This window comes from Shewanella sp., assembly GCF_048265805.1.
Lineage (GTDB): Bacteria > Pseudomonadota > Gammaproteobacteria > Enterobacterales > Shewanellaceae > Shewanella.
The window spans coordinates 57,672-115,342 of the sequence record NZ_JBLXAT010000008.1 but is presented as its reverse complement, the minus strand read 5'-3'; the positions used below and the strand labels follow the sequence as shown (position 1 = coordinate 115,342).

Annotated in this window: 57 protein-coding genes and 1 other annotated feature (2 of these 58 cut by a window edge); of the genes, 27 read left to right on the top strand and 30 right to left on the bottom strand. The window is 48.7% G+C overall.

Annotated elements, in window-relative coordinates; translation table 11 throughout:
* Together pflB and pflA are read left to right on the top strand one after the other, a co-directional pair.
* Positions 1-2,125: the 3' portion of a formate C-acetyltransferase gene (pflB, locus tag ACN0TT_RS07900; RefSeq protein ID WP_417761600.1), read on the top strand. It extends 158 nt beyond the left edge of the window; 2,125 of the gene's 2,283 nt are visible here — the last part of the coding sequence; its start codon lies beyond the left edge, outside the window; it ends in the stop codon at positions 2,123-2,125.
* Between the two features lie 45 nt (positions 2,126-2,170).
* The gene (gene pflA / locus ACN0TT_RS07895; RefSeq protein WP_417761599.1) at positions 2,171-2,911 is read left to right on the top strand and encodes a pyruvate formate lyase 1-activating protein; all 741 of its coding nucleotides are present in this window, start codon (positions 2,171-2,173) and stop codon (positions 2,909-2,911) included.
* A gap of 3 nt (positions 2,912-2,914) precedes the next feature.
* On the opposite strand, the gene yfbV is transcribed toward pflA, so the two are convergent.
* Positions 2,915-3,358: a terminus macrodomain insulation protein YfbV gene (gene yfbV / locus ACN0TT_RS07890; RefSeq protein ID WP_238895144.1), complete on the bottom strand. Its 444-nt coding sequence runs from the start codon at positions 3,356-3,358 to the stop codon at positions 2,915-2,917.
* Between the two features lie 146 nt (positions 3,359-3,504).
* On the opposite strand from yfbV, the gene ackA reads away from it, so the two are divergent.
* The 6 genes from ackA to xthA all read left to right on the top strand — a co-directional run bounded on the left by ackA (position 3,505) and on the right by xthA (position 9,854).
* Positions 3,505-4,701 (top strand): acetate kinase, encoded by a 1,197-nt coding sequence (gene ackA / locus ACN0TT_RS07885; RefSeq protein WP_417761598.1) that lies wholly within the window; start codon positions 3,505-3,507, stop codon positions 4,699-4,701.
* 117 nt (positions 4,702-4,818) lie between these two features.
* On the top strand, positions 4,819-6,957 hold the full coding sequence (gene pta, locus ACN0TT_RS07880; protein WP_417761597.1) for a phosphate acetyltransferase: 2,139 nt from the start codon (positions 4,819-4,821) through the stop codon (positions 6,955-6,957).
* A 781-nt stretch (positions 6,958-7,738) separates the two neighbouring features.
* Entirely contained in the window at positions 7,739-8,176 is a 438-nt protein-coding gene (locus ACN0TT_RS07875) for a hypothetical protein (protein WP_417761596.1), read from the top strand.
* A gap of 24 nt (positions 8,177-8,200) precedes the next feature.
* A complete protein-coding gene (locus tag ACN0TT_RS07870; RefSeq protein ID WP_417761595.1) occupies positions 8,201-8,746 on the top strand; it encodes a septation protein A in 546 nt (181 codons plus the stop codon).
* Complete coding sequence (locus ACN0TT_RS07865; protein ID WP_417761594.1) at positions 8,746-9,045, top strand: YciI family protein; 300 nt, start codon at positions 8,746-8,748, stop codon at positions 9,043-9,045. The genes ACN0TT_RS07870 and ACN0TT_RS07865 overlap by 1 nt, the downstream gene beginning before the upstream one ends.
* Positions 9,045-9,854: an exodeoxyribonuclease III gene (gene xthA, locus ACN0TT_RS07860; RefSeq protein WP_417761593.1), complete on the top strand. Its 810-nt coding sequence runs from the start codon at positions 9,045-9,047 to the stop codon at positions 9,852-9,854. The genes ACN0TT_RS07865 and xthA overlap by 1 nt, the downstream gene beginning before the upstream one ends.
* Positions 9,855-9,929: 75 nt before the next feature.
* Here the strand turns inward: xthA and ACN0TT_RS07855 are convergent, their stop codons facing one another.
* Positions 9,930-12,371, bottom strand: a complete 2,442-nt coding sequence (locus tag ACN0TT_RS07855; RefSeq protein WP_417761592.1) for a VolA/Pla-1 family phospholipase — start codon at positions 12,369-12,371, stop codon at positions 9,930-9,932.
* A 258-nt stretch (positions 12,372-12,629) separates the two neighbouring features.
* Here ACN0TT_RS07855 and ACN0TT_RS07850 point away from each other — a divergent pair, with 258 nt between their 5' ends.
* Together ACN0TT_RS07850 and ACN0TT_RS07845 are read left to right on the top strand one after the other, a co-directional pair.
* Complete coding sequence (locus ACN0TT_RS07850; RefSeq protein WP_417761591.1) at positions 12,630-13,367, top strand: YciK family oxidoreductase; 738 nt, start codon at positions 12,630-12,632, stop codon at positions 13,365-13,367.
* 28 nt (positions 13,368-13,395) lie between these two features.
* The gene (locus ACN0TT_RS07845; RefSeq protein WP_417761590.1) at positions 13,396-14,307 is read left to right on the top strand and encodes a M14 family metallocarboxypeptidase; all 912 of its coding nucleotides are present in this window, start codon (positions 13,396-13,398) and stop codon (positions 14,305-14,307) included.
* A gap of 37 nt (positions 14,308-14,344) precedes the next feature.
* Here the strand turns inward: ACN0TT_RS07845 and ACN0TT_RS07840 are convergent, their stop codons facing one another.
* The 6 genes from ACN0TT_RS07840 to rnm all read right to left on the bottom strand — a co-directional run bounded on the left by ACN0TT_RS07840 (position 14,345) and on the right by rnm (position 19,622).
* A complete protein-coding gene (locus ACN0TT_RS07840; protein WP_417761589.1) occupies positions 14,345-15,268 on the bottom strand; it encodes an exo-alpha-sialidase in 924 nt (307 codons plus the stop codon).
* Between the two features lie 347 nt (positions 15,269-15,615).
* Positions 15,616-16,500 carry a 23S rRNA pseudouridine(2605) synthase RluB gene (rluB, locus tag ACN0TT_RS07835; RefSeq protein WP_417761588.1) on the bottom strand — a complete coding sequence of 295 codons (885 nt, stop codon included), beginning with the start codon at positions 16,498-16,500 and terminating at the stop codon, positions 15,616-15,618.
* A 210-nt stretch (positions 16,501-16,710) separates the two neighbouring features.
* On the bottom strand, positions 16,711-17,313 hold the full coding sequence (gene scpB / locus ACN0TT_RS07830; RefSeq protein ID WP_417761587.1) for an SMC-Scp complex subunit ScpB: 603 nt from the start codon (positions 17,311-17,313) through the stop codon (positions 16,711-16,713).
* 11 nt (positions 17,314-17,324) lie between these two features.
* The gene (locus ACN0TT_RS07825) at positions 17,325-18,125 is read right to left on the bottom strand and encodes a segregation and condensation protein A (protein ID WP_417761586.1); all 801 of its coding nucleotides are present in this window, start codon (positions 18,123-18,125) and stop codon (positions 17,325-17,327) included.
* A gap of 19 nt (positions 18,126-18,144) precedes the next feature.
* Complete coding sequence (locus ACN0TT_RS07820; protein ID WP_417761585.1) at positions 18,145-18,765, bottom strand: L-threonylcarbamoyladenylate synthase; 621 nt, start codon at positions 18,763-18,765, stop codon at positions 18,145-18,147.
* Entirely contained in the window at positions 18,762-19,622 is an 861-nt protein-coding gene (gene rnm / locus ACN0TT_RS07815; RefSeq protein WP_417761632.1) for an RNase RNM, read from the bottom strand. The genes ACN0TT_RS07820 and rnm overlap by 4 nt, the downstream gene beginning before the upstream one ends.
* 176 nt (positions 19,623-19,798) lie before the next feature.
* Positions 19,799-19,901 (top strand) — a sequence feature (Trp leader region).
* 59 nt (positions 19,902-19,960) lie between these two features.
* On the opposite strand from rnm, the gene ACN0TT_RS07810 reads away from it, so the two are divergent.
* The 6 genes from ACN0TT_RS07810 to trpA are packed head-to-tail and all read left to right on the top strand — an operon-like array spanning position 19,961 to position 26,559.
* Positions 19,961-21,517 (top strand): anthranilate synthase component 1, encoded by a 1,557-nt coding sequence (locus ACN0TT_RS07810; protein WP_417761584.1) that lies wholly within the window; start codon positions 19,961-19,963, stop codon positions 21,515-21,517.
* A complete protein-coding gene (locus tag ACN0TT_RS07805; protein WP_417761583.1) occupies positions 21,514-22,116 on the top strand; it encodes an aminodeoxychorismate/anthranilate synthase component II in 603 nt (200 codons plus the stop codon). The genes ACN0TT_RS07810 and ACN0TT_RS07805 overlap by 4 nt, the downstream gene beginning before the upstream one ends.
* Positions 22,109-23,128 carry an anthranilate phosphoribosyltransferase gene (gene trpD / locus ACN0TT_RS07800; RefSeq protein ID WP_417761582.1) on the top strand — a complete coding sequence of 340 codons (1,020 nt, stop codon included), beginning with the start codon at positions 22,109-22,111 and terminating at the stop codon, positions 23,126-23,128. Before ACN0TT_RS07805 ends, trpD begins: the two co-directional genes overlap by 8 nt.
* Before the next feature lie 6 nt (positions 23,129-23,134).
* Positions 23,135-24,523, top strand: a complete 1,389-nt coding sequence (gene trpCF / locus ACN0TT_RS07795) for a bifunctional indole-3-glycerol-phosphate synthase TrpC/phosphoribosylanthranilate isomerase TrpF (protein WP_417761581.1) — start codon at positions 23,135-23,137, stop codon at positions 24,521-24,523.
* 39 nt (positions 24,524-24,562) lie between these two features.
* On the top strand, positions 24,563-25,762 hold the full coding sequence (gene trpB, locus ACN0TT_RS07790) for a tryptophan synthase subunit beta (protein WP_417761580.1): 1,200 nt from the start codon (positions 24,563-24,565) through the stop codon (positions 25,760-25,762).
* A complete protein-coding gene (gene trpA / locus ACN0TT_RS07785; RefSeq protein ID WP_417761579.1) occupies positions 25,759-26,559 on the top strand; it encodes a tryptophan synthase subunit alpha in 801 nt (266 codons plus the stop codon). The genes trpB and trpA overlap by 4 nt, the downstream gene beginning before the upstream one ends.
* Before the next feature lie 170 nt (positions 26,560-26,729).
* Here the strand turns inward: trpA and ACN0TT_RS07780 are convergent, their stop codons facing one another.
* Together ACN0TT_RS07780 and ACN0TT_RS07775 are read right to left on the bottom strand one after the other, a co-directional pair.
* Positions 26,730-29,483 carry a DUF2339 domain-containing protein gene (locus ACN0TT_RS07780; protein ID WP_417761578.1) on the bottom strand — a complete coding sequence of 918 codons (2,754 nt, stop codon included), beginning with the start codon at positions 29,481-29,483 and terminating at the stop codon, positions 26,730-26,732.
* A gap of 176 nt (positions 29,484-29,659) precedes the next feature.
* Complete coding sequence (locus ACN0TT_RS07775) at positions 29,660-30,049, bottom strand: glutaredoxin family protein (protein ID WP_417761577.1); 390 nt, start codon at positions 30,047-30,049, stop codon at positions 29,660-29,662.
* A 297-nt stretch (positions 30,050-30,346) separates the two neighbouring features.
* Here ACN0TT_RS07775 and ACN0TT_RS07770 point away from each other — a divergent pair, with 297 nt between their 5' ends.
* Positions 30,347-30,958, top strand: a complete 612-nt coding sequence (locus ACN0TT_RS07770) for a Yip1 family protein (RefSeq protein ID WP_417761576.1) — start codon at positions 30,347-30,349, stop codon at positions 30,956-30,958.
* Positions 30,959-31,082: 124 nt separating this feature from the next.
* On the opposite strand, the gene ACN0TT_RS07765 is transcribed toward ACN0TT_RS07770, so the two are convergent.
* The 7 genes from ACN0TT_RS07765 to ACN0TT_RS07735 all read right to left on the bottom strand — a co-directional run bounded on the left by ACN0TT_RS07765 (position 31,083) and on the right by ACN0TT_RS07735 (position 34,559).
* Complete coding sequence (locus tag ACN0TT_RS07765) at positions 31,083-31,877, bottom strand: endonuclease/exonuclease/phosphatase family protein (RefSeq protein ID WP_417761575.1); 795 nt, start codon at positions 31,875-31,877, stop codon at positions 31,083-31,085.
* Positions 31,878-32,124: 247 nt separating this feature from the next.
* Complete coding sequence (locus ACN0TT_RS07760) at positions 32,125-32,514, bottom strand: VOC family protein (protein WP_417761631.1); 390 nt, start codon at positions 32,512-32,514, stop codon at positions 32,125-32,127.
* Positions 32,515-32,611: 97 nt separating this feature from the next.
* The gene (locus tag ACN0TT_RS07755; protein ID WP_417761574.1) at positions 32,612-33,004 is read right to left on the bottom strand and encodes a TM2 domain-containing protein; all 393 of its coding nucleotides are present in this window, start codon (positions 33,002-33,004) and stop codon (positions 32,612-32,614) included.
* The gene (yidD, locus tag ACN0TT_RS07750; protein WP_417761573.1) at positions 33,004-33,228 is read right to left on the bottom strand and encodes a membrane protein insertion efficiency factor YidD; all 225 of its coding nucleotides are present in this window, start codon (positions 33,226-33,228) and stop codon (positions 33,004-33,006) included. The genes ACN0TT_RS07755 and yidD overlap by 1 nt, the downstream gene beginning before the upstream one ends.
* A 2-nt stretch (positions 33,229-33,230) precedes the next feature.
* Complete coding sequence (locus tag ACN0TT_RS07745; RefSeq protein ID WP_417761572.1) at positions 33,231-33,446, bottom strand: DUF4177 domain-containing protein; 216 nt, start codon at positions 33,444-33,446, stop codon at positions 33,231-33,233.
* Positions 33,447-33,749: 303 nt separating this feature from the next.
* Positions 33,750-34,301, bottom strand: coding sequence for an NADPH-dependent FMN reductase (locus ACN0TT_RS07740; protein ID WP_417761571.1), 552 nt, complete (start codon positions 34,299-34,301; stop codon positions 33,750-33,752).
* Positions 34,302-34,466: 165 nt separating this feature from the next.
* Positions 34,467-34,559 (bottom strand): transposase, encoded by a 93-nt coding sequence (locus ACN0TT_RS07735; protein ID WP_417761630.1) that lies wholly within the window; start codon positions 34,557-34,559, stop codon positions 34,467-34,469.
* A 779-nt stretch (positions 34,560-35,338) separates the two neighbouring features.
* Between ACN0TT_RS07735 and ACN0TT_RS07730 the strand changes: the two genes are divergently transcribed.
* Both ACN0TT_RS07730 and ACN0TT_RS07725 read left to right on the top strand, forming a co-directional pair.
* The gene (locus ACN0TT_RS07730) at positions 35,339-37,243 is read left to right on the top strand and encodes a methyl-accepting chemotaxis protein (RefSeq protein WP_417761570.1); all 1,905 of its coding nucleotides are present in this window, start codon (positions 35,339-35,341) and stop codon (positions 37,241-37,243) included.
* A 163-nt stretch (positions 37,244-37,406) separates the two neighbouring features.
* Positions 37,407-38,009 carry an alpha/beta hydrolase gene (locus ACN0TT_RS07725; protein ID WP_417761569.1) on the top strand — a complete coding sequence of 201 codons (603 nt, stop codon included), beginning with the start codon at positions 37,407-37,409 and terminating at the stop codon, positions 38,007-38,009.
* A gap of 109 nt (positions 38,010-38,118) precedes the next feature.
* Here the strand turns inward: ACN0TT_RS07725 and ACN0TT_RS07720 are convergent, their stop codons facing one another.
* Positions 38,119-38,337 (bottom strand): hypothetical protein, encoded by a 219-nt coding sequence (locus tag ACN0TT_RS07720; protein WP_417761568.1) that lies wholly within the window; start codon positions 38,335-38,337, stop codon positions 38,119-38,121.
* 593 nt (positions 38,338-38,930) lie between these two features.
* Between ACN0TT_RS07720 and ACN0TT_RS07715 the strand changes: the two genes are divergently transcribed.
* Complete coding sequence (locus tag ACN0TT_RS07715; RefSeq protein ID WP_417761567.1) at positions 38,931-39,521, top strand: TetR/AcrR family transcriptional regulator; 591 nt, start codon at positions 38,931-38,933, stop codon at positions 39,519-39,521.
* 105 nt (positions 39,522-39,626) lie between these two features.
* The gene (locus tag ACN0TT_RS07710) at positions 39,627-40,658 is read left to right on the top strand and encodes an NADP-dependent oxidoreductase (RefSeq protein ID WP_417761566.1); all 1,032 of its coding nucleotides are present in this window, start codon (positions 39,627-39,629) and stop codon (positions 40,656-40,658) included.
* Positions 40,659-40,821: 163 nt separating this feature from the next.
* On the opposite strand, the gene ACN0TT_RS07705 is transcribed toward ACN0TT_RS07710, so the two are convergent.
* Positions 40,822-41,298, bottom strand: coding sequence for a DUF4291 domain-containing protein (locus tag ACN0TT_RS07705; RefSeq protein WP_417761629.1), 477 nt, complete (start codon positions 41,296-41,298; stop codon positions 40,822-40,824).
* A 631-nt stretch (positions 41,299-41,929) separates the two neighbouring features.
* Here ACN0TT_RS07705 and ACN0TT_RS07700 point away from each other — a divergent pair.
* Positions 41,930-42,463, top strand: coding sequence for a hypothetical protein (locus tag ACN0TT_RS07700; RefSeq protein ID WP_417761565.1), 534 nt, complete (start codon positions 41,930-41,932; stop codon positions 42,461-42,463).
* Positions 42,464-42,603: 140 nt separating this feature from the next.
* On the opposite strand, the gene ACN0TT_RS07695 is transcribed toward ACN0TT_RS07700, so the two are convergent.
* Together ACN0TT_RS07695 and ACN0TT_RS07690 are read right to left on the bottom strand one after the other, a co-directional pair.
* On the bottom strand, positions 42,604-43,941 hold the full coding sequence (locus ACN0TT_RS07695; RefSeq protein ID WP_417761564.1) for a sigma-54-dependent transcriptional regulator: 1,338 nt from the start codon (positions 43,939-43,941) through the stop codon (positions 42,604-42,606).
* Positions 43,938-45,395, bottom strand: a complete 1,458-nt coding sequence (locus ACN0TT_RS07690) for an ATP-binding protein (protein WP_417761563.1) — start codon at positions 45,393-45,395, stop codon at positions 43,938-43,940. Before ACN0TT_RS07690 ends, ACN0TT_RS07695 begins: the two co-directional genes overlap by 4 nt.
* Before the next feature lie 299 nt (positions 45,396-45,694).
* Here ACN0TT_RS07690 and ACN0TT_RS07685 point away from each other — a divergent pair, with 299 nt between their 5' ends.
* A complete protein-coding gene (locus ACN0TT_RS07685) occupies positions 45,695-46,069 on the top strand; it encodes a DUF4168 domain-containing protein (RefSeq protein ID WP_417761562.1) in 375 nt (124 codons plus the stop codon).
* A gap of 225 nt (positions 46,070-46,294) precedes the next feature.
* Positions 46,295-46,855, top strand: coding sequence for an SMI1/KNR4 family protein (locus ACN0TT_RS07680; protein WP_417761561.1), 561 nt, complete (start codon positions 46,295-46,297; stop codon positions 46,853-46,855).
* A gap of 148 nt (positions 46,856-47,003) precedes the next feature.
* Here ACN0TT_RS07680 and ACN0TT_RS07675 read toward each other — a convergent pair whose 3' ends face one another.
* The 6 genes from ACN0TT_RS07675 to ACN0TT_RS07650 form a co-directional block, all read right to left on the bottom strand.
* Positions 47,004-47,345, bottom strand: coding sequence for a hypothetical protein (locus tag ACN0TT_RS07675; protein ID WP_417761560.1), 342 nt, complete (start codon positions 47,343-47,345; stop codon positions 47,004-47,006).
* 12 nt (positions 47,346-47,357) lie between these two features.
* Positions 47,358-47,690, bottom strand: coding sequence for a hypothetical protein (locus ACN0TT_RS07670; RefSeq protein WP_417761559.1), 333 nt, complete (start codon positions 47,688-47,690; stop codon positions 47,358-47,360).
* Positions 47,691-47,721: 31 nt separating this feature from the next.
* On the bottom strand, positions 47,722-48,231 hold the full coding sequence (locus ACN0TT_RS07665; RefSeq protein WP_417761558.1) for a hypothetical protein: 510 nt from the start codon (positions 48,229-48,231) through the stop codon (positions 47,722-47,724).
* Positions 48,232-48,240: 9 nt separating this feature from the next.
* Positions 48,241-48,483, bottom strand: coding sequence for a hypothetical protein (locus ACN0TT_RS07660; protein WP_417761557.1), 243 nt, complete (start codon positions 48,481-48,483; stop codon positions 48,241-48,243).
* Between the two features lie 114 nt (positions 48,484-48,597).
* A complete protein-coding gene (locus tag ACN0TT_RS07655; RefSeq protein WP_417761556.1) occupies positions 48,598-49,377 on the bottom strand; it encodes a hypothetical protein in 780 nt (259 codons plus the stop codon).
* 16 nt (positions 49,378-49,393) lie between these two features.
* Positions 49,394-50,182 carry a hypothetical protein gene (locus tag ACN0TT_RS07650; RefSeq protein ID WP_417761555.1) on the bottom strand — a complete coding sequence of 263 codons (789 nt, stop codon included), beginning with the start codon at positions 50,180-50,182 and terminating at the stop codon, positions 49,394-49,396.
* A gap of 302 nt (positions 50,183-50,484) precedes the next feature.
* Between ACN0TT_RS07650 and ACN0TT_RS07645 the strand changes: the two genes are divergently transcribed.
* Genes ACN0TT_RS07645 through ACN0TT_RS07635 form a run of 3 tightly spaced genes read left to right on the top strand, consistent with a single transcriptional unit; the run spans position 50,485 to position 52,619 of the window.
* Entirely contained in the window at positions 50,485-51,021 is a 537-nt protein-coding gene (locus tag ACN0TT_RS07645; protein WP_417761554.1) for an SMI1/KNR4 family protein, read from the top strand.
* 20 nt (positions 51,022-51,041) lie between these two features.
* A complete protein-coding gene (locus ACN0TT_RS07640; protein WP_417761553.1) occupies positions 51,042-51,329 on the top strand; it encodes a hypothetical protein in 288 nt (95 codons plus the stop codon).
* 24 nt (positions 51,330-51,353) lie between these two features.
* A complete protein-coding gene (locus tag ACN0TT_RS07635; RefSeq protein WP_417761552.1) occupies positions 51,354-52,619 on the top strand; it encodes a hypothetical protein in 1,266 nt (421 codons plus the stop codon).
* 344 nt (positions 52,620-52,963) lie between these two features.
* Here ACN0TT_RS07635 and ACN0TT_RS07630 read toward each other — a convergent pair whose 3' ends face one another.
* The 3 genes from ACN0TT_RS07630 to ACN0TT_RS07620 form a co-directional block, all read right to left on the bottom strand.
* Positions 52,964-54,742: a DUF2357 domain-containing protein gene (locus ACN0TT_RS07630; RefSeq protein ID WP_417761551.1), complete on the bottom strand. Its 1,779-nt coding sequence runs from the start codon at positions 54,740-54,742 to the stop codon at positions 52,964-52,966.
* Positions 54,743-54,761: 19 nt separating this feature from the next.
* Complete coding sequence (locus ACN0TT_RS07625) at positions 54,762-57,335, bottom strand: hypothetical protein (RefSeq protein ID WP_417761550.1); 2,574 nt, start codon at positions 57,333-57,335, stop codon at positions 54,762-54,764.
* Between the two features lie 296 nt (positions 57,336-57,631).
* Positions 57,632-57,671 carry the final stretch of a hypothetical protein gene (locus tag ACN0TT_RS07620; protein WP_417761549.1) on the bottom strand. The gene runs 278 nt beyond the window's last position, so only the last 40 of its 318 coding nucleotides appear in the window; the start codon falls outside the window, past its right edge; it ends in the stop codon at positions 57,632-57,634.

The window sequence follows — 57,671 nt, the reverse complement described above, 5'->3', positions numbered from 1 at the left end:
TTTGTGGGACAAAGTGATGGAAGGCATCAAGCTAGAAAACAGCACACATGCTCCTGTCGACTTCGACACTGACAAAGTCTCTACCATTGATTCTCACGACGCCGGTTATATTCAGAAAGATTTAGAAACCATCGTAGGCTTGCAAACAGAAGCTCCGCTGAAACGCGCCCTGTTGCCTAACGGCGGTATCCGCATGATTGAAGGCTCATGCAAAGCGTATGATCGCCAATTAGACCCACAACTCGACTACATCTATTCAGAGCTGCGTAAAACGCACAACCAAGGTGTATTCGATGTTTACACACCAGAAATTCTGGCATGTCGTAAATCAGGTGTATTAACTGGTTTGCCTGACGCATATGGCCGTGGCCGTATCATCGGTGATTACCGTCGTATCGCGTTGTACGGTATCGACTACCTGATGAAAGACAAATTCGCGCAGTTCAGCTCACTGCAAGCACAAATGGAAGCCGGCGAAGATTTACAAGCCGTGATTCAGTTACGTGAAGAAATTGCTGAACAACACCGTGCATTAGGCCAAATGAAAAACATGGCGGCTAAATACGGCTTAGATATTTCAGGCCCAGCCACTAATGCCAAAGAAGCCATCCAATGGACCTATTTTGGTTACCTCGCCGCAGTGAAAAGTCAAAACGGTGCAGCGATGTCATTAGGCCGCACTTCAACTTTCCTCGATGCGTACATTGAACGCGATCTGAAAAACGGCGTGATCACTGAAGAACAAGCGCAAGAGATGATTGACCATTTCGTCATGAAACTGCGTATGGTGCGCTTCCTGCGTACTCCTGAATATGATGAACTGTTCTCCGGCGACCCAATCTGGGCAACGGAATCTATCGGCGGTATGGGTATCGATGGCCGTACATTGGTCAGCAAAAACAGTTTCCGCTTCCTGCACACTTTGTACAACATGGGCCCAAGCCCTGAACCAAACATCACGGTATTGTGGTCAGAAGCCTTACCAGAAGCCTTCAAAAAATTCTGTGCCAAAGTCTCTATCGACACCAGCTCAATCCAGTATGAAAACGATGATTTAATGCGTCCTGATTTCGAATCAGACGACTATGGTATCGCCTGCTGCGTTAGCCCAATGGTCATTGGTAAACAGATGCAGTTCTTCGGTGCTCGTGCCAACTTGGCAAAAACTCTGTTGTATACAATCAACGGTGGTGTTGACGAAAAACTGAAAAAACAAGTTGGTCCTAAATGGGGTGCCATCACTGCTGACGTATTAGCTTACGATGAAGTGATGACTCGCCTTGATAAAATGATGGGCTGGTTAGCTGACCAATACGTCACTGCGTTGAACGTTATTCACTTCATGCACGACAAATACAGCTATGAAGCAGCACTGATGGCACTGCATGACCGTGACGTACGCCGTACTATGGCTTGTGGTATCGCAGGTTTGTCCATCGCAGCCGACTCACTGTCAGCCATCAAATATGCCAAAGTGAAACCTGTACGTGATGCAGACGGTATTGCGGTAGATTTCGACATCGAAGGCGATTATCCAAAATTCGGGAATAACGATGCTCGCGTCGACGATATCGCATGTGACTTGGTTGAACGTTTTATGTCCAAGATCCGCGATAAGAAAATGTACCGTAACGCGATTCCAACGCAGTCAATTCTGACCATTACCTCTAACGTGGTTTATGGTAAGAAAACCGGTAACACTCCTGACGGTCGTCGCGCAGGCGCACCATTTGCGCCGGGGGCTAACCCAATGCACGGTCGTGACGAGAAAGGTGCTATTGCATCTCTGACCTCAGTCGCTAAACTGCCATTTGCACACGCTCAAGATGGTATCTCGTACACCTTCTCTATCGTGCCAAATGCGCTGGGTAAAGACGATGGTGCTCGCCGTGGTAACTTGGCCGCACTGATGGATGGCTACTTTGCTCATAAACCTGGCCATGAAGGCGGTCAACACCTCAACGTGAACGTGATGAACCGTGAAATGTTGGAAGATGCGGTAGCTAATCCGGATAAATATCCACAATTAACTATCCGTGTGTCTGGTTATGCAGTGCGCTTTAACTCACTGACTCCAGAACAACAACGGGACGTAATCACCCGTACTTTCACCAAATCCATTTAATCCGAAAGGCTGCAGTGATAGTGCTGCAGCCTTTATCTGGGAGAGTTGATGACAGTAGGTAGAATTCACTCAATTGAGTCTTTCGGCACCGTAGATGGTCCAGGTATTCGTTTTATCGCCTTTATGCAAGGATGCCTGATGCGGTGTAAATACTGTCACAACCGTGACACTTGGGATTTGGATGACGGTAAAGAGGTCACGGTAGCTGAGCTGATGGAGCAAATCCTTAGCTACCGTTCTTTTTATGAAGCCAGTGGTGGCGGAGTTACCGCCAGTGGTGGTGAAGCAGTACTGCAAGCAGAGTTTGTGGCAGCATGGTTTAAAGCATGCCAGGACGCAGGGTTTCATACCTGCCTCGATACCAACGGGTTTGTCCGCAAATACACCCCTATTATCGATGAACTGCTAGACAACACATCGTTAGTGATGCTCGACATAAAACAGATGGATGATGCTAAACATATCGATCTGACTAAAGTTAGCAATCACCGTACGTTGCAGTTTGCAGAGTATTTAGCAAAACGTGGACAGAAAACGTGGATTCGTTATGTGGTCGTTGGTGGTTATACTGAAGACGAAGCCTCTGCGGAAAAATTGGCAGCATTTCTGGAGCCAATGCGCAATGTGGAAAAGGTAGAACTCCTGCCCTACCACGAACTAGGCAAACATAAATGGGAAGCGCTCGGCGAAAAATACGAGTTAGACGGTGTAAGCCCTCCCAGCCGCGAAACCATGGAAAAGATACAAGCCGTATTTGCTGCACACGGCATCACAGCGACCTTCTAGACGTTAAAGTTCTTCCCAGAACTGTTTATCAAGGCGTTCAAAGGCAAGTTTGAGCAGCAAAGCGATGTCCATATAACAGGCATTCATGCCCAATGGACGACTACTGATCCCTAGGCCAGCAAGCTTAGCGTTCAGTTCATTACCCCAACCGAGTAGTGACACCGGCAATGGATGGCGCGCCCGCCACCCCAACCACAACACTCCTTGCAGGGGCAAACTAATGAAAAATAGCGTGGTAGCCAGTGCCTGCGGCAGATACGTCCAGCCCAGAAATAACAACTGTCCACCACCGGCTATCAGTGCTAGCAGGGGCAGCAGGTTTTTAGCCAGTTGTGTTGCGCGAATAACGCGATACTCGGGGAAAAAATACCCAAGCTGTGGCACCAATGGCCAGGTCCGCATATAACGCTGACCATCCCTTAGGGTGTTGACTATATCAAGACTCAAATGGGCTCACCTGCTTAAAGAGTTATTGCTTTTTACCATAGCACATATAGTGCTTTGCGCCCATATCGCGCGGCGTCAATAGTGTGCAAATACAGATTCCATAGCAAGGTTGGAATCGGTCAGTTTACGGCAAAAGGTTAAATAAGATGTCAAATAAATTCGTGTTGGTTTTGAACTGTGGCAGCTCATCATTGAAGTTTGCCGTGATGGATGCACTCACCGGGGAAGAACAAGTATCTGGTTTGGCCGAGTGTTTCGGATTAGAAGATTCCCGTATCAAATGGAAATACAACGGCGAAAAGCGTGAGGTGGCATTAGGCGCTTATACTGCCCACCGCGAAGCGGTTGAATTTATCGTTAAAGAGATTCTAGGCCCGTTGCCTGAACTGGCAGCACAAATTCTGGCGGTCGGTCACCGTATCGTCCATGGCGGTGAGAAATTCACTCGCTCAGTCATCATTGATGATAGCGTTATTGATGGTATTGAAGAATGTGCATCGCTGGCACCACTGCACAATCCGGCACACCTTATTGGGATCCGTGCGGCGATTGCATCTTTTCCTAACCTGCCACAAGTGGCGGTGTTTGATACCGCTTTCCATCAAACCATGCCTGCGCATGCCTACATCTACGCCTTACCTTATAAGTTGTATCGCGAACACAGCATCCGTCGTTATGGTATGCATGGCACTAGCCACCTGTTTGTGAGCCGTGAAGCAGCTAAAGTGCTAAATAAACCAGTAGAAGACACTGCAATTATATGCGCCCATTTAGGTAATGGTGCATCAGTTACTGCTGTTAAAGGCGGTAAAAGCGTCGATACTTCAATGGGGTTAACCCCACTTGAAGGCCTCGTTATGGGCACCCGCTGTGGTGATTTAGATCCTTCAATCATCTATCACTTAGTGCATCAACTGGGCTACACCATTGATGAAGTGAATAATATGCTCAACAAACAAAGTGGTTTGTTAGGTATCTCAGAACTTACTAATGATTGCCGCGGTATTGAAGATGGCTATGCAGAAGGACATAAAGGCTGTACCTTAGCGCTGGAAATCTTCTGCTACCGTTTAGCCAAATACATTGCGTCTTACACCGTGCCACTGGGCAAGTTAGATGCAGTGGTATTCACCGGTGGTATTGGTGAAAACTCTGCGCTCGTGCGCCAGAAAGTGCTAGAACATCTGCAGATCTTCAACTTTAAAGTGGACGAACAACGTAACCTCGACGCCCGTTTCGGCCACGAAGGTATTATTACCAGTGACGACAGTACCGTTGCTATGGTCATTCCAACCAATGAAGAATGGGTGATTGCTGAAGACGCGCTACGATTAATTCAGTAATGACTAAAACCATGACGACTGCCGCGGCGACAAGAGCGCTAGCGGCAGTATAATGACGCAATCAACGACAGATTCACAAAGGGCTGACAGTGGAAGCAGCTCATACAAGAGGTTGATATGTCCCGTAATATAATGTTGATCCCCATTGGCACAGGCGTTGGCCTTACGTCAATCAGTCTTGGGATGGTGCGCGCGCTCGAACGCCATGGCGTGAAAGTGCAATTCTTCAAGCCCATCTCACAAATGCGACCTAGCGATAAAGGTCCAGAACGTTCGACCACCATTCTCAGCAAATCCCCTACCGTTAACCCCCTCGAACCTTTCGATATGTCTCATGCAGAGTCATTGATCCGTGCCGATCAAACTGACGTTCTGATGGAACAAATTGTGGCGCGAGCGGCGGATACGGCGAGCAATACTGAAACGCTGATTATTGAAGGCTTAGTACACACTCGCAGCCATCACTTTGCTGATGACGTGAACTATGCCATCGCCAAGGCGCTGGACGCAGATGTCATTTTCGTCGCCACGCCCGGCAACGATACGCCTAACGGCTTGATGAACCGTTTAGAAATCGCCTTCAACTCTTGGGGCGGTGCTAAAAACCGTCGTTTGATCGGTGCTATCGTCAACAAGATTGGCGCACCTGTCGATGATGATGGACGTACTCGCCCAGATCTATCAGAGGTGTTTGACTCAGATAGAGTGCAACGTAGCGATACAGCAGGCATGTTCCAGCTACCCGGCAAAAGCCCACTGCGCATTCTGGGTAGCGTCCCATACAACTTGGATTTGGTGTCACCACGTGCGTCAGATCTGGCCAAGCACTTAAGTGCGCGCATCATCAATGCTGGTGAAATGCACACTCGCCGCCTACGCAAAGTGACTTTCTGTGCGCGTTCACTGCCAAATATGGTGACACATTTGCAGACGGATTCACTGCTGGTGACATCTGGTGATCGTTCTGATGTCATTGTGTCAGCCTGTCTTGCTGCAATGAACGGTGTAAAAATTGGCGCGTTACTGCTAACGGGTAGCTATGAGCCAGAGCCAGAAATCATGAAGCTGTGCGAACAAGCTTTTGAAACTGGCGTGCCAGTGTTCCTGATTGACAGCAACACTTGGCAAACCTCGCTCAACATCCAACGCTTTGACCACGAAGTTCCAGTAGACGATGCCGTCCGTATCGAACTGGTACAAGACTATGTCGCTGGTCATATCGACCAAAGCTGGATTGAAAGTGTGACTGAAAATGCTGTGCGGGAAAATCGCTTATCACCGCCAGCATTCCGTTACAAACTCACTCAATTGGCACGAGCAGCGAATAAACGCGTGGTGCTGCCAGAGGGTGATGAGCCACGTACTATCAAAGCGGCGGCCATCTGTGCCGAGCGTGGTATTGCTCACTGCGTATTGTTAGGTAAAAAAGACGAAATTCAACGTATTGCTTCGCAACAAGGTGTGACCTTAGGCGAAGGCATTGAAATTGTTGACCCAGATGAAGTACGTGAACGCTATGTCGCACCGATGGTTGAGCTACGCCGCAACAAAGGGATGACTGAAGTGGTCGCCCGCGAGCAGTTAGAAGACAACATGGTGCTCGGCACTATGATGTTGGCTGAAGACGAAGTGGATGGCATTGTATCTGGTGCTGTTCATACCACCGCCAATACCATCCGCCCACCGTTGCAATTGATCAAGACTGCACCGGGTTCCAGCTTAGTGTCTTCTATCTTCTTTATGTTGATGCCAGACCAAGTATTAGTTTACGGCGACTGTGCCATCAATCCAGACCCTGATGCCGAGCAATTAGCCGATATCGCGATTCAATCTGCTGAATCGGCCAAAGCATTCGGTATTGAGCCTCGCGTAGCGATGATCAGTTATTCAACGGGTAACTCAGGTACTGGGTCAGATGTAGATAAAGTGCGCGAAGCTACTCGCATTGCCAAAGAAAAACGCCCTGATTTAGTTATCGATGGTCCATTGCAATACGATGCGGCAGTTATGCCAAACGTGGCTCGCTCAAAAGCACCTAACAGCCCAGTTGCTGGTAAAGCCACTGTATTCGTCTTCCCAGATTTGAATACCGGTAATACCACTTATAAAGCTGTACAGCGTAGTGCAGATCTCATCAGTATCGGCCCAATGCTGCAAGGCATGCGTAAGCCAGTCAACGATCTGTCACGTGGTGCCTTGGTCGACGATATCGTCTACACCATTGCACTCACCGCCATTCAAGCCTCACAAAACTAATAAGTGATGCTCAAATGAACAAAGGCACCTGCGGGTGTCTTTGTTTTTTGCTAGGGGCTGTTTATCTTTGCTGATTGTTTTTGCAGCAGGCAGCGCGTGATTTAGGCAAGGCAGGTAATGTGCCGTGTAGTTATTCTCCACCAACAGTACCTAACGCTGAATAAATTGCGCGCTGTCGCTGCCCGAAGGGTTCATTTAAACGCCTCCTGAACTTTGTTGCGCCCAGCTTGCTTAGTTGACTAAGCGTCGCAGGTCTCGCCTCGTTCATAACGCGTTTAATTTGAACAAAAATTAAACACTAAAGATAAACAGCCCCTAACTTCGTTAAAGTGTATTTTTAACGGTACTTTTTGAGCACTATTTATTTAATATTAAATTCAGCCGGTTAGCGACTTCAGCTAGAGTATTCAACAAAGTTGTCCACAGAAAATGTGGATAACCATCAAAGTTATCAAACTGCCCTAGTAAGGTAAAGTGTGAATAACTGTCATGTAAACGTAGTCGGCGTTATTTTGAGCGATTGGTGCTTAATAACGCGGAATCTCCTCACATAACGTCGTACAAGTATGGAATGGTTTACCGAGCTGCCTATGGTTCAACGTTACTCTGTTCAGCTACGGTACCAATTTCGCGACTCACCGAAAGCAGCGTATTACGCTCCCAATGCTAAGTCGACACAGCGCACAACGGCACTATTCGCCCCTTGCTTAGGTCGCGTTAAACTTGCGTAGTGCCCTTAAAACCAAGATACTCTAGGGCATCACTCTTTTACGACAGTGTTATGAGATACCTAATACTCCTAGTGTTATCACTCAGCTTGTGGGGCTGTGGTGATGTGCAAGATGCGCCGATGTCACCCGAAGACGTTGCCAGAAATTTTTTGACCGCAATTTACGTTGATCGCGATGTTGAACAAGCGCTGCCTTATGTCACACCACAAATCCAAAAAGTGATGAAAAGTTATCATATCGCTGCGTCAGTACAGCGTTACATGATTGGTTTATCCATGACGGACGTTACCCTGACGGTTGAAGATATCGACATCGACTTTTTCCGCAAGTTTTCCGAAGAAACCACCGTGGTGATCAAGATGACTGGCAAAAAAGGTGGCCAAGATTGGATTGATGATCGTTCACTCAGACTTAAGAAGACCCGCCGAGGTTGGATTATTACCGAGATTTTGCCGGATACAGGCAAAATCAATAAAGGTTCGTACTAAGTACGCTTTTTATATAGGTTATTCATGAAGCAATTTCTCGATTTTCTACCGCTCGTTATCTTTTTTACCGTGTATAAGTTTTACGATATCTACATCGCTAGCGGCGTACTGGTGGCGGCCACCACATTGCAGTTAATCCTCACCTATATCATCTACCGCAAGATAGAAAAAATGCTGCTGTTTACCTTCGCCATGGTGGCAGTATTTGGCACATTGACCGTGGTATTCCATAACGACGCCTTTATTAAGTGGAAAGTGAGTATCATCAACTTGCTGTTTGCTGCGGCGTTAGCGATTAGCCTGTGGATGAAACAACCGCTGTTAAAACGCATGCTCGGCACAGAATTCAAAGTTAAAGACGAAATTTGGGCACGTATTACTTGGTATTGGGTCGGCTTTTTTATCCTTTGTAGCGCCGCCAACCTCTACATTGCCTTCAATATGAGCCAAGAGCTATGGGTTGATTTCAAAGTGTTTGGTTTAACGGGGGCTACTTTGATTAATACCGTACTTTCCGTCGCTTATCTGTTTAAGCACCTTTCAGAAGAACAACGTAAGGAATTCAAATAATGTGGTATATGATTTCATCGCAGGATGTTGAGAACTCATTAGAACAACGCATGGCTGCCCGCCCTGCCCACCTTGCTCGTTTGCAAGCGCTATCGGACGAAGGTCGACTGAAGATTGCTGGTCCACATCCGGCGATTGATAGTCAAACGCCCGGCGATGCTGGCTTCACTGGCTCTTTAGTTGTCGCCGAGTTTGACTCGCTGGAAGCAGCCCAAGCGTGGGCAGATGCCGATCCATACGTTGCCGCAGGTGTTTACGCCAGCGTTGTTGTTAAACCTTTCCTGTATGTGCTGCCTTAATGAAAATTGTTTCTTTCAACATCAACGGTATTCGCGCGCGTCTGCACCAACTGCAAGCGCTGATTGATAGCCACTCACCAGACATTATCGGCTTGCAAGAAACCAAAGTGCACGACGAGATGTTCCCAGTTGCAGAAGTCGAAGCCATGGGGTATCAAGTGCATTACCACGGTGGCAAAGCGCACTACGGTGTCGCGATGCTATCTAAACTGCCTGCGGTAGCAATCCATAAGGGATTTCCTACCGATGCAGAAGATGCCCAACGTCGCTTGATTGTCGGCAAGTTTCAGCAGCCGAATGGTAGATTACTCACGGTGATTAATGGCTACTTCCCTCAAGGTGACAATATTGCCCATGAAGTGAAGTATCCAGCCAAGCGCAAATTTTATGCAGATTTGATGCAGTATCTGGCCAGGGATTTTTCCGCCGATGATGATATTGCCATCATTGGTGACATCAATATCTCCCCGATCGATTTAGATATCGGTATTGGTGACGTAAACGCAAAACGTTGGCTTAAAACAGGGAAATGCAGCTTCCAACCTGAAGAACGCGAGTGGCTGGCCACGCTGCTGAATTGGGGCTTAGTTGATACGTTCCGTCAGTTGCATCCGCAACGTACTGAACGTTATTCTTGGTTTGATTATCGCAGCAAAGGGTTTGACGATAACCGTGGCCTGCGTATTGATGTCATTTTGGCAACACATTCATTGGCCGCGCGGCTGACAGAATCGGATGTGGATTACACGTTACGTGCCATCGATAAGCCGTCTGACCATGCGCCAATTTGGAGCTGTTTTAGCGACTAATACCGACGCGAACAACGCACTAAAGAAAAAGCCCGATGTTATTCGCAATCGGGCTTTTTGTATGCTTAAAGACGCTTAGTTACAGCTCTGTACCACACTGCTATCGCTGACCATAATCATCGGCGTGCCGGCAGAGGCGCTAGCTGCAAATCTTGCTACTTGAGATTGCATTTCAGCCGTAGCTTGCGCTGCCATACCATCTGTCAAACCAGGAACTTCTGCAGGGCTCACAATCGAACTATGTTGTCCTTTGGTGAAACGAACTACGCCACTACCCGCTGCAGTGCCATCCACACAAGTTAACCCCAATGCGCTGATCAATGGCTCAGTACCGGACAGCGGGAAACCTGCCACTCGGTTTGGCAGTGTTTGGTCACTCAAGTTGCCAGCACCGTCACCAACCACTTCAATTAAGTGCACCGGTAAACCTGAGGCAGCCAGTTGTGCCGCTTGGTTAATTGGGTCACCCGCTTCAATGGCAGTTTGTACCGCAAACGCAAAGGTAGGAATAAACTGCTCATAAACCGCTTGTACTAACGCGTTGTATTCCGCACTGCCTTCCGCATAACCTGCTGTGTTAGCAGCCGCAACCAGTTGCATAAAGGTTTCTGACTGCGTCAGATTGGCAAACAATACTGGACTGAACGCTGCCGAACCCGCAAACGCACCAGCCAGTCCCCCGGCAGGAACCACTAAAGAAGCACCTTTCAATTCAAACGGATTGGCCATGGTGTTGCCAGTTGTTGGATCAACCACACCAGTGCTGGCATAGGTGGCAAAGTCAGTACCAACGATACCGCCCAAACTCATACCTTGCGCGGTCACGCGAGTTGCATCAACCAAATTAGGCGCAGTTGTCGCTAGCTGATTCAACGCTTGGCGCAGACCCAATTCATCAACCGTGGCTTGATGGAAGTTATCACGCACAGTGAGCGTGCTGGCGATGTTCACAAACACCAACGGCGAACCTGTTGCAAACGCATCAGGCGTACCAACCACGCTACCAAATGACGGATCTGTCGCTGACACTTCATACACACCGTCATTGTTAGCATCAAATGAGCGGGCACCGTGTAATGGCATATCGATGGCAATCACCGCCTGACCTGCTGCAGCATATGCACCGGCATAAGCCAATGCCATCTCTTTACCACCGCCAAGGCCATGCATGGCAATCGTGGTTGGCCAGCCATTGGTTGGCGCAGTAAATGGTAAATTTTGTGCGTTATTAAATGCAGCCAACTTAGTCGCATTTGGCACACTCATCATCACTGGCACAATCTCATAGTTTTGCACTGCTGGCAGCGGGTTATAACGGGTCAAATGACGCGTTGCATCCACTGGTGCCCCGCTGTTCATCTGCCACTGATGACCCGCTAACAGCGAAGGATTGGCAAGCGCTGCACTTGGGTCAATGCCATAGTTTTGCGCTTGCTGAGTGTAGTTTGCCACACTCAGCTGGCCCGTTTGCAATGCTTGCAATACGGCTACCGGGCTATCACCTGCTGCCATCCAACGGGTATTGATACCGGCGCATGCAGTAGATGAACAACCACCGTAGATAGGCAAACGCAAGGCGCCTACATACAAGTCAGCTAAATCTGCCAGCACGTAAGCCGTGCCACTCTCCGCAGTTAAGCCTGCAGCTTGAGCAACCGTCATGCCTGTTGGTGTTGGTGCTTGTGCCCACTGTGGCGCATAAGCCTCATTAGACAGCATGGCTAACTTCACCGCTTCATAGACATCAGCGATGGACTGAGTGGTAAACATGCCGCTATAGGTCACGCTGGTAACATCCACACCGTGAGCACTCGCCATACCATTTTCATAACTATTAATAACGCGCTGTAACCACAGAGCTGATGCGGTATCAATTGGCGCAGTGTTCACGTCTTGGCGATAAACACTATAGCTCTCTGATGCCATAACTGGCTCACCAGCACTGTCGGTGATCAAATTAGTGGTAGCGTAGATATAAGATGTGTCAGGCTTGAGTGGCTTTAACGGCACAATGGCAATGCTGTTGCCAGAGACAGCGGTAACAAAGTCAACGCCAAAAGTCAGTTCAGCGCCTACAGAACAAGCACTGGCGGTTGGCAGGTCTTGGCATTCAGCAACGCTCGATAATGGTCCGCCATTGGTTGCTTCAAATACACGCACTGCACCGGGCTGCACAACAGATGATGCCAACAGCGTACGCGCCACGCCATTATCACTGGCTAGCTCAACATCGATTGAGATAGGTTGGGTTGTTGACCAGCCATCTAATGCACCAATAGCAATAGTCGGATCAGTGTAATCACCACTGGCTTCGTTCGGCATCGCTAATGTGCCATCGAAGCTGCCATTTAACAGGAGGTCATTTGGCACCGGAACTTCAGATGCGGTAGGATTGAACACCAGATGAGAATATGACACTTGTTGAGCATCATCACCGCTGTCGTTATTGCTATCGCCACCACAGCCAGTTATGGCGAGCACCGACACTGCCAGCGCGCTCAAATAGAACTTTTTCATGTTTTACCCTTAGTCTTGTTGTAATAGTGTGTTCCATCGAAATTACTGCCTAGATACCCCAATATGCAGGCATTCGCTTTAGCGGAACGCTAAATATTCATGTTCAAAGTTAATGCATGAATCGGAATTTATCTACATCACAATAGCAAATGAATCTTAGTAAAAATATTGCTATTTATACGAGTGTTTAAAACCTACGCAATATATTAGTAAAATAGCCGATATAAAAGGTTTTTCGTGTAAAAGGACCAAAAGAGCATGTTCGAATATCAGCCATCTCAGGCATTTCTCTTTAATAAAATTATTTTAATCACAGGGGCTGGTGATGGCATTGGTAAGCAAGCAGCGCTCAGTTATGCAGCTTATGGTGCCACAGTCATTTTACTTGGCCGCACTGAGCAAAAACTGGTGCAGGTCTACGATGAAATCGTCGCGAATGGCGGTGCAACACCCGCTATTGTGACCTTAGATTTGCAAACAGCGACCGCCGCGCAATATGCCGAACTGGCACAACTGCTTGAGCAAGAGTTTGGCCATTTTGACGGTTTGCTGCACAATGCCAGCGTGCTTGGCAGTCTCGGCTTGTTGGAGCAGATGGTTATTAACTCGTTAGAAACCGTGTTAAAGGTCAATGTCACCGCACAGGCTGCGCTGACTCAAGCCGTTATGCCGCTGTTACGAGCAGCGCCTAGCGCATCCATTATTTTCACCTCTAGCAGTGTCGGTCGTAAGGGGCGCGCCTACTGGGGCGCTTATGCTATCTCCAAATTTGCGACCGAAGGTATGATGCAAACCCTTGCAGATGAACTTGATGGCAGTAGCATTCGTAGCAACAGTATCAATCCCGGCGGTACTCGCACCAGCATGCGGGCTAGTGCCTACCCCGCAGAAGATCCAATGACACTCAAAACTCCCGCAGACATTATGCCGGTGTATCTTTATTTAATGAGTGATGACAGCCTTAACGACAACGGCAAAGCATTTAACGCGCAATAATCAGCATCACTTTGGAACAGGAAACGTTATGCAACATTATCCAATCGGCACGCCCGGTACACCGTGGGGCGATGCAGAGAAACAACAGTGGCGTGCTAGCCAGACCATCAAACGCAGTTATCAAGCCGAAGTGGTACAAAAAATTCAGGCGTTGGCGCCACAGTTTGAGATTGTGCAGTACGGTGCGCTGAGTTATGACACCGACCGCTACCCGTTATTGGCGTTGAAAGCGCCTCAGTGGGACGATAGTAAACCCGCTATTTTGGTGACGGGCGGCGTTCACGGCTATGAAACTAGCGGTGTACAAGGCGCGCTATTATTTGCCAAAGAATATGCCGCCGATTACTTCGGTGACTTCAACCTGCTGATTGCCCCGTGTGTTAGCCCGTGGGGCTATGAAGTGATCAACCGCTGGAACCCGCTAGCGCTCGATCCTAACCGCAATTTCGTGGCCAATTCGCCTGCGGAAGAATCAGCAGCATTGATGCGGTTAGTTGCAGATCAGCAGGTACAGTTTCTGGCACATATTGATCTTCACGAAACGACCGATACTGACGAAACCGAGTTTCGCCCCGCATTAGCAGCGCGTGATGGTAAGTACATTGCGCCTGGTGCAATCCCTGATGGTTTTTATAACGTGGATGATAGCGCTAGCCCACAACCCGCATTCCATAAAGCGATTATCGATGCGGTGGCAAAAGTGACTCACATTGCGCCAGCTGACAAAGATGGCAACATCATTGGCTCACCAGTGGTGCAACCTGGCGTCATTGAGTATGCACTGAAAGCGTTGGGCTTATGTGCCAGCATTACTGGCGCGGCCTACAGCTGTACCACCGAGGTCTATCCCGATAGCCCAAAGGCCACAGACGACATCTGTAACCAAGCGCAAGTTGCGGCGGTGAAAGGCGCGTTAGATTTTCTAAAGCACCATAGCTAAAACGACGGTCGGAACACGCAATACAGGGTTCCGGTCGTTATTCGCTAACATCAATACGGGCAAAATAGATGGCAGTTTTGCCTTCATGGCTTGAGTAGTAGCTGACCAATAACTGCTGACCTTGCAGCACAATGCCGGCGTAGCTGGTGTCACCGCCTGATGGCAAGGTCAGTATTTCATCAATGGTTTGCGATGAGATATCAATTTCGACCAACGCTGTTCGCACCCGCTGCTCATAGAGTCGTACGATAGCCAATAAGCGCTGCCCTACTCTAACCATCGCGGGGCCGCCAATGCGTTTATCAAGTTCAAACCAATGCCACTGGTGGAAGGGATAGCTAGCATGTCCCAGCAACGCTGTTTGCTGCTTATCCCATACTGGGTCACGACGCAGTAAACACAAGGCTTGTTGCTGTTCAAATAGCAGCGAAGATTCATTGACGTAACCATCAGCCTGCAACGGTGCAACTAATGGCTGAAAAGATAACGGAGCCTGCGGCTGAGGCAACTCACTTTTGTACAACCTGACATCGCCGTCAGCCCCCGCGCGATAGCCGACACCATATACCGCGTCATCGGCGACACTTAATCCCCACAACCAGTATCCACGCTCACCAACATTCATCGGGGGTGACCAGTTATCTCCATCATCAGAACACCACATCAGGGTTTGCAGCGGGGTTTTGTCATGCATTGCTGCGGCGCCAAACAGCCATAATCGATTATCGACCACTAGCAGTTTGCCATCCCTAAGATCTGCGCTGTCTGAGCGAAAACAGGCCACACTGTGCCAATGTTCACCGAGATCAACTGAACGCAGTAGCCGCAGAGCACCATCGGGGGAGACATGCTCGGCACCTTCACGAAATACCGTGTATAAACAGCCGTTAAATTGCTTGAGATCGGTAAACGCGTTGTGATTACCGCGGTCCCAAATGCGCTGGCAGCTAACTAATTCCATGATGCACACTCCCCCATGTTTCTCATGTATATAACATAAAAGGCCGCAAATGCGGCCTTTTATTGATAGCAAATCCTAGGGGCTGTTTATCTTTGCTGATTGTTTTTGCAGCAGGCAGCGCGTGATTTAGGCAAGGCAGGTGATGTGCCGTGTAGTTATTCTCCACAAACAGCGCCTAACGCTGAATAAATTGCGCGCTGTCGCTGCCCGAAGGGTTCATTTAAACGCACTCTGAACTTTGTTGCGCCCAGCTTGCTTAGTTGACTAAGCGTCGCAGGTCTCGCCTCGTTCATAACGCGTTTAATTTGAACAAAAATTAAACACTAAAGATAAACAGCCCCTAGCGGTTAGCTGCGAGTGCGGGTTGGTGCCTTACGGCCGTTACTCGCTGTACCTGAAGTCTTATGCTTACGCACGGCACGGCGAACTTTGGCGCTACGCACTTTAGCACGCGCCACGCTGTGTTTATCCATCCCCAGCAAAGAACGCTCTTCAGCTTGCAGACCAGCCACTTGTCGCAAGTAGTTTACTTGATCGAGCGTCAACTCCATCCAACCACCACGCGGCAAGGTTTTTGGCAGCTCAATCATGCCATAACGCACACGGATCAAGCGGCTCACTTGTACACTCACTGCTTCCCACAAACGACGTACTTCACGGTTACGCCCTTCGCGTAGCACTACATGCCACCATTGGTTGATCCCTTCACCGCCCGCGGATTTGATAGCATCAAATTGTGCTGGGCCGTCTTCCAACGTCACACCAGTACGCAGTTGTTGTACGGTCGCATCAGTTACTTCACCAAAAGTACGCACCGCGTATTCACGCTCAACTTCGCTTGATGGATGCATTAAGCGGTTAGCCAGTTCACCGTCTGAGGTAAACAACAGCAGGCCCGAGGTGTTAATGTCCAAACGACCAACGGCAACCCAGCGGCTGTCTTTGGTACGTGGCAAACGGTCAAAAACCGTAGGACGGCCTTCAGGGTCTTTACGGGAGCAGATCTCCCCTTCGGGTTTGTGATAAGCCAGCACACGACAGATAACTTCATCGGCTGACTTGAGCGATACCAGGCGGCCATCGATACGCACTTTGGCGTCGGCTTCGATACGGTCACCTAACGTGGCGATCTCACCTTCGACACTCACCCGGCCTGCAGCAATCCATGCCTCCATCTCACGACGGGAGCCATGGCCTGCTCGGGCCAAGACTTTCTGCAATTTTTCACTCATGTAAAATTCACTTATTTGATAAATGTTTATCGGTTACTGCTTCCATCGGTTGATGATTGGCAAGGGGCTGATGCATACAGCGGCCAAACAGCAGTAAGGCAGCCGACGATTATACATGAGGAATGCGTTGGCTGATAGAAATTCGCTCAATGCCACGCTAAAAAGTGCATGGCAAAGGCATAATATGCGAGGGAAAGGCGCGATGGTGCGCTATTGTAACGGGGTTTCTGGTGCGTCAGGCTCTTCTGGTACGTTTTTCATGCCAGAGAATACCGCATCTAACGATTCAGCATCGGTCAATGGCGGTAAATCCCGCAGTGTATCTAAGCCAAAATACGCTAAAAATTCGGCGGTTGTAGCATAAAGTGCCGGGCGACCTGGCACCTCTTTGTGGCCAACGGCTTTAATCCAACCACGGTCGGCCAAGTTTTTAATGATCTGACTACTGACCGCCACACCGCGTACCGCTTCAATCTCACCACGGGTCACGGGTTGTCGATAAGCAATGACTGCCAAGGTTTCTAACGTTGCACGGCTGTAACGAGGTGCCTGCTCTTGCCACAAACTCTGCAAGGCAATACTCAAACTATCTCGGGTTTGGAAGCGGTAACCGCCAGCCACTTTAACTAACTGTACGCCGCGTTCTTGATAATCGATGATAAGTTCATCCACCACAGCTTTTAGGCGTTCACGTGACACGGCATAATCCGCCAGTACAGTTTCGCGTAATGCTTTAAGCGTTACGGCTTTGCCCTGCACAAAAATAGCGGCCTCAACCAACTGTTTTAATTGTAGATTGTTAATTTGTGCCACAATGTCACATCCTAAAATGCTTTTAGATAAATCGGCGCGAAAGGTTCAGTTTGCACGAGTTCTACCAACAACTCTTTCACTAATTCCATCAACGCCAAAAAGCTTACCACCACCCCAGCGCGCCCCTCACTAAGTTCAAACAACTCCGTAAATGGCGTGTAGTGCTCACTCGACAGTTTCATCAGGATTTGGCTCATGCGCTCACGGGTGGATAACTGCTCCTGCCGCACTTGATGATCGCCGCTGGCTTCAATCCGTTTGAGCACTTCGCCAAAGGCGAACGCGATGTCACGCAAGCTGACTGACGGTGGGATCTGTTTAGGGCGAATATCTGGCGCAGGTACAGCCGAGGCCGCAAATACATCGCGTTGTAAGCGGGGTAACTCATCTAAATTGACCGCGGCGTCTTTAATGGTTTCGTAGGCTTTCAACTGACGGATTAACACCGCCCGTGGATCTTCCTCTTCTTCCATTTCTAACTCGGGTCTTGGCAATAATAAGCGCGATTTGATTTCCGCCAATGTTGCCGCCATCACCAGATAATCTGCCGCTAACTCAACCCGCGCGCCCTGCAGCATCTCAATATATTCGAGATACTGCGCGGTAATCTGCTGCAACGGTAGATCTACCACATCAAGCTTTTGCTTACGGATCAGGTACAACAGCAGATCGAGCGGGCCTTCAAACGCCTCGAGAAACACCGCCAAGGCTTCGGGAGGAATGAACAGATCCGCTGGCAATTCGGTAAACGCTTCACCGCGCACCATCGCCAGTGGCAAACTTTGCTGGATTCCCTCACTCGATAACGTCATCTAGGCGCGCTCATCTATCTTACAGAAATGGCGTCACGTCGCCGGAGCCTTCGCGCAAAATGGTCATGCTATCGTCAGACATATCAATCACTGTTGTTGGCTTTTCGCCCAGATAACCGCCACTCAAAATCGCGTCAACTTGGTGTTCCAGCTCATCACGGATCTGCTCGGGATCAGATTCAGTAAAATCGTTACCCGGTAGAATCAAACTGGTCGACATCAACGGTTCTTCCAACGCTTCGAGCAGAGCCAACGCAATCACATTGTTGGGAACACGGATACCGATGGTGCGTTTTTTCTCGTTCTGTAGTCGACGCGGTACGTCTTTCGTCGCTTTGAAAATAAAAGTGTATGGCCCTGGCGTATTATTTTTTAACACACGAAACGCTTGGTTATCTACGCGAGCATAGGTCGACAGCTCTGACAGATCACGACACATCAAGGTGTATTCGTGGTTATCGCCTAGCTGACGAATACGACCGATACGGGTCATCGCGTTCTTATCGCCAATCATACATCCGAGTGCATAACCCGAATCAGTGGGATACACGATCACCCCGCCATTGCGCAAAATACTCACCGCCTGATTGATTAAGCGGGGTTGAGGATTGACCTCATGTACATAAAAAAACTGACTCATAAATTTACCTTCCATTGCGGGGACTGCCACACCCACTGCAACCCTTTCGGACGTGTTAAATTACGTCCTAACTCCAGCCAACGGCCGGGAAAATGAAAATCACTGCCTACAGAGGCGTATAAACCGCGCTGATTTGCGAGCGCGCCAAGTTGGACTAAATCATCCGGAGACTGCTGCCCCAGCACAACTTCAATGGCGGTACCACCGGCTTCAGCAAAGTCGTTGACTAGCCGTTTTAACCATTTGCCACTCAGTTGATAACCGCTGGGATGTGCCAGCACGGCAATGCCGCCAGCATTATGAATGAGACTGATGGCCGTTGCCATATCTTCCCAATTATTAGGTACATAGCCGGTTTTTCCGCGCGCCAAGTACCGTTTAAACACTTTACCGATATCGTCAACAATGCCCTGCTCCACTAAGAAACGAGCATAGTGCGCGCGGCTGATGGCGGCATCTCCCGCTAGCGCCTTAGCGCCTTCATAGGCACCAGCGATACCCGCTTTCTCGAGCCGCGTACCGATCTCTTTTGCTCTGGCGTCGCGCAACTCGCGTTGGTTTTCCATAAATGCCAGCAACTCAGGCTGTTCGCGGTCAAACCCTAACCCCACAATATGGATGTCATAGGCGTGCCAACGTGTGGAGATCTCCACGCCGTTCACTAAGGTCAGTGGCGCTGCTTGTTGTTGGTTGAAAGCGTGGGCTTCAGGCAATCCTGCAACTGTATCGTGATCAGTAATGGCCAATACGTCCACGCCCTGCGCCATGGCACGAGCCACAATTTCAGCGGGGGTAAGATGGCCGTCTGATGCTGTCGTATGACAGTGCAGATCTATTGATGTAAGTTCTGTGATCATAACGACATTGTACTGGCATTCACCGGTAAAAAGCGATGCTGACATGTACCACACAATTAATTTTCAATATTTATACATTTGCCGTTGACATTCGAACCAGAGTGAGGTCTTCTAATAGCCACTAACTGAAAGGATAATTTTGATTTATGTACGCTGTTAACTTCGCTTCATTACACACTGTTTGGTGGTGGCACTTCCCTTAACGCGGGTGGTGTGAAGCGCTGTATATGTAAATCAGCAAAATTCAACAAGAAGCCCGCTTAATGCGGGCTTCTTCGTTTCTGCGGCAGAAGTTCTCAGTAAGCAGGCGAAGCAACTAGCATCAACAGGATTGTGAAATGAACATCTCTCAGATTGCGCAAGTCCAATATCAACGACAAGCGATGACGTACCATGATGATCCACTACGGCTGTATCATCTGCTTACCGAAAACCGTCCTAATACCATGCTGTTAGAATCGGCTGAAATCGACAGCAAAGATAGTCTGAAAAGCATCATCCTCAGCCATGCAGCATTAACTATTTCGTGCCTTGGTCAAACAGTGACCTTCAGCGCACTCACCAAAAATGGCGTTTCGCTTCTCGGCAACATCGCGGATTTCTTCCAGCCACACGCTAAAGTGATTCGTCAACAACGCGAAGTCATCGTTACCTTTAAACATCCAAGTGGCATGTTAGATGAAGATGCTCGCCTAAAAGCATTATCGCCGTTAGAAGGCTTACGTTTGTTGCAACGCGGCATCAAGATGCAAGGAGAGCAATGCTTCGAAGGTCTCTATCTCGGTGGTGTATTAGGCTATGACCTTATCGCGGCGGTTGAGCCATTGCCGAAAGTAGAGCAAGCAGAAAATACTTGCCCCGACTACCTGTTCTATCTAGCTGAAACGTTAGTGATTGTGGATCATCAACAACACACTGCCGAAGTAGTCACGCACCAATTTAACCAAAATGCGGAAGTGGCTGAAACGCTAAATGTGCGCCGCCAAGAGATCATCAAACTTGCGCAAAGCTTGCCGAGTATTGCCTGTTTGGTCGGCGTGCGAGAAGAGCCACAAGCCAGCGTCAGCAGCGAAGAATATGCCGCCCAAGTGGAAACACTTAAAGAGCACATTCGTGCTGGCGATATTTTCCAAGTTGTGCCATCACGTTGCTTCAAAATGCCCTGCCCGAACCCCATGGGTGCCTACCGTGCACTGCGCATGACCAATCCTAGCCCGTATATGTTTTATCTGCGCGCTGAAGATTTCACCTTGTTTGGCGCATCGCCAGAAAGCGCCATCAAATATGAAGCGTCTACCAACCAAGTGGAAATGTACCCTATCGCGGGTACCCGCAAACGTGGCAAAGATGTGGATGGCAACATTGATGAAGACTTGGACGGCCGTATCGAACTTGAGCTACGCCTCGACAAGAAAGAGCTGTCTGAACACATTATGTTGGTCGACTTAGCCCGTAATGATATCGCTCGTATTTGTGAAAGCGGCACCCGCAAAGTGGCCGAATTACTGAAAGTTGACCGTTACTCCCATGTGATGCACTTGGTCAGCCGCGTTACCGGCCAACTGCGCCACGACCTAGATACGCTGCACGCCTATCAAGCCTGTATGAACATGGGCACACTTGTTGGCGCGCCCAAAGTGCGTGCGGCCCAATTGATCCGTGAAGTAGAGCAAACACGTCGCGGCAGTTACGGCGGTGCCGTGGGTTATATTAACGGCTTAGGCGACATGGACACCTGCATTGTTATCCGCTCAGCGTTCGTACGTGAAGGCAAAGCTTACATTCAAGCAGGGGCAGGGGTAGTTTACGATTCAGAGCCGATGTTAGAAGCGGAAGAGACGCGTCAAAAAGCGCAAGCAGTCATCAGCGCCATCAAAATGGGGGGCGGACTATGAAAATCTATCTACTCGATAACTTTGATTCCTTTACCTACAACTTAGTGGATCAATTCCGCAGTCTCGGCTTTGAAGTAGTTGTTTACCGCCACAATATTAATGCGGATTACTTAGCGGAGCTGATGCTCAATGAACCGAGTAAAACCGCCCTCGTATTGTCCCCCGGCCCCGGTGAGCCCAAAGATGCTGGCTCGATGATGGAGCTTATCGCAAAAGTAGCTGGCAAGTTGCCGATCCTCGGCATCTGCTTGGGACATCAAGCCTTGGTCGAACATTTCGGTGGTAACGTTGGCCGCGCACCACAGATTGTGCATGGTAAATCCAGCGCGGTAGAACATAACGGCAAAGGCGTATTTGCGGGCTTGCCATCACCGCTGCCCGTGGCACGTTATCACTCATTGGTGGCGACTACCGTTCCCGCTTGCCTAAATGTCATTGCCAACTTTGAAGGCATGGCGATGGCCATTGAACACCGCGGCGATCGCGCGGTAGGTTTTCAATTCCACCCAGAATCAATATTGACCACCATGGGCAGCAAATTACTGGTGCAAACGCTGCAATATTTAACGCTACAGCAAGGAGACCAAGTGCATGTCTGATGTACAAACGTTACTTGAACAGCTGTATCGTGGCGAATCATTAAGCCGCGAACAAGCGCAAAGCCTGTTTCAACCTTTGGTCGCGGGCGAGTTAAATGAGATCACCATCAGCGCCCTGCTTACCGCACTGAAAATCAAAGGCGAAACGATTGCAGAGATCACTGGCGCCGCCGATGCTTTGTTGGCCGCCGCCAAGGCATTTCCAGCCTCAGGGGCGGGCGTGATTGATATCGTGGGTACAGGTGGCGATGGCTACAACACCATCAATATCTCTACTACCTCATGTTTTGTTGCCGCCGCTGCGGGCGCAAAAGTTGCTAAACACGGTAATCGTGGTGTATCCAGTAAATCAGGTGCGTCAGATTTACTATCAGCCCTTGGCATCAACCTGACCATGAGCCCAGAGACTGCTGCCCAATGTTTAGATAAGCTCGACATCAGTTTTCTGTTTGCACCGCATTACCACGGTGGTGTGCGCTACGCAGTACCGGTACGTCAAGCATTGAAAACGCGCACCATCTTTAATGTGCTGGGGCCATTGATTAATCCATCACGGCCTGATTACCTATTACTCGGGGTCTACAGCCCGGCACTGGTAACGCCGCTTGCAGGTGTACTCAAGGCGCTAGGTGTTAAACGGGCAATTGTTGCCCATGGCAGCGGGCTTGACGAGATTGCCGTACATGGCGAATCGCTACTGGCGGAACTCAAAGATGGCGAAATTCGTGAATACCGCCTGCAACCCGAAGATTTTGGCGTTGAACGCGCAGAGCTTGACCAACTGGTCGGCGGCACGCCGGAAGATAACGCGGCGATCACCAAACAGATTTTGGCGGGCACCGCCACCACGGCACAAATCAACGCGGTAGCAGTCAATGCGGGGAGCGCGCTGTATGTTGCGGGTATCAGCGAAACCATTCCAGCAGGCGTGGCGCTAGCCAAGCAAGTGATGGCCTCCGGCAAAGCATTAGCATTAGTAGAAGAGTTGGCGCAAGCGTCAAACCAAGGATAAGCGTCAATGAGTAACGTATTAACCAAAATCGTCGATACCAAAGCGGCTCACATTGAAAGTTTAAAAGCCCGTTTTCCTGAAGAAAGTCTGCATCCAAAAATATCGACTCGCAGCTTGTACCAAGCGCTGAGTGGCGACAAAGCGGGCTTTATTTTGGAATGCAAAAAGGCCAGTCCCTCCAAGGGCCTCATCCGCGATGACTTTGACCCGATTGCGATTGCTGACGTTTACCGCCATTATGCCAGCGCAGTATCGGTGCTGACCGATGAAGAGTTTTTCCAAGGCGATATGGCCTTTATTCCGATGGTGCGCACTAAGATAGACCAACCGATTCTGTGTAAAGACTTCTTTGTTTCACCGTATCAAATCAAATTGGCCGCTCATCAAGGTGCCGATGCGATTCTGTTGATGCTGTCAGTGCTGGATGATGAACAATATCAGCTGCTTGCTGCCGAAGCGGCAAAGTATCAGTTAGATACGCTGACAGAGGTTTCCAATGAAGAAGAACTCGCCCGCGCCATCACACTTAAAGCGCCGATTGTTGGCATCAACAACCGTAACTTGCGGGATTTAAGCACCCATATCGAAACAACCGAACGCTTAGCGCCACAGCTGCCTGCTGGCATGCTGGTGATCAGTGAATCAGGCATTTACAGCCATCAAGACGTGCGACGCTTAAGCCCGCTGGTCAACGGCTTTTTGGTGGGTAGCTCATTGATGAGCGAAGATGATCTCGACTTGGCCTGTCGCAAGCTGCTATTTGGCCACAACAAAGTGTGCGGTTTAACCCGCGCAGCAGACGTTGCTGCCGCCGCTGATGCTGGCGCGATTTATGGTGGCCTGATTTTCGCTGAAAAGTCCCCCCGTAAAGTTAGCGTAGAGCAGGCAAAAGCGCTGGCTAGCACAAACAGTGAACGCCAGCGCAAACTGCGATTGGTCGGTGTGTTTGTCAATGAGCGCGCCGAGGTGATTACCGAGCTCGCCGCCAGTTTAGATCTGGCCGCCGTGCAACTGCATGGTAATGAGACAGAACATGATATTACCGCCATCAAGCAAGCTCTCACCAAAGCCCGCTGTTTGAATACAGAAGTGTGGAAAGCCATTCCCGTCACAACTGAAGGTGTTGCTGTCAACATTCCCGCGAACGCTGACCGCCTGTTGTACGACAGCAAGAACGACGCAGGTTTTGGTGGCACGGGTGAGCGCTTTGATTGGTCGCACACATTGCAGCACAAAGCAGATGCCATGTTGGCGGGTGGTTTATCAGCCAGTAATGCCAAAGAGGCCGCTGATGCTGGCTTTTACGGCTTAGATTTTAATTCCGGCGTTGAAACTGCCCCCGGCGTAAAAGACACACACCAGATTATCGCCGCGCTGACCGCTGTCAGAGCGTAAAAAATTAGGCCGACTATAACGGCCACAAAGGAAGTAACCATGAGTGAAATGCAACTTGATCCGTTTTTCGGCGAATTTGGCGGCGCCTACGCGCCACAAATCCTGATGCCCGCATTAAAGCAACTGGAAGCCGCATTTATCGACGCGCGCCAAGATCCAGAATTCATCAAAGAGTTTAGCGATCTGCTCAGCAACTATGCGGGTCGCCCTACACCGCTGACGTTAACGCGCAATCTGTCGCCTAATCCTAAGGTGAAAATCTACCTCAAGCGGGAAGACTTGCTGCACGGCGGTGCCCATAAAACTAACCAAGTGATTGGTCAGGCGCTACTCGCACAACGCATGGGCAAAAAAGAGATCATCGCTGAAACGGGTGCTGGTCAGCACGGTGTGGCGACCGCATTGGTGTGCGCCCTACTTGGCTTGAAATGCCGCATCTACATGGGCGCTAAAGACGTTGAGCGTCAAAGCCCGAACGTATTTCGTATGCGCTTGATGGGCGCTGAAGTTATTCCGGTAACCTCGGGTTCATCCACACTCAAAGATGCCTGTAACGAAGCGATGCGCGATTGGTCAGGCAGCTATGAGCGCGCGCACTATCTGCTGGGCACCGCCGCAGGGCCGCACCCATTTCCGACCATCGTACGGGAATTCCAAAAGATGATTGGCGAAGAAGCCAAACAGCAAGTGCTGGAAAAAGAAGGCCGTCTGCCAGATGCAGTTATCGCCTGTGTCGGCGGTGGCTCGAATGCCATCGGCATGTTTGCTGATTTCATCAAAGAGGAAAGCGTTAAGCTCATCGGCGTTGAACCTGCTGGTAAAGGCATTGAAACCGGTCACCATGGTGCACCGTTACGTCATGGCAAACTCGGTATTTACCTCGGCATGCGCGCGCCACTTATGCAAGATGCCGATGGTCAAATCGAAGAATCTTACTCGATTTCAGCGGGATTGGATTTTCCATCCGTTGGCCCACAACACGCTTACTTACACAGTATCGGCCGCGCGCAATATGAGTCAGCCACTGATGATGAAGCCTTGGCTGCCTTTGAAAAATTGGCGCACTGTGAAGGGATTATTCCAGCGTTGGAATCCTCACACGCCCTCGCCTATGCCTTGAAATACGCCGCGGAGTGCACCGAAGACACCATCTTAGTGGTTAACCTTTCCGGTCGTGGCGACAAAGATATTTTTACTGTGTCTGATATTTTGGAAAAGCGTCAACAGGAGGCCAAATGAGCCGTTATCAGCAGTGTTTTGCCCGTTTGGCTGAACAAAAACGGGGCGCATTTGTGCCGTTCGTCACCATTGGCGACCCTGATTTAGACCAGTCTCTGGCGATTATTGAAACCTTGATTGCCAACGGTGCCGATTGTTTGGAACTGGGTTTTCCGTTTTCAGATCCCTTGGCTGATGGCCCAGTGATCCAAGGCGCTAACCTGCGTTCACTGGCTGCTGGCACCACGCCAAGCAAATGCTTTGAGATTATCGAAACCATTCGAGCTAAGTATCCAGACACGCCTATCGGCTTGTTACTGTATGCCAACTTGGTATTTGCCAACGGCATCGATAACTTTTACCAACGCGCCAAAGCCGCTGGTGTCGACTCTGTGCTCGTCGCCGATGTACCGGTAGAAATGTCAGCACCGTTTGTAAGCGCCGCTAAAGCTGCGGGCATTGCGCCAATTTTCATCGCACCACCAAACGCGGATCACGATACGCTGGCGCAAGTGGCTAAAGCGGGTGAAGGTTACACCTACTTGCTATCTCGTGCCGGTGTGACAGGTGCAGATAATGCAGCGGGTATGCCGGTGGATCAAGTGCTAAAAACCCTCAAAGAGTTTGATGCGCCACCGCCGCTACTCGGTTTTGGTATCGCTAACCCTGAGCAAGTCAAAGCCGCCATTGAGTCTGGTGCCGCAGGTGCCATTTCTGGCTCTGCGGTGGTGAACATCATTGCAGCAAATCTCAATGATAAAACCACTATGCTGGAGCAATTGGCGAAGTTCGTTGCTGATATGAAAGCTGCTAGCTAGACAAACAAAACGCCGTAACAGAGCGCCACACGTGCAATACGTTGTGGCGTTTTTTTACCCTAAGGTCTCTATGCAGCGATCAGTAAATATGACCAATCCGGCTCATAAACCGCCTTTACCTTTGCATTGAAACACTCACGGCAGCCGAGTGGCTGCCGTGAGTGTTTGCGCTAATCCGACGATTCTACGGAGGCTTGCTGTCGCTGCTTTAACACTTGGAACAAACGGCCAATGCCTATAAGCGCCAAACCTAAACCAAGGAAGCTCACCACCCGCCAGACGCCGTCTAAATGACCTATGTCAGATAGGAACACCTTCAACGCCGCAACGCCGAGCAGTGCCAGCCCGAGTTTTTGCGTCAGCACCTGCTGCAAGCGAATGCCGCCAAACGTCAGCGCACATCCAGCTAAAATAAGAGTGACTGAATAAGTAAGCCACTCAGCCATGGTGGTGCCCATTTCTACCATTAACGAACCCGGCTGCCAGAATTGACGAATCGACAATACCAACCAAATCGCCACCAACGCACCACCAATGGCATAGCGCGTCAGCTTCAGTTGCTGCTCATCCACCGAAGGTAAACTTGGCAACCATTGCCGTTGAGTAGCAACTAACAGCAGTGCACCAGGGATCAGCCATCCTAGTGCCAATGGATTAATGACCGGCCAGGCTGCGCCTGTGACGCTATCGCTCCATAACGGCATAAACTGCATATTAATTAACACCACACAGCATGCAGCAGCAAATTGAAGTAACTGGCGATAACCAAGATAGAACTTCTGCATTGCAATATGCTGGCAGCGCTGCTGGCGATAGCCGTACACGATACACAAGCCTAACGCTTCGATTAGCCAGAAACTGCTGCTGATCAAGTCAATATCACTAAACACCAGATAGCTACCAGTGACCAGATAGTGACTTTCAATAAACAGGAATATAGCAGCGATATGAATCAGCGCCCCTTCAAGCCAATCAGCCAGTGCCAGTTTGGCCTGTTGTGCTAGCCGCATTGCCACCGCCAATACCAGCAGTGGCGGCAGGCAAGTTACCAAAGCTATTGACCATTGTGGCCAGTCAACAGCATGCCATTCAGGCATGAATGGGAACAAAGTGAGCCGCAGTAATAACAGTGATACAAATGCTTTAGGCACCAATTCATGCATCACCGGCAGCTGCTTGGCGGTCTGCCAGACAATCAGCAACACTTGCAGCGCCAATAGTAGCCCAAAGGTTGGCCCATCAAACCACAGCACAGCGTTGACCAGTAGCAGCACATGAATGGCGGCAGACAAGTCGGCACGTAAACGCGGTACCTTAAGCGCCAGCAACGCCAGTAACCCGACCACACCAGCACTGAGCAACGAGCTAAGCCACAACTGCTGCGGCAGTTGGTCATCGGTATATATCAATAAGGTGGCAACCAATAGCTGTGGCCCAGCAACCAACCACCAATAACTCAGCTTGTTGTCTTGATGATTAGCGAGATACGCCTGCGCCATGGTAAGAAGCCACCACACGGCCACAATCGCTACGAGTAGCGGTAGTGAAATAACATAACCCAGCAACGAGAACTGTGAACTCATTAGCACCACAGTTAACCAAGCGGCTAATGCCGGCGCGTGATAACCATGACGTTGACGCTGTAACATCGGCTGCCACAACAGCAACGCTAATAACAGCAACATGGTCGCGCTTGAGAAATTATGACTCGGCAATAACTGCATATTACTGCTCAGCAGCAACATTAAGCTCAGCAACGCGGGGGCAAAATAACTTTGATAACCGCGGCAAGCAATCGCCGAGCCTCGGAGTAACCAACCTTGAACGGGGACAGTGCTAAGCAGATAAGCACTCACCGGATAGAAGATGAGAAGCCACCACAGCACATTGGACACCAGTACCGTGATCGCCGCCATCCATAACATTTGACCAATAAATACGCCCCACAGCAGCCAAGGTAACTGGCACCGCTTGAGCACATACACACCCACGGCCGACACCGCGCTGACGTAACACGCCAAGGTAAAATACGCCCCAGAACCTGATGACAACCACAATGGCGCAAGGTAACCACCGACTAATCCGAGCACCGCCATTAGACTGCCGTAACGTATGCCAGCAACTAATGACAGTAGCGCGGTGGCAGCAATAAATAGCATCGCCATCGAAGTGCTGAGTAACTGATAGCTCACCGTCGCAAACACTAGCGAGGCGTACACACCCGTCGTACCAGCCGCCACAATGGCCGCAGGAATATAATCCTTACCTAGCTTGCCTGTAACCGCTTGGCCGTTATTGAACTTACGATGCAGCCACTCGCCAACACCCACAATGATGACAGAGATGACCAAAGCAATACCGATGCGCGTAGTCGGCGTGGTATTAACGCGGTGGGCAATAAACTGCACCAAATAACCAAGACCAAATACCAACGCTAAACCGCCACACCATACCAACCAGTTGTCTTTAAAATGTTGTAGCAGATAGGTTTGCCACTGCGGCGTAGTGCGCACAGCAGCTGACTTATGAGGCCGAGGTGCCGGTGTTGATGGTCGCACAGGCGCCGTTCTTACCGGTTCAGCACTGGCCATTGCCGTCATGGCCGCAGGTTGAGCGCTGGCAACGGGCTCAGCCGTTGCTGTAAGCTTATTGGAGGCGGATGGTTTACCCCAAGCTTGAGTATCTGCTTGATCGACAGCCACATCGGCCGCGGTCGTTACGGGCGCAGATGCTGCTTGAGGGGATTGCGGCACGGTGGACGAGGCATCTTGTGCCGAACCACTAAGCGCTTCTAGCCGCTGATAAAGGTATTTATTCTGCGCGGCGATTAAATTGACTCTTTTCGCCAGTTGTTTAGCCTCTGAATAGGCCAAGATTGCCAGCACGGCTAGCCCTAACACTAGCAGTATTAACAGCTCTTCCATAGACTTCCTTGTGATTGCTACAGCAAACAAAACTGGCCGGAGCATAACACTTCGCTAACTTTTGACAAAACAGCGAAGCTAAATCTGTGCTAACCGACTGGGGAATATCACATTTGTAGCCAGCCCGTTAACAAAGTATCGAAATTTAAGCGTTTAACGCATGCCGAGTGGCACTATTAGGCGGCAAACCGCTGCTGCAGATATTGTTTAATTGCATCAGATTCATACAGCCACTGAGTGTTGCCATCGTCAGCGACAATTTTCAAACAAGGCACTTGTACTTTACCGCCCTGCTGCTCTAGTTCGCTGCGTGCTTGTTGGTCTTTGAGCACATTCGCCAGTCCGATAGGCAATGCGAGACGGTGGATCTCTTTCTTCACTTTGATACAAAACGGACAGGTGCTGTATTGGTAAAGCGTCAGCGCCCGACACTGTTGATCCACTTCTGCCTGCTCGCAGGCCTCACGTTGAATAGGTTTTGGTTTAGAAACCGCCGCGTAAATCAGCATAAACGGCATCAAAATTCGGCGTAACAGCTTAAAAAACAGTCTAATAACAATACGCATAGGTTTCCTTTCAATCAACGAGCTATATTAGCATCAAATAAATTGCGCGTAGTTTACCAGCCCATCTAGGCAACTGGCGAGCGCCACTACCACCGTCGTGAATAATTCCACTCGTTCTCACTTCAAGCGCCTCACTACGTTGCTCACTAACTCAGCGACTTCTAATTTATCGCTATATTGGCGTAACTGATAATCACTATTCGTTCTTTTTCAAGTCATCAGCCGCTATCTACACTTTACTGGCAAGTGTTAACAATTTGTTCACTTGATACAGTTAAAGACATGGTGAGGTCAAATATGAGTAACCACATTCTAGGGTTGTTGCTGCATCCCGGACGGGAATGGCATCAAATTAGCGCTGAACATGAGACAGTGTCCCATCTTTATATGCACCATATTTTAGGATTAGCGGCAATTCCAGTCATTGCCTCCTTTATTGGTACTACCCAATTCGGTTGGACCTTTGGTGGTGATGAGTCGTACAAGGTGTCGTTAACCAACGGTATCGCCCTTGGCATTGCCTTTTATGCATTAATGCTGGGTGCGGTGTGGATTGTTGGCAGTTTAATACATTGGCTAGCAAGGCGTTATCCGAGCCGTCCACCCCGCAGTGAATGTGTGGTATTCGCAGGCTATACCGCTACGCCGATGTTTTTAAGCGGTATTGTTGCCATCTATCCGATATTTTGGGTATGCCTATTAGCACTAGGCGCTGGCGTATGTTATACGGGTTATCTGCTCTATAAAGGAACGCCTCGGTTTCTAGGCATTAGCCACGACAAAGGGTTTATCATCTCAGGCATGACATTGGGCTGGGGCGTATTGTTGTTGGAAGTGTTGCTTACTGTGGTCGTTATGCTGTGGAATATGGGGTCTAACACCAGCGTGATGTGGCAGTTTTTTAAATAAGGTTTGCAGTCAGATCTATCATCACTGGCCAAGGATGGCAGTTTTTCTGGCCACGCGCCGTCTGGCGCATTCATCTTTTCTCATTAAAGGCACGTCCTTGTGCCCAACGTACACATTCACTAAATTACAGTTCAATCGTCGCGAAGACTGGACGATGATCTGGACGTTGCTCATCATCAACACAGTATTCTTCTTCTGGGAACAAAATCTCTGAACTGGCTGACTGATAGCTACCATGGATAAACACAAAGTCTAAAATACTGTTGTATTGCGGGTCGCAATTAGATTTCAGCAAGGCTGCAGGTTTCACCCAATGCCATTCGCCGCTGTCCATGAACAGATTAAACGCCTTATTGCCCTTTGCTGTGGGAAGATCATAGTCGAAGTTATAATCGCCCAACGCAATAACGTTGCCCGATTGCTTCTTAGCCCACGCCACTAATTTCTTGGCTTGTAACTGACGCAAATCGGCTTGACCGCGCATTAAGTGATTACCTACCACTTTAAACGTTTTGCCCGTCGCCTTTTCTTGCAACGTCGCGATAATGGCTGGTCGTTCATACTTGTGCACACCAAATACCAATTCAGTGTTATCCACCAAGGTAAAGCGTTCACTGTTATAGAAAATGCCAAGCGCATCGGTTGTCTCAACCGCATTTTTTGACACGATATATTTGAAATTTCCCATGGTATTCGCCAGTGGCTTAGCCCATGAAATAGTCAGCTCACTGAGCATGTAGATGTCAGCTTTGGGCGCTTGTTGAATATACTGGCTTACGGTAGGTTCGGTAGCACCAGGCAGATAACCGCCTTCAACGTTATAGCCCATCACAGCAACAGGCGCTGCATTAACGGTACCGACAGCCGCGCAACACAGCGCAACACTCGCCAATAGACGAGACAGTGAAATTAAACGCATAAGTTTTACCTGAATGAAAAAGTCGCGCTATATTACTTAACATTGCGCCAAGGTGTCACCCGCAAATGTAGCGATTCAGGCCCAATACTCAGCAACAAGCAGCAATGAACGATATGACTAATTAACATTGCCACATACAAGAGGCTGCTTCTCCCAATATGATGTATCAGCTTTCCTATCATTGAAGTTATTCAGCGGTTCCCCAACTGACTTTTCGCACCACACTTTGTTTGCCATTGACGACCGCTTAAACGGGCTGTTCATATAGTTCTAGCGGCAGACCATCAGGATCTTGAAAGAAGGTGAACTTTCTGCCAGTAAATTCGTCAACTCGTATCGGCTCAACAGTAATACCACGACGACATAATTCGTTAGCAGTCTCATCAACTGAATCCACCGCAAAAGCCAGATGCCGTAGCCCTTGTGCTTCGGGGCGACTTAAGCGCGCAGGTGGAGATGAGAAAGAAAACAGTTCAATTTGCTCACCACTTGGCAGGGCTAAATCTAACTTGTAAGAATCGCGCGATGCACGGTAGGTTTCAGCAATAATCTTTAGCCCCAAGACTTGCGAATAAAACGCTTTGGAACGCTGATAGTCACTACAGATAATGGCGACATGGTGGATTTTTTTCAGCAGCATAGATCATCGGTCATTGCCGTTTAGTTTGCTCCATGTTCGGTACTAAACCCGAAGAATGCAAGCCAAGCATTTACCGAGTAAACCATACGGGGAATCAAACGATATGGCCGAGTTGCTGCAAAATATCTAACGACAGCCGATAGTTATAAATTCGTACGATGCGTTGCGAGTAAAACAGCTGCGGCAATTCAAACACAGCAATGGCGGCAATCACCCAAAACAGAAAATGATAACCGGCAATAATCAGCACTAAGCTGATGACTAACAGCAAAAACTCCACCGCAAACAGTGCGTATTTGCCTAAGTAACAGTGGTGGATGCCACCGAGAAACAACCAGTTAAGGGTGGCGTAGGTGTCAGGATCTTTGAGCCGTTTAGATTGCTCGGCGTAGTATTGCTTACGTTGCGGCTCTGGCAGCGCGTTGACTTGCTGGCGCAGCGCATCTTCCTTGGCTTCAAGCTGTTCTATCGGCTCCCAAAAACGCACTATGGCACCTCATCAATCTGTTTCTCAACCAAGTCCGGTTGGTTGCAACGTTTAATCCGTGCCAGCCCTAAGCGCCAGCCTTTTACTGCACCATATTTCATAATGCACTGCTTGGTGTACTCCGAACACGATGGCTCAAAGTTACACTCAATATTGAGCAGTTTTTTTGACCCACCACTACGTTGGTAATGGTGGATCAATTTAAGCGATACGCGCTTAAACAAGCTTAGCGACCCAAGGTGATGATCACCGCTTCACGTTGCCAAAACAGCATGAAACGCTTTTTCTCAATCACTTGGAATACCACTTGCCAACCATCTTGCGCGTATTTGTTCAGCTCAGCTTCAATCTTTTGCAAAGGCAAGCCACTCGCGCCCAAAAAGATAGTGCCGCAACCGCCTTCAGCGATGTGTACCACTTTGTATTCGTTGAACTTAGTCATTCTCTCATCCCTATTTCTACTTCAAAGCGCTGCATAATGCATGAGCAATTTTATCGCGTCAACTGTCAAGATTTTGTCAGCAAACCAATGAATTACATGAATATTTTTCAATCTAATTTAACGCTTACATGCAGATAGAGATCACACTAAGTGACAGCAGAATTGACCAAACAATCTAAGACAAGATGGTAGAGAACAGGACTTTCAGAAACGTCGAGTAGCGCAGAATGGAATCATCTACGCCACTATTACACGTACTACGCGACTATTACGCCACGATGAATTGATGCGATATCGCGAGTTCTAACACGCAAATACACTAAAAGACAGTAACTGCTTTTGTAGGAATTCACGCGTGGGTTCATCAACCAACTTGCCATCCACGACTTTACTGGCGACTTGACCAATCATCGCTTCCGGCTTGTTCATCACTTTGGCATCAAAGAATACTAGAATTTGCCGCAGATGATACTGCATACGCGCACCACCTAAACCGCTGGGCGATGCAGAGGTGATCATTACCGGTTTACCTGCAAACGGTTGTGGTGATATACGCGACAACCAATCCAGTGCATTTTTAAGCACCCCAGGTACAGAGTAGTTATATTCGGGCGAAACGATAATCACGCCATCGGCCGCTGCAATGGCATTGGCCATGTCGACGACCGCCACAGGAAAACCTTGCTCATCCTGCAGGTCTTGATCATAAAGTGGAAAATCGCCGATGGAACCTAACAAGGTGACTTTACTGTTTGCTGGAGCCAGTTCCGCCAGCGATCGAGCGATCACCGCATTAAAAGACGCTTGGCGTAAGCTCCCCGTTAACACTACCAACTGCTGTTTCGTATCACTCATCGTGTCTGTCCTTTTTCACTTATGGATAGGAGTTACCTTGGATTCACTTAATCTAAGTCACAAGCTGGACCGTTTTCAAATTAACTATTGAACATGACATTATGACGATGCGGCTAGCCGCTCCCCATAAAAGTGCCCACCTAAAGCAGTCGGCATAGGTTTAGCTTAGCGTTGGGGAACAGCGAACTGTCGCCCATTTTGAAATTCTCGAATATCACCGACTGATGCGATCATTGTTGTAGCCGTTGTGGGTCCAATGCCCTCGTTTCATAAGGCGCTGGGCTTTTCATCTTGCTTAGCAATCGTATCAATCTTGCGATGACATTGATAAAACGCCAGCAACGCCGCCCAAAATACTCATAAATAACTTCACATATGAAAAATTGAATATATGATACGCCGAATATCAATAGCGCACTGGCCGATACGACATGAAGTTGTGTGGTCACTTACGGAAAGGAAAGCGTCAGCGTGTTGCTGAACAGGGAAAGTACAACAATTGTCGAGAGTTACTGGCATTGTTGCTAGCAAGGTGCGAACAAATCTTATTCAAACCAGCATTAAGTAAACTTCATTAGCCACAAAGTTGATACCTTTCACAAATCCTTCATTTCCTAGGGGCTGTTTATCTTTAGTGTTTAATTTTTGTCCAAATTAAACGCGTTATGAACGAGGCGAGACCTGCGACGCTTAGTCAACTAAGCAAGCTGGGCGCAACAAAGTTCAGGAGGCGTTTAAATGAACCCTTCGGGCAGCGACAGCGCGCAATTTATTCAGCGTTAGGCGCTGTTGGTGGAGAATAACTACACGGCACATCACCTGCCTTGCCTAAATCACGCAGCTGTCTGCTGCAAAAACAACCAGCAAAGATAAACAGCCCCTAGCAATTTGATATAGCAGTAATAGCGCGTAACAATATAATGCGCAGCAAGATTTTCCATATAAAAATCAATGATATTAAGTTTTATTTGCCACAATTTAACCATAAAAATTGGTTTATCACCTTCCCCACAGTTGTTTCGCAAGGAACGATAAAAATGCAAAATGCTGAACTTAAACGCACACTGATCTTGTCGATTGCATTGTTAGTAGCGTTATCAGTATCTATCTCCAGCTACTTGCTGTTTTTACAGCAAGAAGAATCGTTAACACATTCAATTTCAGCGCAGAGTAATAGCTACGTCGATGGTCAGGGAGAATTAATTGAAGCCACAATTAATGAACGACTCCGTGGTGTAAACAATCTAGCGGACTACTTCAGCAATAATCGTATCGATCGCACCAACGAGGCGGTGATTCAACAAACTCAAATTCTAGCCAAAACACTCAATACCCCCAGTGCGATGGTCGCCTTCGATAATGGTGATGGCTTTTGGAACCAGCAAGATAGTCAATTTCCCAATCATAAGTATCAAGGCGATATTCGCAGTCGGCCTTGGTATATTGCCGCGAAACAAGCGAGTGGCGGTATTATCACTAAACCTTATAAAGGTACCGATGGACAACGTTGGATCACCATCGCTAGCAAATTCAATGACGGGGTCATTTCCAGTGACTTAACCCTAAATTTTTTGAATAATCTGCTTGATGCCAGCAGCCTGTCAGCCAACAGTATCGCCTTGATATTTGATGAAGATAATCAAGTATTAGCCAGCTCTTCTACGGTGTTTAAAACTGGTGATAACCTTAACCAAGAAGCTTGGTTTGTGGACGCAATCAATCACGCGCGTTCACAAGAAAATACCGCTTCGACATATCAGCTAAACGGTGAGGAAAAACTGCTATTTACCCATCGTATCGACCTTGGCAACCAACATTGGTATTACGCCGTGGGCTTACATAAATCGGAAGCATACGCCGCGCTGACTAAGTCACGCAACATGGCATTGATTATCACGATTTTGGCTTCGGTAGTCAGTGTTATCGTAGTGATCACCCTCATCCAATACCTCTATCGCCCTATCGTATTATTGCGTAACACCATTATTGGTCTTTCAAACGGTAATGGTGATTTAACCCAACGTTTGCCAGTAAATACCCAAGACGACATAGGCAAGATCTCAGCCGGGGTGAATACCTTCATGGGGAACTTGCAACAACTGATGCTGGAAGTTCATAGCGCGACCAAAGAACTCCACGGTAACGCCGTCAATCTGAAACAAAACAGCGCGCAAAACCACACTATTTTGCAAAAGCATGTGCAGGAAACAGAACATGTGGCAACAGCCATTGAAGAAATGGATGCCACCGCGAATGCCATGGCTACCGATGCCGCCAATACCGCCAGTCTGACTGAACGCGCTAGCAGCGTTAGCCAAGAATCTCGCCAAGTCATCGCCCGCTCTGAAAGCACCATCCATGCTTTGATGGATGAAGTCGACATTGCCGCAAATGACGTACAACAGATGAGCCTACAAACACAGAGCATCAGCAAAGTGCTATCGATGATTGAAGAAATTGCCGAGCAAACTAACTTGTTGGCACTCAATGCCGCCATTGAAGCTGCGCGTGCAGGCGAACATGGCCGTGGTTTCTCAGTCGTTGCGGACGAAGTGCGCGCCCTCGCTAGCCGCACTAAAGATAGCACCCGTGAAATTGAAATCGTCATCAAACAACTCACCATCGGCTGTCGTAAGGTTGAGCAGTCAATGGCAGAAACCAAACAACGTTGTGAAAATACCGCGGAGCAATCGGAAGAAGTGGCGAGCAGCTTAGCTAAACTGATCGATTACGTGAACGAAATTAACCAACTAAGCGAGCAAATCGCTACGGCTGCCGAAGAACAAAGTTGCGTCACCAAAGAGGTAAGCGCCAATATGACCGCCATTAGTGACATGGTGGTAAAACTCGACAGTAGCGGCAAACAAACCCATCAAGACACGTTGAACCTTGAGCAAATCAACAGCAAATTGAACGCGATCGTAGGTCAATTTAAGCTGTAATAGCTTTTATTACTCAGCGCCATGGCCGCGGAGGTTTTGGCGCTGAGTAAGTTGACACCCCGCCGATTATCAACACTTGGTTGATAATATTTCCCCAACAGTACGGTTAATATCCTACGCGTTTATGCCTATGCTGGCGCAAACTTCTGTCGTAGGAATTATCATGAGTAAAAAAGTCGTAATCTTGTTACACGGTGTTGGCAGTCAAGGTGCCGATATGGCGCCACTCGCCAGCCAGTGGCAACAACAGATAAAAGATGTACTGTGGTTAACACCTAATGCCCCCTTTTATTCAGACATGGGTAGCGGCTATCAATGGTTTAGCTTACAAGGTATTACCAATGCCAATCGCCCTGAACGCATCCAAAATGCTCGCGCGGCGTTTGATGAACTGCTCGCAAACTTGTTCAATCAATACGATATTGCTCCTCAACATGACCGAGTCGTTCTGATTGGGTTTTCTCAAGGGGCGATGATGTCGCTAGATGCCTTGGTCAGTGCTCACTGGCCGCTTGCAGGTGTGGTGGCATTTTCTGGTCGTCTAGCATCACCCACACCTTACCAAGTGAAACAAGCTGTACCCGTGTTACTAGTGCATGGATTGAGCGATCCTGTGGTGCCGCATACCGAATCCGCAGCGGCAGCAACAGCGCTAAGCGAGCTGGGGCATCAGGTTTCAACGCAATTTGAGCCGGAGTTGATTCACTCTATTTCACCTCAAGGTGTGGCCACTGCCAGCGAATTTCTCGCGCAGCGATTTAGATAAGCCAACATTCGCTTACATGTTCGTCGAGCATTGATTTGTGAGATAACCGTTCAGGCCCAAAAAAGTGTGCGAATGAATGCGTGTTACATGCATTCGCGCCAGTAACACGTTAATGAGCACGGGCACCGAGCAGCAACCAAATATTACTCGCTACCGAAGTCAGCAACGATGACAGTACCAACAACAGAGTAATGCCCAAAATCATCTGCCGCCGATCAAGCTTTTTCAGCAGTGATGGCAAAATTAAACCACTCAACATGGCTAAGGTCGCAGTCGTAGAGATCATCTGCCCTGCTACACCCGCAGATACCGCCAGCTCTTGCGCCATTTCAGTTATTAGACTGACGGAGCGGCAACCCTTAGGGGCTGTTTATCTTTGTTGGTTGTTTTTGCAGCAGACAGCGCGTGATTTAGGCAAGGCAGGTGGTGTGCCGTGTAGTTATTCTCCACCAACAGCCCCTCGCATTAACGAGATAATCGCCCACCATTTAGATACACCCAACAATGGCGACGACTTGGTTTCACGCTCAAGACACCTAACTAACAATTCTCCTCAAGAGCCCACGGCAGCGACCAACTAAGTGCTCCATGGCTCAAATTAATGCGGTTATCGTAGTGCTGACGGGGTGAAATTCGCTTGCCTAGCCATCGTATTAGATTGCCTATTCCTACAAATCTACTCAAGTGGATGATGTTGCACAGACACACTTTCGCTATTTTATTGCTTCATAAATGCGCAAAAATTCGTCCTCTGTTCTCTATCTACGATTAGTGGCAGCATCAAAATATCTAACTAATTGAATGTTTTTATAGCAATTATTCTCATGTGCTATCTTTTGGTTTTAACTTAATGCTATCGGCGATGATGATCTCATCAAAACAAACTAGACGACCGGTCTAATCGCTGTTAGTCTAGCCGCCATGAACGGTAAGACACGTAACACAAAACAGCACATTCTTGATATAGGCTATCAATTGGTGTTAACCAAAGGCTTCACAGGTATGGGCTTGTCAGAACTATTAAAGAGTGCGGACGTACCGAAGGGCTCGTTCTATCACTACTTTGCCTCCAAAGAGCAGTTTGGCGCAGTGTTGGTCGAACAATACTTTGCTCGTCACCTCGCAGCGATGCAGCAGATTTTTGCCCAGCCAAACCTAAGCAATTACGACAGATTACTGCAGTACTGGCAGAAGTGGCTGCAACACAACAGTGCCGATTGCCCCCATGGTCGCTGTTTGGTGGTCAAACTTGCCAGTGAAGTAGCTGACTTGTCAGAAGCGATGCGCCAAGCATTCTTGGTTGGTACCGAGCAGATTATTAGCACGCTGACGGGCGCACTTGAACAAGGCCAACGCTGTGGCGAATACCAGCTAAGTGATACTCGCCACTGCGCCGAGGTGCTGTATAACTTGTGGTTAGGTGCTAGCTTACTGGTAAAAATTCGACTCGATGACAGCAGCCTGCAACACGCGTTGCAAGCAACAGCCCAATTACTAGGAAAGCAGCACTAACATCAGCGTTGCTATCTATTTCGATAACTACCGCTTATTCAGTTAAGCGGTTTTTTTTAAAGCAATACTAGACGACTGGTCTAATCAATAAAGAAGGACATAGACATGACTGATACCAACCAGCGTATTGTGCTGGCTTCGCGTCCAGTAGGCGAACCTACCGCAGCAAATTTTCGTGTAGAAACTGTCGCCAAACCTGTGCCAGCCGATGGCCAAGTGTTATTGCGTAATATTTATCTTTCACTCGATCCTTACATGCGCGGCCGCATGAGCGATGCTAAATCGTACGCCGACCCTATCGCCGTTAACGATGTCATGGTGGGTGGCACCGTATGCCAAGTAGAAATGTCTAATCATCCTGATTATGCAGTGGGTGAATGGGTACTGACCTATCAAGGTGGCTGGCAACAATATGCCGTAACCGATGGTCAAGATTTGGTGAAATTAGGCAAAGAGCCAACCCTGCCCTCATATGCACTCGGTGTTTTAGGTATGCCGGGCTTTACTGCCTATGTAGGTTTACTCGATTTCGGTGAGCCCAAACCTGGTGAAACAGTGGTCGTCGCTGCCGCCACTGGCCCAGTAGGTGCCACTGTGGGACAGATTGCCAAAATCAAAGGTTGTCGCGCGGTAGGTATTGCTGGCGGTGCAGAGAAATGTCGCCATGCTGTTGAAGTATTAGGTTTTGATGCATGTATCGACCATAAAGCACCCGACTTTGCCGAACAGCTGGCAGCCGCTTGCGCCGATGGTATTGACGTTTACTTTGAAAACGTTGGCGGCAAAGTATTTGATACCGTACTGCCACTGCTGAACGCCCATGCCCGTATTCCTTTATGCGGTTTAGTCTCCCAGTATAACGCTACCGAACTGCCAGCGGGCCCAGATCGTTCCGGCATGCTAATGGTACAACTGCTGGTAAAACGCATTAAAGTACAAGGCTTTATTATCTTTGATGGCAACCAGCACCGTTACCCAGCGTTTGCGAAAGATATGCAACAATGGTTGAGTGAAGGCAAAATCCAATACCGCGAACAATTGGAGCAAGGCTTAGAAACAGCGCCACAACATCTGATTGATCTGCTGAATGGAAAGAACTTCGGCAAAGTTGTCGTACAAGTCAATCAACCGCTGTAACCACGTTGATAACCTGCCTAGCACGATAGCGCTATAACTTACATTCTGCAAAGCGTTACAAGCCATAACTAACACATTGTTATCTATGGCTTTTTACTATCCACACACGAGAAGATGACGCACAAACGCGCATGAATTACGCCCCAGTATTCGTGAATTAATGCTAACGAAAAACACGCTCTAGTGGCGTTTGCAAGGCACTGAGATCTTGCTGCTGCACATGTTGGCGCAGCTCAGCAACAAACGGCGAAATATCTTCAATACTAATGATCCATTCATTGCTGAAGCGCACTAATGAATTGCCACGAATGCCAATTTGTACTGCACGGCGATTAAGCTTAGCGCCGTAGGGATCATGATCTGGGTCCCACTGTAAGCGCACATCAGACTCAGCAATTTGCTGCTGCCACAGCGCTTGGTCGCTCACATTGCTGGTGGTAAAGCTGGAGGCAACGGCCTGTTGCAACAGTTGCTCAAATGCCGCTCGGCGTAGTTTGATAGCCAGTGTCACCTCTTGATGAGGCTTAGTGCCCCATCCCGAGCGATACATCATCCACAAAAAGTTGGGCTTAATCCAAGACATACGGTGAAAACTAAAATCACCGCCGAAACGGCCATGTTCCGCAGCGTAATGACCGATAGCGCTGTTATAAGCTTGGTAGACGTAAATTCCTTCATCGTCATACTTGCGCCATAATCAGCTGCCCTTGCTGCGGCCACGTGGCTTGTTGTTGTACATAAGGGGCTAACTGCAATGAAGCAAAACAACTCATCATCAATTCCTTGGTCTACGTGACCGTAAAGACACCTACGCTAAAGCAATGTGCTGGCGTTAACTGCGTACGAGCAGCACCGACCAATTTGCTCGATTCCACGTTGACTACTGATATTTATGCGGCCGAGAGCCGCGCAACTTTTAGCGGGGTAAGGAGTGAAAACGATGTTAGAATAAGTCCTCCTCCGCTGCAACCTGCGCAGTCACGTACGAGGCTCCCCCTGAATAGTTACTGTACTACTGCGGCCTAGCAATATCTCTTTGAAGCGGTACGTGCCAATGTCAAATTCGACGGCATAAATCAGCTAGCTACCGTTATAGACACCCATTTATACCTCATACGTAATCAGCCTAGCCTAGTCTATCTGCCTAAAAACAAACATTAATTTACATTTTTAACGATTAATTAAGTTACACACTGCGCGTAATATCGACAAAAAAGGATTCATCATCAATAGCGATGGTGTGTAATTGTATGAATGTATAAGGAAGTCAGATGCGAAAAATATTGTTGGCCACAGCACTATTGTGCTGTAGCTCTGCGCCAGTGTTGGCAGAAGGAACACACTTTTCTGTAACGGGGGGGGTTCCCTATGTTTTTATTCCGGAAGTCTCCTATTCTCCCAACGCTGAACAGCGTTGGTTTGCTCACTATAAATTGGGCTTAGATGACGGATTCTCCGCCGGTTTTGAGCAAGCGGCGAGCGCAAATAATCGCCATGCGCTGGGTATTTTTGGTGGAGCGCTGGGGGTGAAAAGTGGCCATCGCTATGTATGTGAAGAAGGGAATTCATCTGGAGAACCAGCCGACTTTGACGACGAATTGTGCTCAGCGCTAGCTCGTCCTTTCGCTGAAGCATTTGACCACCACACAGTAAATGGCGTAGGCCTGAGTTACAGCTACAACCGGCATGGTCTCAGCGAACGCGGGTTGCGAGTGCGTGTAGAGTTTGGTTATGGCCGCATTGAGGATGCTGACTTCGATAAAGATGGTTTTACGGGTGGATTTTCTGTCGGTTACCAATTCTAAATAAACATGGCGAAGGTACGTAAATCTTGCATACCTTCGCCTGCTAACCTCTGCAACCAGCTACACCGCGACTATCAATCGACAAGCCGCCGTATCTCCATCACACCAATCCTCCTTGCGATGCTAGTAACGTCAATACGCTAACGCTCTTTATGCGCTTCATCTAACCAACGGTATAACGTACGACGTGTCACCCCGAGAATTTGCGCCGCTTGCGCTTTGTTGCCTTGGGTCTTTTCTAGCACGTAATGCACATAATCTTGCTGCAACGATAGCAGCGGTGGCAGTGATTCAGAGCCAAGTCCTGCAAACATATTTTGTACCGCGGTATCCTGCGACTGGCGCATACGCTGTGGCAAGTGCTCAGGTTTTATCTCTTCACCGTCGCAAAATACCGCCGCCCGCTCCATGGCATTTTGTAGCTCGCGCACATTACCAGGGAAACTGTAATTGAGCAGAATTTGCCACGCGGCCTGGCTCAGTTGTCGCGCCTGCGTTTTACTGTTTTGCTGTTGCTGAGTCAGGAAATAACGCGTCAACAATGCGATATCATCCCCCCGCTGTCGCAGTGGCGGCACGTGCAAAGTAAAGGTTTCCAGTCGGAAAAACAGATCTTCACGGAACTGGTTTTCCGCCACCATAGCTTCGGGGTCACGGTGCGTAGCCGCAATAATGCGAACATCGACACTCACTTCTTTATCGCTGCCGACTGGCCGCACTGTACCCTCTTGCAGAACTCGTAGCAGTTTCGCTTGCAGTGCCAACGGCATTTCACCAATCTCGTCCAGCAGTAATGTGCCACGTTCAGCTTCGCGCAACAGCCCTTGCCGAGATTTGCCGGCACCAGTGTAAGCGCCCGCCGCATGACCAAAGAACTCACTTTCTAACAGTTCACTTGGAATACCCGCACAATTCACCGCCAAAAATGGACCTTGTTTACGCTCACTTTGCTGATGAATGGCTTTAGCCACCAGCTCCTTCCCCGTACCGCTTTCGCCCAGCACTAATACGGGACTATCTGCGCGCGCTACCTGCTCGATACTCTTAAACAAGTTTTGCATGGCAGCACTTTCACCCAACATGCCGTGAAAACGCCGTCCGCCTACGCTGGCTTTGAGCTGGCGATGTTCTAGCAACCGCCTTACCGTCAATAAGCAATGGTCCATATCAAATGGTTTGGTGAGAAAGTCATCGGCGCCCGCTTTTAATGCCTGTACCGCTTGGTCAACTGAGCCAAAGGCGGTGATCAGTAACATTGCTGGCGCATTATTCATCGCTTTGACTATCGGTAACAGTGTGATGCCGTTCCGGCCCGGCAGACGGAGATCGGAAATCACCAAGTCGACATTGGTGGTCGCCAATAAAGGTTCGGCCGCCTCCACTGAATCGAGCGTCTGCACTTGATAGCCTTCCGCTTCTAATTCTTCACAAAGTAATTCAGCTAAGGCAGCATCATCTTCTACCAATAAAATATTCATGAGGTTACGTCCTTAGGAAAACACAGTGACACTTGTAGCCCACCTGCTTCGGCGTGGCTCAGCTGTAGCTCGCCCTGATGGTCGCTGACAATATTGTGCACAATGGCCAAACCTAAACCTGTGCCCTGACCTTTAGGCTTGGTGGTAAAAAACGGTTCGAGTAGCTGCTGTGGCTCGATATCCGCAGCAATACCAGCGCCGTCATCCCAAATAGCTAAGTTCCAGCCATGTTCATTGGTTTGATAGCTGACGCCGACGCTCTTAGTGGCCGCCTGACAGGCATTGCGCAATAAGTTAACTAGCACCAGTTCAAATTGCGCGGGATCAACCGTCACCATCGCGGTAGCCGGAATATCGAGGGTGATCTGCGGTGGCTCACCATGTGCGAGTTCATGTTTAACCGAAGCGACCGCCGCTTCGACTAACTCCCGTAATAGGATCGACTCCAACTGCGCGCCGCTGCGAGAGAAATCCAATAGCTGATGCACAATGCGCGTAAGCCGCTGCACTTGACCGCGAATCGCACTCAGTTCACGTTGCGCGGGGGCATCATCGTTATTACGACTGAGACGCCGCGCGCGGCCATCAATAACATTCAATGGCGCGCCAAGTTCATGGGCAATACCACTCACCAGTCGTCCCAGCGCAGCCATGCGCTCTTGTCGCTCAAGCTGCTGGTTCAATGTGGCTTCTTGCTGGCGGTGGGCAGCAATAGAGGCTTGCGCACTTGCCATGTTGTCCAACATCTGGTTAAACGCTTTAGCAATATCTCCCAATTCTGTCGCACCGGACGTTGGCGCCCGCAACTCCAGTTTTCCCGCACCGACATCGGCCATGACTTTGGTTAGGTTGGCAACTTGCCGCCCAACCGCTTGCCGATATCCCAACAACACAATGCCAAAGGTTAGTAGGCCAACAACGCCCCAACTGCCCCATGCCCAATAAGCAATGCGGTCCATGGTGGTAGAAAAGTCGCTCGCGCGGCGGGTCACTTCCACCATGCTGGAAATTTTGCCAGTAGGATCGGTCACTGGCACAAAGTGAGAAAATACTCGGCGGCCAGCCTGATGCTGATAAGCATCACCATCTTGGCCGACACGCACCATCTGCTCGGCGAGAGGGTTAGCGGCCGTATCTTCTTGCCGAGCAATTCCCGCCGCGGCGATGCGTTGACCTTCACCGTTATAGACTGAAGCGCCATAGACCTGCCCGAGTGAAAATACCGCATCGAGCGTGCGCTGCACGGTGGCTAAATCGCCTTGATTAAGCGCCTCACCTATCGGCACCCGAATCGCTCGAGCAATCAGTTTGATATCGTCTTTAAGCTTGCGCGTCTGCTGCTCGGCCATGTAGTAAGTGCCAATGCCTATCGATGCCCCAGACAACGCCCACAAGGGGAGAAACACGAGCAACAACATGCGTGTAGCAAGTGTCATGCGATATTTTTTGGTCAAAAGCTCCTCCGCAGCAATCGTGTTATGTTGCGCCGCTCGGCTAGCTAGCAATGGTAATAGGCTCACTATCAGCGCTTAACGCTGTCTCACTGCCAACACAACAGGTGTATATATTTGTCACTAATTGATACTTTCACCGTATCATAAATATCCACCGCAACTCAAAGCGCCAGCTATTTCACACATGCAGCAATGAAAAATAAACTAATAAAAACAGTTAGATGTTAACTAATTTTACAAACTGGCAAGGTTTTAGCTTTAGTCAGTACGAATTTAAATAAAACAGAAGGAAGTCGATTATGCGTAAATTAACCATTACTGCACTGATGTCAGCCATGTTAGCTACTGCGCCTGTCGCCTCGGTATTCGCGGCACAACAACCGCAACAAGCAGCAGCGCCACAAGCACAGCAAATTGAGGTTACCGATTCTCAGCTTAAGCAGTTTGCCGGTGCTCAAGAATCGGTAAATGAGATCCGCGTCGACGCCATGGCGAAGCTTGAAAAAGTGGAAGATCAAAACCAAGCGCAAGCGATCCAACAGCAAGCGAACCAAGATATGGTAAACGCCGTACAAGATAGTGGCTTGTCTGTGGAAGACTACAACCTGATTGCCCGTGCCGTACAGAGCGACACTAATCTGCAATCCCGCTTGAAGCAGATGGGTAACGGTTAATCCCCATCGGCGTACCTTCGGGTACGCCATTGCTTTCACAAGGTTCTAGCACTATTCGCGCCTTTTACAAGAAAAAAATTTAGAATCAGTATGTTATTCCATTTATCCTCTACTCCCAACGGCACTATCAATGAATGGACGGTCTTATAACTAAAACCCGACTGCGTTCAATGTTAATATTCGCGTACGCGGAAGACCTGCACAGCAGTCATGAGGATGTAGACGATGCAACAACAACTCGATCGTATTCGCACATTATTACTCAACCGTCCAGAGCATCATCACAAGCCGCTATCCCCCATCACCGCAAGTGAGTTGCAACAATTCGAGCGCGGATTTCACATCACACTACCTGAAGATTATCGACAATTTCTACTGCAGGTAACCAATGGCGGCATAGGGCCAGCCGCTGGGTTGATACCACTGGCGCAAGCGGTGGATTATTTCCGTCAACATGCGGGCTATGAAACCATTTTGTCTACACCTTTCCCGCACACGGAAGAGTACCATCAAGAAGATGAGCCGGAGGTTTGCCGCGCTGAACAGCTTAATGCCAGCAAGCAGATGGACAACGAGACCTTTTACCGCACCTTAGACTTCTTCCATGCGAGCACATTGGATGTGGCTGATCTTGGTAGTGGTTACTACATAAAATTAGTGGTAACGGGGCCCAGCAGAGGCACTGTGTGGAAGGACTTTTCTGCAGTTGATGAAGGCATGCACCCACTCGACATGACCTTTTTAGATTGGTATGAACGCTGGCTTACCAGCGAACACTACCTCTGATTTCGCCGATAAGCGCCTGGGTACAACCAAATACTATCAGCGTTCAACCTGTTGCGCTGATACGAGCTATCTCACCAAAAGCGCTTCAGATGTTGACGCGGGTGCCTCATGTTGACGTTTTTGCGTGCGTTTACTCGTGCGCATAAAGCTAACGGGCAATAACAACATCATCCGGCGCTAAGCGCACACAGTTAAAGGGTTTATCGTCAATCTTAAGCTCTTGCCAGTGACGTGGGTCGTCCGATTCACAGTCCTCAACAATGCGGTATTCGCTACTCGGCGTAGTGCATAACTGCGCGGGCAACCGAGTGAAATTGGCCGTAGCCGTCACGCCATATTGCTCGCATTTTGCCAGTAAGTGCAGCGCGGCACTCAACTGCTGTTTTTGCGCCACTAACTGCGCTTTGACCGCGTCTGATTGCGGTTGCTGTAACTGCGCGACAATCTCTTTCAGCGCTTGTTGTAAGGTCACTTGCGCATAATCTGCCATCAATATCACCTACTATTGTGCTGTGCTTGCTGGTGCGGGCAGTTCGCAGTTGCGCGCCACATCAAAGTAGCGCCACTCCACCGCTGGCAATTGCCGCTGTAACGCCTGCAATAACTGATAACCTTGCTTGACAAACCGCGCTTCAGCTTCACCGCTAGTAAAGGCTGACGCAACCGGATCATCCGGCCGGTAAATCGCTTGGTATTGGTCATCCCAAGCCGCGAGTTGTTGCTGTAACTCTACCGAGATGTCGAGTGTTGCTGGGTCGATATTTTCCCGGACACCGTCAGCTTCTCTGCGCCACAGTGGATAACAGTAATAATCTGCCATTAATGTCAGTTGCATCTGTTAGCCTCATCGCTGATTGGTATCACGCCTAACGTGATAAACCATGGCCGATATTGGCTTGATAGGCCGCTTTGGCAGTCTCAAACGCTTCATAACTGGTGCTAATGTCATCGTTGAGAAACTGCAGCCAATCTCTGGTTTCCACCGCCGTTAACTGCAACTGCTGGCAGATAGCCAACACCACATCAGGTTCATCCTCAAAACTCTCATGGGCACGGCAGACAATTTCAAAAAACAGCTGGCGGCAGTTGGCGTAGGATTTCCGCGGCTCACCGTCTTCAGTGTACAACTCAATAAAGCGCTGTTGCTGCGGATGATGGAACACCATACGTGCAAAATCATGGTCGGCAATCACCGGCATGAGCACGCCATCTGAGTATGCCGCCTGCTCGGCATCATTCATCAGAAAATACTCTCCAGGGCAACCGACCAGAATGGTAATGTCATCCTTGTCATAGTCACCACGGTATAAACGGGTAAAAAAGGCCGGTAAGCCTATCTGCTCAAAATAGGCTAGCGCTTGTTGTTTAGTGGTCATCACATTACCTCAAATACAAACGGCACAAATCGTATCAAACCACTGTTTTTGCTGTGGCGTCATCGGCGAGCCAACTTTAACGGCACCATCGAGTTCATGCAAAAAGCCCTTGCCTGCTGGCATTTGCCCCCGTACCAGCCCATCGTCAATATGTTGCTGCCACTTGGCTAATTGCGCGCCAGTAAAATAGTCCTGTGCCAGCGCCGCCATTGCAGCGTAACATTCTTCGTTTGTCGGCCATTCTCTATTCATCGTTAATTCCTAGAGTGTGTTGGTGGAGAATAACTACACGGCACATCACCTGCCTTGCCTAAATCACGCGCTGCCTGCTACAAAAACAATCAGCAAAGATAAACAGCCCCTAGGCTATTCGGTATAACTCAGTAATAACAGCGGCTGGCTGGTGACTACCTGCTCAACGTGCCGTAACTCTTCTTGGGTGATATCACGGTAAACCTGCTGCATTAACATGAGCAGTTGCGTGACATCAGCGCTGGTCAACATGCGGGTTTGGTAAAAGCCTAAATAGCTGGCCCCAACGCCAAGCAGCCGATAACCAAAATCACGCTGTAGCCGCTCCGCCAAACGATAGCTTTCCATCGGTGACAAATCACTGGTGAAATAGCCATTAGGTAGGCCGAGCAGCGCCTCCAGCGGCTCACTCACTGGCACTTTGATCAGCAATATCACATTATCAACCACACTAAGCGGTCGTTGATTGGCGGTGAGAAAGTCCACGTCGTAATCCGTAGTAAAACCGATATTGCGGTCTAATACTTGCTGAAAACTGGTCTCAGCTAAGTGCTGCTGAAAATGGGTTTGGCGAATGATCATTTCGGCGGGGAGCTGCAGATAGCCAACGTGCTTGCCATCTTCAAAGCGCGTTGCTGGCAAGTGCGATAGATCTAAGGCGGTGCTCAGGGTGCTAACGTCATCGAGGTCATGCGACATGCAAGCATGGCAAGAGGTGTAATCTGCTTGTGCGAGGTCATCTAAGGTGAGCAACCATTGATGGTCTGGCGCGGCGGCGCGCTGCTGCTCGTAGAATGCCAGCACCTCAGCAAAACTCTGGTAATCGCTCAGTCGATAATAATCACAACATAAATCAACGCGTTCATGCGGCGCGCTGCAAAATTCCGTTTTCATCGATTCTTTCCTTACATTATTCGCTTAATAGTTGTGGCAGTTGTTGTTGCCAAGCAAACCACTCCGCCATGGTGATACCACTCGTCGCCGTACTCAGTATCGGTTTAATCGTGCTTTGCGCTTGCAGCAACGTCACTTGGCCTGCCGGATCGGGAAACCAACTTAATCCTCCTACATACCACTGTGCCACTTCGGCTTTGCCACCGCGGTTTTCGGTAACAGCGGCAACACCTTCAAGTTCTGCCAACTGTGGTTGCTGCACAAAGCGTTTAGCAAACAACTGCAATGCAGGCATCTCGTTATAGCCATAGATATCAAAAACATAGGCGCAATAGTAATAGTCCCCCAAACGAATACTTATCACATCACCTTGGCGGAAAAAGGTAGTGTTATCAGTCCGATTAGGTTTACGCGTAATCAAAGATGTGTCGCTAGTGAGTAACGTTTTTAGCGCATCACTTTGACGAAAAAAATGGTCAGAAAGCACAACATGTTGATTGAGTAGGTCGATGTCCTTGAGCGCTTGAGCGGTTAATTGCGTATCCGCTAGGCCATATTTGTGCAACAAGATGGCCATTAACAAGCGGTTCTTATAAGAATAATACTGTGGTGGCTGTTGACTCGCGCTGGGGTCAGTTAGCGCCATCTGCCAACGATTTTTGAGGGGGTCAATAATCAATGCTTGTGCACTTCCCCCGTCGTTCAACTGGCGCCAATGCCGGTTCAACAAGCTGCGGATCTCTTGCTCCATCGTGTTGATGTATGAGCTGTTAACAATTTGCTTGGCAATTGCCCCATGTTCCATATGCTAAACGTCCTAATAACTGCTTTTAATAAAACCACTTGCGCGACACCATACTGGCTATGACATAATAAGTCACGCATTCGCCCTGTTTTTATTTGTACGGCCTTAGCATGCGGCTTTTCTCACACGTTTAAGTCACACTCGGTCAGCAACATATCAACCCCCTGATAAGCAGTGGCGCTAGTTATATAACTAGGGGCTGTTGAGCTTTCTTGTTTGATTTTTAAATTAGCCGCGTGATGAACGAGACGCGGCGAACAAAGGTTCCCCACTAACGTGGTCGTTACGGATTGAGTGAAACAATGGAATTTAGCGAGTATTGTCAGCGACTTAACGCCTTGTATCAACAACAGCAAGTGCCATTCCACTTGGCGGCTCCCGCGAGCAGAACAGCGCTTAGCGCCGCAGAGCAGCAGTTAGGTTTTGCGATTCATCCAAGCCTGCGCCGTGCGTGGCAGTTAGCGAATGGCGGCGATAGTTGGCAAGCCATGTTTGTCCGCCCCCATTTTCTCACCGGCTATGATTTTTTATCGCTTGAGCAAGCTTTGGCAGCGCGTGCCAGTATGCAACGCCGCGCGCCCAATTACGCTGACTACAGTGAACCAGAGCCGCGCGATGCACGCATCGATGCTGGGTGGTTTCAACCACATTGGCTGCCATTTGCCGCGTTCGGCGGTGGTGAGTTGCTATTGCTCTTTGACCACCAACAACGACAAATCATCGGCTTTCAACACGATCCTGACGCCATCATGTGGGTGTGCGAGGATTTACCACAACTACTCGACGCATCGCTAAAGGCGTTCGAGCATGATCCCGATGAATTTATTTTCCCTGAATAATCCAATACAACGGAGTTTTTATGCAGTGTCCCGCCTGTACTGAGAAGTTTAGTGCCCGCAAAATCAAAAAGGTACGCGATGTCCAACAAGGTATGGAGTTTCAATGCCCGCATTGCAGCGTGTGGCTTTTTAACGAACCTAAAATGGTCAAACTAAAAATGTTTGGCGCACTGGTGATGCTGGTCAGCGCCGTATCTAGCTTCTTTGTACACAATGAACAACTACTGCAAGCACTCTCATGGGTCACGTTCAGCGGTGCCATTATCGCGCTGTTTGCCATCTACAAAGGCAAGTTAATCAAAGCCTAAGGGAAAAACGACAAGGATGTTTCAATGACGGAAAAAGTTAACTGCATTACGCCGGACTGTGACGCGATGATCTTGCCAGAAACCGCCGAACGTACCGGCGGTTTGTGTATGCCATGCCAACGTGAGCAACAACAGCAAGCGGAACGTGCCTATATTGAAGCCAATCGGCAGGATATCGACCCATATGCGGGCTTAACGGATCCTGTTGAGATCATTAAGCAACGCCACGTGCAACGACCATTTAATAAATTGATTCGTTATGCGGACTACCAAGGTGATATCACCACCGTATATCAGCAATTGACGCAGCCGCAAGTCGAGGCGTTAATTGCCCATGATATCGCCCGCCATCAAGCGGGCGATAATGACTACTTTGACGATCTGTCATTGGAACTGGCAGCCTTCAGCCAAGGTGATCTCAGCCAGTTGCAGCACTATCTCGTGCAAAACCATGCAGATGCGCCAGCGCTGATCTTTCGTGGTGCGGAGCCAGCGATGACGCAAATACTGCTTGATCGCATTGAGCAATACCGCACTGACCGCGGCGAGCTCAACAACCTACTGTGCGCGTTAGCTTGGATTGGCACCGCTCAGGTGGTTGAACAGTTTGCCGCTTGGCGCGCTGCGCCACCAGCATGGGCAGAATTGCTGTATTGCCCGCCATGGCAATATGCCCATGAAGCAGGCTGGGAGCTGAATGCCAATGATCAGCGCCGCAATTTATACTTTGACGCTTGTTATCCGTTAACACTCACCGCTAACCGCAGCGGTCATTACGCATTTACCACAGCATCCACGCCCTGCCCGCAATGTCAGCACCCGCTCACCACCATGTTGGGCGTAGATTTAACCGCGCCAGAGTGCCGATTTCTGCCATTTGATGGTGATGTATTAGCGCTGAAGAACTGCCAAGTATGCAGCTGTTTTGGCGGCGACGGGTTATTCACCCGTATTGGTGTTGAAGACGCCAACTGCTGGCTGGCAACCGACACCAAAATGCAGGAAGACGATTGGGAACTCGCGCCCGTCAGTTATTTCAATCTGGGGCAACAGCGTCCGGCGTGGTTTGCCGCGCATGAATTTTTAAGCGCCACCACTCAATCACAGCTTGGCGGCCTGCCGGCATGGGTACAAGACACAGATTATCCTTGCTGCCCACAGTGCCAACACACGATGACATTTGTGGCACAGATCAGCCGCGCTGAAACCGACGAATATGGTGAAGGGATGCATTATCTGTTTGTTTGCTCTAGTTGCCAACTCAGCACTGCCAACTACCAGCAAACCTAAACATCAAGCTAGCGCAGGCGCGAACAACGCTTCGCGCCACGAAGGATTTGTAAGCCATGGCGACTCCAAACAACTGGCATGCTGGAACGTGGTAACGTTGGCTAACCAAGCAATGCGTTAGCCATCGCCTGCGGTTTTCAGTTCAACGCAGACTAAAAGCATATAACGTAACTCCAACGTGTTTGGACATTTCCGAGTTAGGAGTTTTGCTCTAATACAAGCATTTCAGATTACGGAATGCATGGAAAAGATCTAAGTCTGATGCGTGTTTTACTGGATCACTACATCCCCTGAACCCGCGTCACAAGATAAAGGGCCTTATCGGCCCTTTATGTGTAGATTGTTTAATATGTACTGATGGTCCTCCCAAGCAACCGTTTTAATGTTCTCAGTAGTGGCCCTATGTCAGTTTCATCGAGTCCTATATAGCCTAACTGTGGTTTCGTTGTTTCTAACAAATGCCTTATGTCTCCAGCGCTGCTAGATCTGAACATTGAAGAGTAATCAGCTGATTCTCCCGAATATAACAACGTTACTGAATCAGGTACCGTCAACTGCTGGACACCATTAACAATTTGGTACATTCGGGTTTCTAACCCGTATTTAGTCGCGCACACTGGCATGTGCGTTTCAGCTACGGTTTTTCGGTTGGAATACTTCGCATCGAGGATATGACACTGAACCCCTTTTTCATCAATGAGCCGCAATTGATAATCTGGCCGCCATGTTTTCCGACGCTGCGAGTGTTTCAAATCATACAGACGTCCTATAACAGGATTAGCTAAGTCATCAATACGACACGTTTGTAGATCATAGAGCAGCTTAGCGGTGACACCGTTGGCATGCTTAAATACATACACATTACAGGGTTCATTAATTGGGCGGTCTATCTCTATCCCATTAAAATCCACGTAGCGTGTTTCATCTAAGTTAAAACCCATCACCATAAGCGATTTGTGAATGTTAATGAGACTCACAAATTCATACAGCTTACTGATGTTACGAATGCCATATAACTCACTGGTACCACGCCATGAGGGTTCACCAATCCGGTAGAATTCATCCATAAACCGATAGAGAGTCATGTAGTGAGATTTACTCAATACCTGCTGCGTTGGTATCGGCATGAGATTACGGCTGTTATCTAATACACATTTAAAATCACGCTGCAGTCGATTAAGCGCCAGCCGGACAGAATTATAGGCAACCCCAATCTTCTCTTGCTGAAAAGTAATGAAGATTCCCGAATCCCTGAGCACTTGATCGAGCGAGATAAAATCGACCCCATTAACCGAAATTATCCCTTTGTTTGTTTGGCTCTTGGCCAGCTCTGCTTTCAGTTGAATCACAAACTGATGAAATGTTTTAAGAAAGTATAAAATCACCTGATTTTCAAAGACATTGTGATTTTGAACGATCTCGTTTTGCACCATCTGCTGAATGGCGTAATGCTGGCCGCGGATAAGCACATCAGCGGTTTGCGGGTCTGAGCGCGATAAACTGTCGGGATGCGATGAAAGGTAAGAAATCGTCCTATCATCTACTGGCATCGACTTTGAAAAAGGCCTAACTACCGACTTAGTGCTCTTCTTCACGCAGGGGTCATGGTGGAACCTGCCCCATTCATTGTTTAAATATTCAACTACGCGCAACCCAGCGAGTAACTTCTCAGAGAGATTATTCGATGAACGTTTTGCGTCACTGCCGCCTTTGGTCACGGTAAAGCATACCGAGCTGATATCTTCGTTGTTGATGATAAACCGGAGAAATCTAAGGGCACGCTGATAGCTCAACTTGCTGGCAAAAACATTGAGTGGACACGACGTAGCAATGATTTCTCTGTCAAAGTCGAAACCATCAACAATTTCTGCTTGCGTGAATCCAACAAAGTTCTTGAATGGCTGACATTGGGCACTTTCGTACACATGGAGTCCTTCACGAACGCAATAGTTGTCGAGCGGTAATGAATAATCACCCAACAGTACCATGGGGTTCAACGGTTCATCGACCACCAGCCGATAACAGACAGATTCATATTCGTTGACAGTAATATATGCTTCTTCGCTGTCCGACAAATCGTGAACTTTGGTGCCTGTAAGTAAAGAAAACTCAAGCACATTCATAATTCTTCTCCATATCCACCTAGTAATGGAAGAAGTTGTATGTCTCTAAGTTATGCTCACCACGTAGCAATATGTCTTTCAACTTAGCTGAGGACAATTCCAGATCTTTGCCGTCTAGCAATTCACTTAGTTGCTCAAGACGTTGCTTGGTACCCGTCCCCGCTCCTTGAATTGAGGGCAACACGTAGTAAAGCATGCCGTAGTCGATTGCCTTTTCTAGCGCAGGGCTGTCGCTCAGCTTCTCGGTAACCATTAATACGGACGTCAGTGTATAGACGTAATCTTTCAGGTTTGATGCCTTGCGAAGACTCAGAATAATTGGAGAGCCTAAGCTCGGATCGGGTTTCTTAAGGATGCTGAGGGCTTCTTCCAACAATTGTGGCAAACCGTCATCGGAAATAGCCAGCCGTGAGCGTAAAAACGCTTTACGACCAAACATTGCTGCGAATGCTTCATAAGAAAGCTTGTTGTAGCTTTCCACTTCGTCAATGTAATCAGCAGTGTCATTAATGAAGCTGTCAAAAGGGATCACCGGTGCGCGATCGATTAATCGAGGCGACAAGGCTTCAGTGGTTAAGTCGTGGTTTATCGTTGCCACAATACGCAGAGAGTCGGGGATAACAATTTCCTCTTTCGACAAGCGAAGCATTTTTTCGGCTTCATCATCGCTAATGTTGATCAGGAATGCCGCGTAGTGCTCAATGGCCGACAAGTTAGCCTCATCAAGTAACATCAAACTCAATGGTGCGGATTCAGGCTGGTCTTTACTTAAGCCTTTAAGGAATTGATAAACACCGGAGGATGACGGAGAAAATGAGTTTGAAAGGCTATTGAAGAAGCCAATAAATTCACGCTCAGATACCCAGCTTCGACCGACAGGCACTTCAAGGAAGCGCTCGTCCATTTTTAGGATGCGCTTTAACAAACGGACAAACGAGGTTTTGCCAAGCCCTGGCGCACCGGTAAAGATGCTGATCAACGATTGAGCCTGAGCCACCAGTACTGAGGAAATAAACTCGTTAGAATACGAGCGGTTGTACTCGTTCGCCAACTGACCCGCGATGTAATTGACGAACTTCGAAATTTCAGTTTGCGCTACACTCATTTCTCTGAATTTCAAAGTTTGTAATTCAGGCATGCTGAACGGCGAGAATTTATCATCTGAAGCAATTGGGGCTTGGATGATTGTCGAAACAAAGGGGACCAATTGACGCAATTGAGTTTGCAACTCCGATTCGTTGGTTCGCAATGTTTGCTCAACCTTTTGAATCGATTGCTCTAACTGATTTTTACGATTGTTTAGGTATGCTTCCTGCGTCTCAAGTGCCTTGAAAGCCTCAGCCATTGTTCCGTATTGGGCAAGCTGTTTATGCTCTGCTTTCAATCGTGCCAGCTCCGCTTCGCTGTCTTGAATTTGCGAGTCCAACTCTTGTCGGCGTTCTTGAACGCGCTGCTCTAGATCCTCATTGCTCTCGGCCTTTTCGAGCAGCGCATCATACTCATTTTGCTTGTTAACGAGTAATTGATCTTGTTCGGCAACTTTAGCTTTCGTTTCAGCCAAACGTTGTTCAACTTCTTTCAGCTCTCTGCTTTTCTGTGCGTGTTGCTCTGCAGCAATTTTATCCCAGTTTGCGATGTAGTTCTCCTTACTGGCCTCGACATAGCTTTCGATAAGCTTTTTGCCGCGGTCATCGTTACTAACTATATCCATAATGGCTTTTTGCCATTCGGAGTCATCAGCTGCGGCCTCGCAAATGTTGTAGATCACCTCTTTGCCTTCAGGTGTCAGCGGGTAGTTTTTATTTTGCAGTTCAAGACGTACAGCTGCCACCACTTGACCTGTGATCTTGCGACGTTCTTGTAGCTTTTTGAACAACGCCATGACCTCGTTTCGCATCATGTACTGATGGACGGTATAATTTGCTTGTTTAAGCACTGAGGCATCTAAAAGATACTCTGAGCCATGGACGGTGGTTAAGTGAGGCTCTATGTCTTTATAATCAATTTTTGAAATATATGCAGGTTTAGTGTTCAGCGGATCAATCCCGCTACTCAATCGCAAGCTTCCGTCGTATGGCCCAGCAAAGCTCATGTTTTTATCCATGTTCTGGCGACATTCATTAGATGGCTCAAATTTGAATGGACCATAAGCAAAGCCGTCATCGACGATGTAAAAGCTACGGGTTGAAGGCAGTGTAGGAAGTATGATGTCAGTGCAATCAAGCGGAGAAGGCAACTTCATGTGAAGCATGCCAAAAACGATAGTGGAGAACTCGCTTATGTTGTTCTTGAATGTGACGTATCTTGTCACATCGGTTTTATCTTCGTACAGATTATTCGGAATAACGTCAGCGGCTATTAGGGTTCGGTGATATCGCGTTTTCGATTCCTGAAAGCCATCGATTACAAAAACCTTTTCTATATCGTCAAAGAACTGGGCGCTATTGATTTTTGTTAGTCTCCCATCCTCCCCTTCTTCAAACAAAACATCTATAAAACCTTTGCTAATTTTTGTTGTTTCATCTTCGCCATACGTAGGTTTTGGAGTATCTAAAAAGCCAATGACACGCCTTGAATTGTTGTTGCTATTCATTCAGCACTAATCCTTGTAAGTAAATTTTCAAACTTGCGATTTGTTGTATTTAGTGGGGATTCACGGGACAGACATGACTACAGTCCTTATTGAAATTAATGATTAAGTGGTCACTTTGTAACATTACTTAAATTCGGTCAATCTTTGAGGGCTAGGGTTAGCCAAAAGTCACTAGGCTAACTCACTTGGGGGCAAACTCGCAGCTAATTTGTGGGTGAAAAATGGCGACGCTAAGTACAAATGAAGCAGTAAAAAAGCTATCGAACCCCCTAAATGTGCGTAACAACATGCCCTTGTTAGCTATGACTACAGCTTTTGTTTAACAGCCATTGCTGC

Coding starts and splice junctions, on each gene's coding strand:
- ackA (WP_417761598.1), top strand. CDS start 3,505: ATGTCAAATAAATTCGTGTTGGTTTTGAACTGTGGCAGCTCATCATTG.
- ACN0TT_RS07680 (WP_417761561.1), top strand. CDS start 46,295: ATGCAACAACAACTCGATCGTATTCGCACATTATTACTCAACCGTCCA.
- trpD (WP_417761582.1), top strand. CDS start 22,109: ATGTCTGATGTACAAACGTTACTTGAACAGCTGTATCGTGGCGAATCA.
- ACN0TT_RS07710 (WP_417761566.1), top strand. CDS start 39,627: ATGACTGATACCAACCAGCGTATTGTGCTGGCTTCGCGTCCAGTAGGC.
- trpA (WP_417761579.1), top strand. CDS start 25,759: ATGAGCCGTTATCAGCAGTGTTTTGCCCGTTTGGCTGAACAAAAACGG.
- ACN0TT_RS07740 (WP_417761571.1), bottom strand. CDS start 34,301: ATGAGTGATACGAAACAGCAGTTGGTAGTGTTAACGGGGAGCTTACGC.
- ACN0TT_RS07625 (WP_417761550.1), bottom strand. CDS start 57,335: ATGAATAGCAACAACAATTCAAGGCGTGTCATTGGCTTTTTAGATACT.
- ACN0TT_RS07700 (WP_417761565.1), top strand. CDS start 41,930: ATGCGAAAAATATTGTTGGCCACAGCACTATTGTGCTGTAGCTCTGCG.
- ACN0TT_RS07730 (WP_417761570.1), top strand. CDS start 35,339: ATGCAAAATGCTGAACTTAAACGCACACTGATCTTGTCGATTGCATTG.
- ACN0TT_RS07630 (WP_417761551.1), bottom strand. CDS start 54,742: ATGAATGTGCTTGAGTTTTCTTTACTTACAGGCACCAAAGTTCACGAT.
- ACN0TT_RS07870 (WP_417761595.1), top strand. CDS start 8,201: ATGAAGCAATTTCTCGATTTTCTACCGCTCGTTATCTTTTTTACCGTG.
- ACN0TT_RS07675 (WP_417761560.1), bottom strand. CDS start 47,345: ATGGCAGATTATGCGCAAGTGACCTTACAACAAGCGCTGAAAGAGATT.
- ACN0TT_RS07645 (WP_417761554.1), top strand. CDS start 50,485: ATGGAATTTAGCGAGTATTGTCAGCGACTTAACGCCTTGTATCAACAA.
- ACN0TT_RS07725 (WP_417761569.1), top strand. CDS start 37,407: ATGAGTAAAAAAGTCGTAATCTTGTTACACGGTGTTGGCAGTCAAGGT.
- ACN0TT_RS07770 (WP_417761576.1), top strand. CDS start 30,347: ATGAGTAACCACATTCTAGGGTTGTTGCTGCATCCCGGACGGGAATGG.
- ACN0TT_RS07840 (WP_417761589.1), bottom strand. CDS start 15,268: ATGGAATTAGTTAGCTGCCAGCGCATTTGGGACCGCGGTAATCACAAC.
- ACN0TT_RS07640 (WP_417761553.1), top strand. CDS start 51,042: ATGCAGTGTCCCGCCTGTACTGAGAAGTTTAGTGCCCGCAAAATCAAA.
- ACN0TT_RS07655 (WP_417761556.1), bottom strand. CDS start 49,377: ATGAAAACGGAATTTTGCAGCGCGCCGCATGAACGCGTTGATTTATGT.
- ACN0TT_RS07715 (WP_417761567.1), top strand. CDS start 38,931: ATGAACGGTAAGACACGTAACACAAAACAGCACATTCTTGATATAGGC.
- ACN0TT_RS07805 (WP_417761583.1), top strand. CDS start 21,514: ATGAAAATCTATCTACTCGATAACTTTGATTCCTTTACCTACAACTTA.
- ACN0TT_RS07765 (WP_417761575.1), bottom strand. CDS start 31,877: ATGCGTTTAATTTCACTGTCTCGTCTATTGGCGAGTGTTGCGCTGTGT.
- xthA (WP_417761593.1), top strand. CDS start 9,045: ATGAAAATTGTTTCTTTCAACATCAACGGTATTCGCGCGCGTCTGCAC.
- ACN0TT_RS07775 (WP_417761577.1), bottom strand. CDS start 30,049: ATGCGTATTGTTATTAGACTGTTTTTTAAGCTGTTACGCCGAATTTTG.
- ACN0TT_RS07820 (WP_417761585.1), bottom strand. CDS start 18,765: ATGAGTCAGTTTTTTTATGTACATGAGGTCAATCCTCAACCCCGCTTA.
- ACN0TT_RS07665 (WP_417761558.1), bottom strand. CDS start 48,231: ATGACCACTAAACAACAAGCGCTAGCCTATTTTGAGCAGATAGGCTTA.
- ACN0TT_RS07685 (WP_417761562.1), top strand. CDS start 45,695: ATGCGTAAATTAACCATTACTGCACTGATGTCAGCCATGTTAGCTACT.
- ACN0TT_RS07780 (WP_417761578.1), bottom strand. CDS start 29,483: ATGGAAGAGCTGTTAATACTGCTAGTGTTAGGGCTAGCCGTGCTGGCA.
- rnm (WP_417761632.1), bottom strand. CDS start 19,622: ATGATCACAGAACTTACATCAATAGATCTGCACTGTCATACGACAGCA.
- ACN0TT_RS07695 (WP_417761564.1), bottom strand. CDS start 43,941: ATGAATATTTTATTGGTAGAAGATGATGCTGCCTTAGCTGAATTACTT.
- ACN0TT_RS07865 (WP_417761594.1), top strand. CDS start 8,746: ATGTGGTATATGATTTCATCGCAGGATGTTGAGAACTCATTAGAACAA.
- ACN0TT_RS07635 (WP_417761552.1), top strand. CDS start 51,354: ATGACGGAAAAAGTTAACTGCATTACGCCGGACTGTGACGCGATGATC.
- ACN0TT_RS07650 (WP_417761555.1), bottom strand. CDS start 50,182: ATGGAACATGGGGCAATTGCCAAGCAAATTGTTAACAGCTCATACATC.
- ACN0TT_RS07810 (WP_417761584.1), top strand. CDS start 19,961: ATGAACATCTCTCAGATTGCGCAAGTCCAATATCAACGACAAGCGATG.
- ACN0TT_RS07855 (WP_417761592.1), bottom strand. CDS start 12,371: ATGAAAAAGTTCTATTTGAGCGCGCTGGCAGTGTCGGTGCTCGCCATA.
- ACN0TT_RS07745 (WP_417761572.1), bottom strand. CDS start 33,446: ATGACTAAGTTCAACGAATACAAAGTGGTACACATCGCTGAAGGCGGT.
- ACN0TT_RS07670 (WP_417761559.1), bottom strand. CDS start 47,690: ATGCAACTGACATTAATGGCAGATTATTACTGTTATCCACTGTGGCGC.
- ACN0TT_RS07850 (WP_417761591.1), top strand. CDS start 12,630: ATGTTCGAATATCAGCCATCTCAGGCATTTCTCTTTAATAAAATTATT.
- pta (WP_417761597.1), top strand. CDS start 4,819: ATGTCCCGTAATATAATGTTGATCCCCATTGGCACAGGCGTTGGCCTT.
- ACN0TT_RS07845 (WP_417761590.1), top strand. CDS start 13,396: ATGCAACATTATCCAATCGGCACGCCCGGTACACCGTGGGGCGATGCA.
- ACN0TT_RS07875 (WP_417761596.1), top strand. CDS start 7,739: ATGAGATACCTAATACTCCTAGTGTTATCACTCAGCTTGTGGGGCTGT.
- trpCF (WP_417761581.1), top strand. CDS start 23,135: ATGAGTAACGTATTAACCAAAATCGTCGATACCAAAGCGGCTCACATT.
- ACN0TT_RS07825 (WP_417761586.1), bottom strand. CDS start 18,125: ATGACGTTATCGAGTGAGGGAATCCAGCAAAGTTTGCCACTGGCGATG.
- ACN0TT_RS07660 (WP_417761557.1), bottom strand. CDS start 48,483: ATGAATAGAGAATGGCCGACAAACGAAGAATGTTACGCTGCAATGGCG.
- ACN0TT_RS07720 (WP_417761568.1), bottom strand. CDS start 38,337: ATGGCGCAAGAGCTGGCGGTATCTGCGGGTGTAGCAGGGCAGATGATC.
- trpB (WP_417761580.1), top strand. CDS start 24,563: ATGAGTGAAATGCAACTTGATCCGTTTTTCGGCGAATTTGGCGGCGCC.
- rluB (WP_417761588.1), bottom strand. CDS start 16,500: ATGAGTGAAAAATTGCAGAAAGTCTTGGCCCGAGCAGGCCATGGCTCC.